Consider the following 46,669-nt stretch of genomic DNA (forward strand, 5'->3'; position numbering starts at 1 on the left):
CGGAAAGGAGAAGCCCACCATCGTTCTGGTGCACGGCGCGTTCGCCGACGCCTCCAGCTGGAACGGTGTGGTCGAGCGGCTCCAGAGGAACGGCTACAAGGTGGCCGCCCCGGCCAACCCCCTCCGCGGCATCCCACAGGACTCGACCTATCTCGCGAGTTTCCTGAAGTCCATCAAGGGCCCGATCGTCCTGGCCGGTCATTCCTACGGCGGCGAGGTGATCTCCCAGGCCGCGGCCGGGAACGACAATGTCAAGGCGCTCGTCTACATCAACGCGATCATGCCCGACGTCGGGGAGTCGTTCACCACCCTCTCCGCGAAGTTCGCTCCCGCCCCGCTCACGAAGGCCCTGCTGCCGGTGCCCTTCCGCAACGCCGACGGCACCACGGGCACGGACACCTACGTCAGGCCCGACAAGCTGCGCGATGTCTTCGCCCAGGACCTTCCCAGGAACCAGACGGACGTCATGGCGGCGACACAGCGCCCCATCGCGATGTCGGCCTTCACGGACAAGCTGACCGGCGCCGCGTGGCGGAACAAGCCCGTGTACGTGCTCGTGGGCAAGCAGGACCGGTCGATCAACCCCAGCCTGGAACTGTACGAGGCACAGCGCGCCCACGCCCGCAGGACGGTCGAGATCGACTCCTCGCACGTCTCCCTCATCTCGCAGCCGCAGGCCGTCAAGAACCTGATCGTCGACGCCGCCGACGACTACATGCGGAACCGTCACAAGCCCTGAGGGCCGGTGCGCGCACAGGTGTCCGTCCCGGGCGAACCCGGTCCCGTCGTGCATGCTGTGGTGCATGGCCAAGATCCATCGCCGTCCCGACACGCTGACCGTCGGGGTGCTCCTGGCAGCAGTCGGTGGGTTCCTGGACGCGTACACCTACGTACGGCACTCCGTGTTCGCCAACCTGCAATCAGGCAACGTCCTGCTGTTCTGCGTGCAAGCCACGGCCCGGCACTGGCACAGAGCCTTCCTGCTGCTCGTCCCGGTCGTGGCTTTCAGCATCGGCGTCCTCCTCGTGGAGGTACTCGGCCTGCCACGCGCCGAACAACTGGTCCGCCGCCCGCTGCGTCTCATCCTGACCATCCAGATCGTCATGCTCGCGGTGATCGCCTCCCTGCCCGCCGGCGCTCCGGAACAGATCTCGACGGTCACCGTGTCATTCGTGGCCGCGCTGCAGTTCTCCACCTTCACCACCCTGCGCGACGCCCCCTACACCACGCTCGCGGAGTCCGGAAACCTGCAGAAGGGCATCGCCGCCGCCCACCAGTGGCTCGCGACCCGGGATCCGGACACCGCACGCCGCGCAGCCCGCTACGCGGCGATCATCACGGCTTTCGCCGTCGGCGCCATCACCGGTGCGATCCTCACCCGCCTCCTCGGCCCTCCCGCGGTCGGCGCGGCCGCCCTTCTCCTCGCCGCCGTCCTCGCCCACTTCGTCCACGAGACACGTCAGCTGAAACGTCACGAAGCGGACTCCGGACCGGCCCCGCCGTCAACCACGCGCTGACCGCACACCGCTACCGGACGGGACCGGTCTCTCGGAGTGGAGGGGGGACACTCACTCCCCGTCCGCGTCCGCCGATCAGCGGATGCACGGCCCCCTGCGCGCCGCGAGACTGGATCACGCCTCGGCGGCAGCGAGACCGACTTCCTCGTGTCCGAACGCCGGGCAGCACCAAGACGCGCGCCGGGCCGTTCCGAGGAGAAACCGCATGTACGAGCGTATTTCCAGCGAGAACCTCGGGTGCGCGACGGACGGTGCACGGTTCAACAACCGCCTCCATGCGTGGCAGCCGATGACCGCCTCGCAAGGGACCTGGCCCCCACCCGGGCGGCCCAATGCCTACGCCTACGAAACCATGACGAACGGCCGCCGCGTCCTCGCCCATGTCACGGCGCCCGGACGGACCTTCCTGATGTCCAGCAGCGGCGAGGACATCACGGCCGCCCATCCCGAGCTCGCGCGACTGCCCGAGCTCTCCCGCGGCCGCGATGTCGTGTTCGACGCCGAGGTGCTCAGGGCGGATGCGCCGCGACACCCCTCCCCAGCGCTGCTGCGGGCCATGACCGCACGAAGCGACGGAACCGGTGGACCGGGTCGGGCCACACACGACCCGCACCCGCGGCTGGTGATCTGCGACGTGCTCTTCGCGGGACGACCGCTCCTCCGCCTGCCCTACATCGAACGACGTGCGCTCCTCGAACACCTCGTCGTGCGGGTACGCGACCCCCGGATCAGCGCCTCCTCCTGCTGGCCGCAAGCCCTGGCGCACGAACTCGCCGAGACCGATCTCCGCCCACACGGCTACGTCGGAGTCGTCGCCAAGCACCTGGGCAGCCCGTACCGGCCGGGATGCAGCAGCCGGGACTGGCTCACGAGAGCCCCGGCGTAGGGCCACACCCGGCGATGCCCCGAACCGCGTCGGCGCGTGTCATGGGTGCCGACGCGGAGCGGTCGTTCGTGTCACCGACGGCCGCTGTGCACCGACGGGGGTACTGCTACGGCACGTCGCCATGGGCCCGCGTTCAGCGTCCCGACAGGTCGATCGGATGAGGACGCGCTCAACATCCTGAGCCCCCGGCTGGGGGACCCTCGGCGAGAGCGTGCGGTCTCAGGATCGTGGTATGAGAACCGTCAGCTTCCCGGCCGCGCGGCACACCGCGCCTGTTCCGCTCTCCCGAGCGGTACGAGGGTGCTACGGATCGGCAGTCTCGGCTCCGGCCTCGCCGGGCCCGCTCCGCGGCGAGAGCCCGCCACGACGCACCCGGCGGCGAACGCCGTGGCCACGCGTCTCCCCTACGCATCGCCGACAGCCGCTGTCCCAGGGCGGGACAGCGGTCCCGCGGAACACGCGATCGGTGTCACCACCCCGCTCCCGGCACCGGCCGGCCCGCCGTGCCGAGGCTGATGGCCGCGGTCTCTCCCCGTCCACGGCCGGACCTCCAGGCCCCGCGAACGCGCGGGGCGAGGCCGGCGGGAAAGTAACGACAGAAAGCTGAAGCGCATGATGGCAGCGTTGGCATCACGCTCCGGGGAAGCGGCCCTTGCGGCGGCCGCGTGGTCCGGCCACGACACGCGGCTGATGGCCCTGGTGGGACTGTCCGTCGCGTTGGTCGTCGTCCTTGTCAGCTGGGTGAAGCTGCACGCGTTTGTGGCACTCGTACTGGGCGCCTTCACCGTGTCCGTGCTGTCGGGGGCGAGCATCCAGAAGGCGGCGGATTCCTTCACCAGCGGGTTCGGGGCCACCACCGGGCAGGTGGGCGTCCTCATCGTCCTCGGTGCCGTGCTCGGGCGGCTGCTGGCCGACTGCGGTGGCATCGACCAGCTGGTGTCGGCGCTGACCGAGCGGGTCGGGCCCAGACGCCTGCCCTGGGCCGTCACCGTGATCGCCTGCCTGGTGGGGCTGCCGATGTTCTTCGAGGTCGGGTTCGTCATGCTGGTGCCGCTGGTGCTGCAGCTGGCCCGCCGTGCCGGTCAGCCCGTGCTTCGGGTCGGGATTCCGGCGATGGCCGGGCTGGTGACCGTGCACGCTCTGATACCGCCGCACCCGGGCGTGCTGGCCGCCATCACCGCCGTCCATGCGGACGTCGGCCTCACGCTGCTCTACGGCCTGATCGTCGCCGTCCCCTGCGCCGCCGTGGCCGGTCCCCTCTTCACCGCGTACATCTGGCCGCGGGTGGCCGCGCATGTGCCCGAGGCCGCGCTGGCGGCCTTCACCACCGGCGCCCCGGCCCCCGCCGTGGCCGTTGCCCGTGAGCCGGTTCGCCAACCGGCTCTGGTGCCGGCCGCCGCCTCCGCGGCTCCCACGGGCACGCTCACCGCCCCCGTCGGCCCACCCATGGAGACCACCTTCCAGGCCTCCGGCCGGGAGAAGGGATCGCGGCCCGCAAGCGGCAGGCGCACACCGCGGTTTCCCGTCACCATCGGCACCGTTCTGCTACCGGTGGCACTGATGATGCTCAAGGCCGCGTGCGGCACGTTCCACCTCGACCACGGAGCCGCCGGTACCGCGATCGAGTTCCTGGGCACTCCGGTCGTTGCCCTGCTCGTGACCGTCCTCATCGCACTGTTCGCCTTCGGCTGGGCCGTCGGCGCGTCACGTCGGCAGGTGCACGAGACGCTGTCACGCTCCCTCACGCCGATCGCGGGCGTGCTGGTGATCGTCGGCGCGGGCGGCGGCTACTCCACCGCACTGCGCGACGCCGGTGTCGACTCCGTGATCGGCCAGGCCGCGCAGGCCCTGCACATCCCGCTCATCCTGCTGGCCTGGCTGATAGCAGCCCTCATGCGGGCCGCGACGGGTTCCGGCACGGTGGCCACCATCGCGGCCGGTGGCATCGTCGCACCCCTGGCACACGGCCTGAGCGCTCCGCACGCCGCCCTGCTCGCCCTCGCGCTGGGCTCCGGCGCCGTCTTCCTCGGCCATGTCAACGACGCGTCGTTCTGGATGTTCAAGGAATACCTCGGGCTGACCGTGGGCGGAACGCTGCGCACCTGGACCGTCTCCCACATGCTGCTGTCGCTGACCTCACTGGGCGCCATCGTCCTGTTGAGCACGTTCGCGGCGTGAGGGGGTCCTCGTGCGCGCTCCGGCCGGTCGGACCACGTCCCGCGCCCCCAGTGGGTTCGGACACTCAGGTGTCCAGCAGCTCCGCGGCGAAGACGTCCTCGATGCTCCACCGGCGCGCGGTCAGCCCCTGTTCGTGGTGATAGCGCAGGTTGGTGTCGAGGGCGGTGCGGTTGGCCGCGATGCCGTAGGGCCACCAGTCCTCGGGGAACTCCTCACCGTTGCGCTCGACCAGGGCGTTCATCCACGGAACCATGGTCTGGACCTCGTAGAGACGGCGGTTACGGCGGTAGCGGTCGGCGGCGGCGTCCTTCGCCCGGGTGAAGAGGCGGTGGACGCCGAGCGCGAGGCCGGGACGGTCCCGCAGGAGATCCCGCCGGACGACGATGGTGTGCATGATCGGGAAGATGCCCGTTCGCCGGTGGTAGTCGCGCTCCAGCGGCTCGAAGTCGGGGAACAGCCGGGCGACGTCCGGGGAGCCGGCCAGCACGCACTCCGGGACGTTCGCCGAGAACAGGGCGTCGATCTCGCCGGAGTCGAGCATGGCACCAAGTGACCTTCCCTCGGGTGCCACGCTCACGTCGACTTCGGCCGGGTGCGGATGGGGGATGAAGTCGAAGGGCGGCGCGGGGTGTTCGAGGCCGCCGATCACCCAGCGGTTCTTCTCGGGCTCGAACCCGTACTCGTCCATCAGGATCCCCTTGGCCCACACGCCGGAGTCCTGACCGTAGGTGCCGAACTCGCCGATGGTCCTGCCGACAAGATCACCCGGTCCGGTGATCCCGCTGTGGACGTTGACGAAGATGCAGGAGTGCCGGAACACACGGTTCGGGAAGATCGGCAACGCCACGTACGGCAGGCCGGTCTCCAGTAGCCGCAGGTAGAAGGTGAGCCCGAGTTCGCCGACGTCGAACTCGCTTCCGCGAATCAGGCGGTCGAAGATCTCCGGCAGGGTCGCAGCGGTCTCCATCGTGACGTCGATGCCGTCCTCCCCGACGGACGCGTCGAACAGTGCCCGCGTCGTGTCGTACGGGAAGCACCCGACCGTAAGAGCGGGGTTCGTCATGAACATCCCTCCTTGTCAGCTCCGCTGCCCCCATCGTCGTCCGTGGTGAAATCCGGTGTCCAAGACCGTCTCGGTCCGTCCGATACCGCACGGGTATCGTGTTCGGGGTGGACCTTCGCTCGCTCCGGTACTTCGTCGCCGTCGCCGAGGAACGCCACGTCGGCCGGGCGGCGAACCGCCTGCACATGACTCAGCCCCCACTCAGCCGCGCGATCCGGCAGCTGGAGGACGAGCTCGGCGTCGTCCTGTTCGAGCGCACACCCAGGGGTGTCGTCCTCACGCCCGCCGGAACGGTTCTGTACGACGAATCGGCGGCACTGCTGGCGCAGGCCGAACGGATCCGAAGCCGGGTGACCGACGCCGCGGGCGCGGCGACCCTGACCGTCGGGACGCTGGCGGACGCGGCCGAGCACGTCGGCGGCCGGCTGGTCCCGCTCTTCCGCGCCCGGCATCCGAAGGTCAGCGTCACCGTCCACGAATCGGACCTCGGCGACCCGACAGCCGGGCTTCGCGCCGGGCTCGTCGACGTGGCGATGACCCGAACTCCGTTCGACGACACGGGCATCAGCACACACATCCTGCGTTCGGTACCGGTCGGCGTGGTCATGCGTGACGACGACCCGCTCGCCCGTCGCGCTTCCGTCTCCTCAACCGACCTGGCCGGTCGCGGGTGGGTCCGACTGCCGCGGGGCACCGATCCCGTGTGGACCGCGTACTGGACCGGAGGCGCCCACGACGACACGTCGCCGGTCATGCGAACGATCCAGGAGTGCCTGCAAGCAGCCCTCTGGAACGGGACGTCGGCCCTCGCCCCCGTCGACCAGCCGCTGCCCGCCGGCCTGGTGGCCGTCCCGTTCAGCGACCGACCGCCGAGCGACCTCGTCGTGGCCTGGCCGAAGACGGGGCGCAGCCCGCTGGTGAGCAGCTTCGTCCAAGTGGCCGAGGGCAGCCGGAACGGTTGACCACGACGTCCGCCGGTTGTTCCCGCCCGAGGCATCGACACTTCCGGGTGTCGAGAACGCGGCACCGGCTCCGTCCCAGGGGTACAGGTAGCCAGAGCGGACCGCGCGACGCGGAAGGAGCACCCCGTGACGATTCAGCGGATGGACAACGTGGCCATCGTCGTCGACGACCTGGAGGCCGCCATCGCCTTCTTCACCGAGCTCGGCATGGAGCTGGAGGGCGAAGCGCAGATCGAGGGAGTCTATGCGGACCGGACGGTCGGCCTCGACGGGGTCCGCAGCGCCATTGCGATGATGCGCGTCCCGGACGGCCACGGCAGGCTGGAGCTGACGAAGTTCCACTCCCCCGCGGCGATCACCGCCGCACCGCTCAACCCACCGCCCAACACTCTGGGCCTGCACCGTGTCATGTTCGCCGTCGACGACATCGACGACACGATCGCCCGCCTGCGCCGCCACGGGGCCGAACTCCTCGGCGAGGTGGCGCGGTACGAGAGCACCTACCGACTCTGCAACCTCCGCGGCCCCTCGGGAATCATCGTCGCCCTGGCCGAACGGATCGGCTAGGCGCCCTGTGTCCTCGGTCGGCGTCGGGTCCGGACGAGGATGTTCGCGAGGGCCATCTCGGCACCTGAGCACGGGTACTTGATCGGCTCGGACAGATCAGGGGCACGTCAGTCGTGTGTCAGGAGGCGCTGCCATTCTTCTTCATGTGAACGGCGCGGGAAAGCACGGGCCGGGAGCAGGGAGAGGTGCCCGGAGTGGCTTATCGGGGACCGACGAGCACGTCTCGAGGTCGGGCCCTTCGGGGCCCACGCAGGTTCAAATCCTGCCCTCTCCGCACGTCCGATGCGAGTCCCGCGTGATCCACCGTGTAGAGTGGTGTCACCGACGCGGGGTGGAGCAGCTCGGTAGCTCGCTGGGCTCATAACCCAGAGGTCGCAGGTTCAAATCCTGTCCCCGCTACAAGAAGAAGGGGCTCGCAGTCGCGGGCCCCTTCTGCGTTGCTCTCCGCCCTACGACTCACTTCCCCCGGCGGCGCTGAACGCCGGCCTGGAGTTCCTGACGCAGCCGGTCGGAGGCCCAGCCCTCGGCCACGGCCTGCCACAGGGTGTCCGCCTGGGAGGGCGGTGCGCGACCGCCGACCGGCGGATCCGAGGTCCAGGTTCGTGGGGAAGGCATAGCCAGTCCTCACAGGCGCCCTCGTCCTTGCGGCGCAGCAGGACCGGGAAGAGGGCACCCGCCATCGCCTCGCGGTCCACCGTCTCCATCGCGCGCCCGAAGGCGGAGGAGATCTGCGGCAGGTTGGCCATGCGCCGGACGCCGGTCGAGCGGTTGTGTCCGGCGGCGTGGAAGAGCGCCGGGTTGAAGAAGACCGATCCCGCACGGCTGTGGGAGCTGGCCGCCGAGCACCGCAGATCGGTCCTGGGCGTCAGCCCGGGCTACCTGCACGATCATCCAGGTTCCCGCCATCCCGCACACCCGCACCGGCAAGAAGCCGGAGGTCCCGGTCAAACGCCTCCTCCAGGGCGCCGACATCGACCGGGTGGCCGGCCGCGGGGCGGTCGACGACTTCGCGGCACTGGAGTACTTCACCCGATTCGCGCGGACCTCCGCGGATGTCACCTTCTGACCTCAAAGGGAACCGACAACTCTGGTCGTCCAACAACCATCTTGGGTCGCCGTTCGATCACTTCATATCGTTCTCGGGCAGGCTTCTCTCGCACGGTGTCGGTGCGCATACGGTGCGCTCACAGGCAGATCCGGAACAGGGTCCGCCGCAGCCGACATCCAAGGGGAGGCGCCGATGGCGAGCGTGGAAGTGGCACTGAAGGAAATGATGACGGGGATCGAGGGGGCGTTGGGGGCAGCCGTCGTCGACTACACCAGCGGCATGGCCCTCGGCACCCTCGGTGGGAGCAAGGACCTGGACCTGACGGTGGCCGCGGCCGGGAACACGGACGTGATCCGCGCCAAGGTGCGCACCATGGAACACCTCGGCCTCCAGAGCCAGATCGAGGACATCCTGATCACCCTGGGGTCCCAGTACCACCTCATCCGGCTGGTGACCGGCCGCGACGGCAACGGCCTGTTCCTCTACCTCGTGCTGGACAAGGGCCACTCGAACCTGGCGATGGCACGCCGCCAGCTCAAGCGGGTCGAAGAACAACTCGAGGTCTAGCGACTGTCATTCGGCCCGGGCTGACGCATGCTCATAAATTGAAGACTTCTTCAAGCCATCACATGGAGAGGACGACAATTCATGAACGGAATCCGCCCGAACCGAGAAAGATGAACAGGCAGGGCTCATGGCGCGGCTGCGTCCCCGGGACACCGCCGCGCCGTGAGAGGCCACCGCGACAGGCAGGAAGAGCGCTATGCAGGTCCCTCTTTACCAAGCCAAAGCAGAGTTCTTCCGTATGCTGGGGCACCCGACGCGCATCAGGGTCCTGGAACTGCTCCAGCACGGACCGGTCCCGGTGCGGGACCTGCTCGCCGACATCGAGATCGAGCCCTCCAGCCTCTCGCAGCAACTGGCCGTCCTGCGTCGCGCGGGCATCGTCGTGTCCATGCGCGAGGGTTCCACCGTCAGATACGCGCTCGCCGGCGGAGACGTGGCCGAACTCCTGCGTGCGGCCCGCCGCATCCTCACCGAGCTGCTCGCCGGCCAGAACCAGCTCCTCGCCGAACTGCAGCAGACCGACAGCTCCCCGCGGCCGGCAACGGTGGCGGACAGAACCTCCGTCGAGACCGGAGCCCGCTGATCGACGCCGGTGGAAGAGGTGCACCCGCCCTCGGGAAGGCGGACGGCGCCGATGGCAGGATGACGTCATGGTGACGAATCAGCCGTGGGCCGGCCTGCACGACGACCTGCTGGCGGCGAAGACGCTGGTGTACGACCCGAGTGGTCTCGCCTGCTCGCTGCCGGTCCCGGAACCGGAGAGCGCCGAGTACGCGGCACACGCGTTCACCCTCGACGGCCGCTCGGTCCGGTTCCGCGTGGCCAGGACCACGCCGACCAAGGTGGGCCAGTTCGTCACCGTGTGGCAGCGGACCGACGAGGGGCCGATCCGCCCCTTCGACGCCGAAGACGGGGTGGACCTCGTCGTCATCAGCAGCCGCGACGCCGACGGCTTCGGGCAGTTCGTGTTCCCGCGCGAGGTGCTGTGCGAGCGCGGCATCGTCTCCCGCGACGGCTCCGGCGGCAAGCGCGGATTCCGCGTCTATCCCCCGTGGGTGACCACGACCAACCGCCAGGCCCGCTGCACGCAGACATGGCAGGTGGACCACTTCCTCGGCCTGCCCCCGGACGGACCCGCCGATCCGGCCCGCGCCCGCGCCCTCTACCACCCATAGCCCGCGCGTCCTTGCGTTCTCCGGTCACCGTCACGACCGGAAACCGACGAACGCGGCGACGAGTTGGACGGTGGTGGCGATGAACCGTAGGTTTCCCGGCCATGAATCGGCCCTGCGCCGCCCCTATTTGGGCGGTTCGGCGCCCGTCTGCTCGCTGACCATGTACTCGGCGTACCAGTCGGGCCAGTCCGGGTCCTCCTGGCCGAGGCGCTTCTCGTGCTCACCGTGGGCGGCGGCCGCGCGCCGCAGCGCTCTCGCCAGATCGGTCAGGGAGCCGAAGGACGTCGGGCCGGGATCGACGCGCCCGGGAAGCCGGGTCGTGACCTCCTGCATCAGCCAGCTGTTGCCGTCGGGATCGGCGAACGTGGCCCGCGAGAAGTAGCTGCGCCGATCGGGATCCAGGCCCTCCACCGGTCCGTCCGGCCCGAGATGGAAGAGCGCGCTCACCTCGATGCCGGCGGCGACCAGTGCGGCGCGCGCGCCCTCGATGTCGGAGACGATCAGATACGCCTTGGCCGAACCGGGCGCGGCCGATGTCAGGTCCGTGCCGAACTGGACCGAGCACGCGGAACCGTGCGGCGTCAACTGCACGATCCCGGGCGGCGTCTCGTCCAGCCGCCACCCGAGGCGGACGTAGAACTCCTTCGCCCGGTCCAGGTCGGAGACCGGAATGACGAGCACTTCCATCTTCATGTCGACGTCGTTCACGCTCATGAGCGCACCCTCTCGATCGGGCCCCCCTTGGATGGTGCAGAACACCATCGTCGCGTCGCCACGGCCGTGTCGCACGAGGAGGCGTCCCTGCCTCGGACCGCGGGTCCCAAGAACCACTACTCGCCCCCGGCAGGGTATTTGCCGGCGTACCGGTGAAGACGGTCGATCTCCCTCCGCTCCGCGTACTTCTCGCACTCGCTCAGGAAATGGCGGACGTGCGGCTGACGCGCGGTCTCACCACGCACCACCCGGTCCGCTCGCGAACGGCCACCGAGCCGCCACGCGGTCACGTCGATCGAAGAGCCCGAGGCTCCGATCGCGGGCACAGGAGGCGCGGCACAGCATGGGCTGGGCGGGCGCTCGTCCCGCGCTCACGGCCGGCCCCGTACCTCGGTCGAGCCAGCGGCACACGGCCCCGCGCCACCGCGGCCCTCGGCGAATGACCGCCACGGCATGACGCTCAGCCGACGAGTTGCTGACCTCCGTCGATGTCGTAGGTCGCACCCGTGAGCGCGGTGTTGGTCATGATGTGCACGGCGAGCGCCGCCACGTCCTCCGGTACGACCACGCGGCCGATCGGCAGCGTGGTGCGCAGTTCCTGACGACGGGCGTCGAGTGCGTCGCCGAGCAGCCGGGCCGACAACGGCGTGTCCACGAAGCCCGCGGCGATCAGGTTCACCCGGACCGGCGCGAGCTCGATCGCGAGGCTGGCCGCGAACGCGGGCATCGCGGCGGTGACCGCGGGGGCCACCCCGAGCGCGGCCCGGATCCGGCGGGCCCCCGTGCCGCCCAGGAGCAGCAGGGTGCCGCCCGGCCGTACGGTGCCGGCGCAGTGGCGCGCGACCTCCAGTGCGAGCACCATGTGATCGCTGATCGCCCGGCGTGCCTGCTCGGCGTCCATGTCCAGAAGGCGGCCGTACGACGGGGCTCCCGCGGTGACCAGCACATGGTCGATCGGCCCCCGCAGCTGCTGGAAGAACCGCTCCAGCTGCACCGCGTCATGGGCGTCGAAGGCCGCGGTGCTCAGGGCGTCGGCCTCCTTGGCCGCGGTGCGCAACCGGTCCGGGTCACGTCCGGTGAGGACGACCGAGGCGCCCTGGCCGCGGGCGAGCCGTGCGGTCGCCAGCCCGATGCCCGCGCTCCCGCCGATGACGACGAGGGTCTGTCCGATCAGGGACAGACCGCCTGTGCCGTGTCCCCCAGGTGGTGCAGCACTCATGGGTCCTCCTGTGCGGTGGCGTCGTGATCCCCTCCGGGCGTCTCCTCATTGCTCGGGTGACTGGGCGAGGGCCTGCTTGACCTGCCTGGTCCGCTCGTCGGCGAGGACCTCGACCCGGTCGTTCGCCAGGGCGTCCATGGTCTGCTCCGCCACGTCTGCCGCGGTGATCTTCGGCGCGTCCGTGAAGGAGCTGAGATCCGTCTCCACGAAGCCGGCGTGGACGCCGATCACGAGCGTTCCCTGCCCGCGCAGGCCTTCCCGCAGCGCGCCCGTCAACGACCACTGGGCCGCCTTGGAGGCCGCGTATCCGGGAAACTCCGGCCGGGAGATCCAGGAGACGACGGACAGCATGTTCACCAGTGCGCCGCCGCCGTTGCGGGCCAGGACCGGGGCGAAGGCACGGGAGACGGACCAGGTGCCGAAGTAGTTGATCTCCATCGCCTCGCGCGCGCTGTCGAGGGAGCCCGTCAGCAGCTTGGTCCCGAAACCGCCGACGCCGGCGTTGTTGATCACGATGGTGACGTCACCGGCGGCCTCGGCCGCCGCCGCGACCTCTTCCGGCCTGGTGACGTCCAGACGCAACGCGCAGACGTCCTCGTCGCTCACGCTCGCCGGATCGCGGACGCCGGCGTAGACCTTGGCAGCGCCCCGCTCGATCAGCGCGCGGACGAACGCACGGCCGATGCCACGGTTGGCCCCTGTCACCAGGGCTGTCGATCCTTTGATCTCCATCGCGCTTCCTTCCCGCTGCCGCCCGCCGGGCACAGCGGGCACTGGGGCGAGGGACGATCCGAGGATCGGGCGGCTCTGCCGGACCGCGTCGCGGCACACCAACCCCGTCCACGCCCGGCCTGCGCCGCACAGGTGGCGTCGTCACCCTGGGGCCGAGGCCGGACCTTCGGCCGCGTTCCGGGGCGGACGGGTCCGCGCGCACGCGGGATCCCGGCGCGGAACAGTCCCTCCACCACCAGCCTGCACCGGATGCCGGGGCGACGCATGCGAGACGGGGACGGGTCCGCGACCACGGAAATGCGGGCTCTGCCGAGCAGCCGTTCCTGCGGGGCCGCCCCGGCCACTGCTACGGGATCTCGTACGTTCCGTCCAGCCGGGCACGCCCGATGACGTGCCCCGCGATGGCGGCGACCACCTCGTCGAGGCCGGAGCCGCGCGACACCGAGGGGACCCGGTCGAGGGCGAAGAGCTGGAAGACGTAGGCGTGGGGACCGTGTGACCTGATCGGCATGGGTCCAGCCCAGCCGCGGCGGCCGAGAGCGCCTTTCCCGTGCCGGATGCCCGGCACCGGGCTGGGGTTGGCGAGGGCGTTCTCCGGGAGGGCGTCCAGCGAGGGGGCGATGCCCCAGGTGAGTGCGTGTGTGGCCGACTTCCCGAAGGGAACGTCGGGATCCTGCACGATGAGCACGAGCTCAACGGTGCCTGCGGGCGGCCGCGTCCAGTTGAGGGCTGGTGAGATGTTCGCGCCGAACACCCTGCCGCGGTGCTTCTCCGGTATGGGCGCCCCGTGGTCGAAGGCGGGGCTGGTCAGGGTGAAGTTCTCCGGGGCCTGGAGGTCGGGGCGGGCCCAGGCGAGGGTGTGGTGGCCGGCGCGCCGGTTGCGCAGTGCGACGCCGAGGGGGTTTGCGGGCATTGCTTCGCCTCTTCCTGACTCTGAATCCGTCCCGCACTCACTCTTTAGGTACAAGAAAGATCTGTTTAGGTATACTAATGAGCCATGGGGAAGCATGCAACCGAAGCGCAGTCGGCCGAGGTCGAGGAGGCCGACCTCGGCGTGCAGGTGCGCTCCGCCGTCGGACGCCTCTACCGCCGCTTCCGCAGCGAGCGGCCCGAGGGCGGCCTCGGCGACGTGGCGCTGGAGGTGCTCACCCGGCTCCACAAGCACGGGGCCCAGACCCTCACCGAACTCAGCGAGCACGACCGGGTCTCCCCCGCCTCCATGAGCCAGACCGTGAACCGCCTCACCTCGGCCGGGTACGCCGTACGCAGCCGCGACCCTCGCGACCGCCGCAAGGTGCTCTTCTGCGCCACCGCGGAGGGCGACGAACTCGCCGGCGCCACCCGGGCACAGCGCAACGCCTGGCTCGAGGAGCGGCTCAGCGCCCTGAGCTCCGAAGACCGCGCCGTGATCGCCCGCGCCGCAGCGCTGCTCGGCGACATCGCCGACTCCTGACAAGCGGCGGGGAGCCGACCGGGCCGGGGCAGCGCCGGCTCACGCACTGAATTTCCGTGGCCGGCAAGTCTCAAGACTGCCCCAGGAGTTACGACTCCTCGCTCGATCGCGACAAGGCTTCGGCGGCCCGCTCCTCGTAGGCGCGGAAGCGGCGCAGGTACGACCGTGCCATGGGGCCCGGCGGGACGCCCCGGGCGAAGGCCCGCATGTTGCGTTCGCCCGTGTTGTAGCCCAGGGCGAGGAGTTCGTCGCGGGTGTAGCGGCGCACACGCCGTTCCGGAAGGCTTCGGTCGAGGTCCTTCAGGTGAAGGGCCGCCACATGGATGGCGAAGGCGGGGTCGTCACGAAGGTCTTGCCACCGCCCCGCCAGGTCGTGCGTCCGCCGAACCCGTTCGAACGTCGCACGGTGCATGTTGGCCACCCCGAAGGACGCCCCGGGCTTCCACCACTGCCAGAGCCGTTCGAGCAGCGGATGGTGCGGCTTGTACGCCTCGTTGTGGAGCACGGTCATGACCAGCAGGGGCGACACCCCGGCCTCCCCGGCACTGCGCACCACGCACGCGGCGTAGTCGGCCGGATCGTAGCCGCCGGGCCGCAACGGTGGCGTCCGGACCCGACCGGGCTCCTCCGCAGGGGGCCGTGGCCCCGACGCCTCCGTCGGTCGCACGCCCATCCGCACTCACCTCTCCCCTGCCGCCCGGCCCCCTGACGAACCGCAGGGCGGCCTTCCTCAGGTGCACGTGCCCGCGCGTCTCGGCCTCAATCCAGTACACCTGCCGCACCGTTGCGCCTCTCCCGACTCGCCTTGGTGCGGCCGGCATGATCTACCGAGCCTGGTAGCGGTGGTCGTAGTAGTCCTTGCCGCCCACCAGGACCGAGGTGACGCACACCGGCAGGCCGTCGGCGTCCAGCTCGACCTCCTGGGAGGTCTGCCGGGTGAAGCCCAGCGCCACACCGGGGACCACCGGATACTCGGGCTGGGACGTGTCGACCGTCCAGCCCCGCTCGACGGCGCGTCGGAGGAGATCCCCGGCGGGGGTGGTGAACACCTCGTCCCCTGCGAGCAGTACGCGTGTGCTCGACGGGCGGCCCTCGCCGGGCCACCACAGTTCGATCGCGGTGACACGGCTGCCGCCCTCGGCCAGGGCCTGCACGCCGACGTGGCCGAGGTTCCACGACGCCATCGCCGAGTTGCGGCCCGAGCGCCGCAGCAGTCGGGGCTCGCCCCAGTGGGGCACCGCGGCGGCGAGCGCCTCGTCGAGCGTCGCGCCCAGCAGGACCGGCGCGACTCCGCGCGGCGGGTCGAGTACCAGCTCCATGGGCAACCCCTCACTCCTCCCCCAGCGGCCCCGGCCGCGCCGAGCGGCTCCGTACGTTACCCGGGTGAACCCGTGCGACCGGCGCCCCGGGTCAGATTGCGGGCCGGGCCCGGCAGCCGTCGACGCGTTCGAGCAGGAGGATGGCCGCGTCGTCCTGCTGCCGGCCTCTGCCGTGGCGCAGGAGGTCTTCGCGGAGCCGGTCCAGCATGGCCGATCCGGTCAGGCCCCTCCAGCCCCGCAGCCGCTGCACCAAGGGGTAGAACGTGCCGTCCCCGGCGCGGCATTCGGTCACACCGTCGGTGTACAGGAGGATCCGGTCCCCCTGACGGAACCTGGCACTCAGCACCTGGTGCCCCGGTACCAGATCGCCGAGGCCCAGCGGAAGGCTGCTCGTCGGCGGAGTGAGAGGCAGCGCGCGACCGCCGCGGCGCAGCAGGAGCGGGCGAGGATGGCCGAATCGGACGACGCGCACCACTTCCTCGTCCGGGATCTCCACCACCACCGCGGTGGCGAAGCACTCGGAGAAGGTGTTCTGTGCCCGCACGTGCCGTTGCGTGCTGTCCTCCAGGCGTTTCGCCAGCCGGTCCAACGACGCCTCGGTGTGGGCCGCTTCACGGAAACAGGTCAGCAGGGCCGCCGCGGCGTCGACCGCGGGCAGGCCCTTGCCACGGATGTCCGAGACGAACACCCGGACGCCGAAGGCCGTGTCGAGGCATTCGTAGGCGTCTCCCCCGATGCGGGCCTGGTGGTGCGCGGCGAGGTACAGGCCGTGCAGGCGGACCGGTCCGAGCCGTTCGGGTACCGGGCGCAGCACGACGCGCTGTGCCGTCTCGGCGATCAGCCTGACGTTGACCAGTTCCTGTTCCCGGCGCAGCCGCACGGCGCCTGCCCACATGCCCGCGAGGGTGACGGCGACCACGCTGAGGATCGTCACCCGGAACGGGGAGTCGATCAGCCACCCGTTCATCCAGGCGATCAGGCTCGCCGCGAAGCCGGTGAGCAGCCCCATGCAGACTATGCCGGCCACCGTGCAGGTGGCCGCGGCCAGTGCGGGCACGGCGGCGAGCACCGGCCCGAACCGGGTACGGAAGGGGGCCCAGGCGTCCAGCATGGCCGCGGCGGTGAGGGCGAGGACGGGCACGCATCCTTTGCGCAGTGTCTCGGGCGCCATGCACCAAGGGTGGGACAGGCGTGCGCGCCATGATGTGGACACGGGTCTCTCCTGTGACGGCGGTCGTCTGGTCCGCGGCGGAGGGGCCGCGGCAGATGGTGCCGGCACCGTCCGAGAGATCACAGGCGCCACAGTCGCGACGTCCGCAAGCGACTCGTCCCCGCCTGGGATCTCAGCATCGCCCGCGTGCCCCGGGGCCTGGATCCACCACCTGGTGGAGGCGGCGATGGATCCCCCGTGCCGGGGGATGTGCTCCGCTCAAAGGCTACGGACAGTGCTCCCCGAACTTCACCGCATCCAGCGTGACCGGCTGCCCGTTCAGTTTCCCGGCGGCGGGCCGCTGCGTGCAGACCTGCCAGTTCGATTCGACGAGCACGAGCCGACCGGCGCCGGTCGCGTCGTGCACGGTGATCGAGGTGTCGGAGTCGAGGGCGTCCCGGGCGGCCTTGACGCTCTTGCCGTGGAAGTCGGGCATCTCTCCGCCCGCCGCGTGGGGGACGGCCTGGTCGTGCGCCGGGCAGGTCTCGGACAGCTTGACGGCGCCGAAGTCCAGCTCGGTGTTCACGGAGACGACCGTTCCGGCCCTGACGTTCTGGAAACAGACCTTCCAGTCCCGGTCGAGGATCTGCATGCGGTCACGGCCGAGGGAGTCGTGACTCTTCAGACCGCGGAAGCCCTGCCTCTGCGCGGTGTCCTGCGCGGACTGCAGGCCCATGCCGATGAACTCGGGCACGGCCTTCCTGCCACCGCCCTTGTCGCCAGCACCGGACGTTGCGGTGCCACCACCGCCGCCGGCCGTCTTGGTCGGCTGGCAGGCGGTGCCCGCGCCGAGGACGGCGATGACGGCGGCGGCGCAGACGAGTGTCCTGCGGTTCATGGTCCCCCCTGATCGTGCATATCGCTGTGACGGGTGTCGCTGTGACGGATGAGCGTACGGGCCGCCTACCCCTGAGTAGTGGCCCTATGACGGTTCGTGACCGGATCGGGTGGTGCGCGTACGACACCCGGCCGGCGCGTGCAGCGACGCGGACGCCGACGGCGGGCCGCCTGACCTCGCCCCCCGCGGCCGGGCGCCGATCCCGGCAGGGACGCTCACCGGTTCCGGTCGACGGGCAGTTCGAGGTGGAGTTCGTAGCCCCCTTGGGCCGTGGGGCCGGACGTGACGGTGCCGCCGAGCAGTTCGGCTCGTTGGGCGAGGCCGACCAGGCCGTGGTGGGCGCTCGGCAGGGCCAACGCGCGTCGTGTGGGTGCGGTGTTGGTGATCGTGGTGTAGAGGGCACCGCCCCGGTGCGTGATGCGGACGGTCGCGATCGCGCCGGGAGCGTGCTTGCGGACGTTGGTCAACGCCTCCTGGACGGTGCGGTACACGGCGCGCTGCACCGGAGGCGGAAGCTCGTCGGACAGGTCGGTCTCCAGTTTCGCCTCGATACCGCTGGCGTCGACCATGCGCTCGAGGTCGGCGAGGGAGGGCTGGGGCGTGAGCTCCGTGGGATTGCTGCCGGAGGCCCGCAGGACGCTCACCATGTGCCGCAGTTCGTCCAGGGTCTGCACGCTGAGGCGGCGGATCGTGGCCGCGGCCTCTCTCGTACCGGCGTCCTGGCTGCCCACCTGGAGCGCCCCGGCCTGTACGGCGATGAGGCTGACCTGGTGGGAGACCACGTCGTGCATCTCCCGTGCGAGCTGGGCGCGTTCCTTGGCGAGCACGCTCTGGGCCGTCAGCAGCCGTTCGTGCTCGCGCGCCTCGGAGATGTCGTCGAGCCGCAGGGACAGTTCGCGTCGGGCCTGGACGAGTTGGCCGAGGAAGACGGGGGCGGCGGCGGTGGCCAGGGTGTAGCTGAGGTGGAAGAGGTTGTTCGTCTGGGACAGTTCGGTGGCGTCCAGGGACGACCACGGCCAGGGCATGAAGTCGATGACCGCGTAGGTGAGGGCACAGCCGCCCAGCAGGAGACGGTGGCGGTTGAGCGAGGAGAGCGTGTACAGCGCGGCCATGGGAGCGACCACCGCGTCGGTGACCAGGGCGGTGGGGAGGGTGAGGGCGAAGGTCGTCAAGGGCAGGCGGCGGCGTACCGCGAGGGCGAGGGCACCGATCAGCGCGCAGACAGCGGCCGGTTGGTCCCGGACCCCGACGTGCGCCCATGCGTCGGCCAGCGCGACCGCGACCAGGCCGACGTCGAGCTGGAGGTCCGACGGCCTTCGCAGGCTCACCGGGCGCCCTCGTCCTGTTCCGGAGTGAGCAGGCCGGCGCGCTCGGCGATCAGGGCCGCCTGGACCCGGCTGCTGACCCGCAGTTTGCCGAGCACGTTGGTCACATGACCTTTGACGGTGCCCGTACTCAGGTGCAGCCTTTCGCCGATGTCGTTGTTGGCGAGTCCCTCGGCCATGAGGGCGAGCACCGCGCGCTCGCGTCGGGTCAGCCGGTCGGTGAGGCGGAGGGCGGCGGGCTCGCGCACGCCGTGGTCGAGGTAGCCGTCCACCACCAGGCGGGTGACCGCGGACGACAGCACCGTCCCTCCCCTGGCCAGCTTGCGGACGAGGTGCGGAAGTTCCTCGGGGTCGGTGTCCTTGAGCAGGAATCCGGCGGCGCCCGAGCGCAGCGCAGTCGCGACGTATTCGTCGGCGTCGAACGTGGTGAGCATGGCGACCACCGGGGCCTGGGGCATGCGGCGGAGCTCGGTCAGAATGGTGAGCCCGTCCACGTCCGGCATCCGGATGTCGAGCAGGACGACGTCGGGCTGCAGTTCCCGCACCGTGCGGACCGCCTGGCCACCGGGCACCGCCCCGACGACATCGATGTCGTCCGCGGCGTTGAGAATGTGCGTGAAGCCCGTACGGATCAAGGCTTCGTCGTCGACCACCAGTACCCGGATCACGTGCGCTCCGCTCGTCACAGGCCCCCGTCCATGCCTACCCTTGCGGGAGGCCTCCGCAGGCGTCCGGCACAAGAAACCCACCGGTTGGCGGCATGATCTCAGCCGGTCGGCCGGGTCGCCCAGGCCAGGTGGCGGTGGTCACCCCGGCCGACCGACGGGGGTCGTTCCGGCCACGTGGCGGGGTGTCCCGGCCGAGCGGCGGGGGTTGTTCCGGCCGAGTGACGGGGTGCCTTCGGAAGGCTGAAGGGCTGGTTCGGGCAGCCGTGCCGGTGAACCTGTTGAGCATGGCCCAGCAAGCACTCTCGGTCGACCCGGCGCGCGTGTCACCGTCGCCCGAGCGCGGCCGTTCCCCCCTTCCCGCCGGCAGTCCCTCGACGGGACGCCTGGTCGGCATCGACCTGGCCCGCGGACTCGCGGTCTTCGGCATGTTCTCCGTCCACGTCGGACCCGATGTGACGGTCGGCGGCCCGGTGGGGTTCATGCTGGAGACGGCGAGCGGCCGTTCCTCGACACTCTTCGCGCTGCTCGCCGGCTTCTCCCTGGTCATCATCACCGGACGCCCGCATCCGCGTACGGGGCGGGCGGGCCGTCAGGCGGTGGCCCGGATAGTGATCCGCGCCGTCGTGCTCCTGGTCCTCGGCTACGCGCTCACCGCCCTGAACACCGAAGTCAACGTGATCCTCAGCTTCTACGGGGTGCTCTTCCTGACCGTGCTCCCGCTGTACCGCCTGCGGGCCGGTACGCTCGCCCTCATCGCCGCCGGGACCGCGCTGGCCCTGCCCCAGGTCCTGTACGTGGTCAGAGCGTCCATCGAGGACGGGAACTGGGCGGACGCCGTCACCGCCCATGATCCGCTGGCCCTCGCCAGCGGCACGGACGGCACCATCGAGCTGCTGTTCACCGGCTCCTACCCGGTGCTCACCTGGATCCCCTTCCTGATCGCGGGCATGGCGTTGGCCCGGCTGGACCTCACACGCCCGGGCGTCAGACCCCGGATCGCGCTCGCCGGCGGGGCGCTCGCCCTGCTGGGCTACGGCGGGTCCTGGCTCGCCCTCCACCTGGTTCCGCACGCCCTGTCCACCGTCGCCTCCGCCACGCACGGCGGCTCGGCATCATCCGCCTGGTGGTCGGACACGGTCGGCCAGCCCGACGATCGCCCCCCGCTCGCCTGGCTGCTGGTGGCCGTACCGCACAGCGAGACCACCTTCTCCATCGTCGGCAACACCGGAGTCGCCCTCGTCGTGGTCGCCGTGTGCCTGATCGTCGCCGAACGGATGCCGCGCCTCACCCGGCTGGCCACGCCGGTCGCCGCCGTCGGGATGATGGCGCTGACCGCGTACGTCCTGCACATCGTCGCGCTGTGGTTCTTCAACGACGTCTGGTACGTGCCCGCGGTGGACGGGAACACCCTGTCGGCCCTGACGGTGCTGTTCAGCTTCATCGCGGCCGCCATGCTGCTGGCGACGGTGTGGATCCGGCAGTTCCGGCGCGGCCCCCTGGAACAGCTTCTCCACCTGGCCACCCAGCCCGCCCGTAACATCAAATGACGCCGGCGACGTGCGGCCACCCGGCGGAACGGCGCCCGCTGACTGACCTCGCCGACGACGCGGGAGCCGTCGGCGTCGTCGATCGGGGCTACCGCCGATATCGAGTTCCGCAGGCGCCACGGGCACGAGGCGCCGGAACAGCTCTTCGACGAAGCGGAGATCATCCCTACGGATCCGTTCAGGGCATCCGTCGCCTGAGCCTCATCGATCACTGGGATCCCGCGGCTCCACCGCTAGGTGCGGTTGATGCGATAGACGTCCGGGACGCAGAGGTTGAGGACGGCGGCGACGGCGATCAGGCCGGCGCAGGCCACCAGCACGCTCTGGCTGTTCCACGAGTGGGCCGCAAGGGCGGTGATGAGGTAGCCGAGGGGGATGGCCAGGCGCTCGCCGACGCCGTTGAAGGCGCTCATGCGGCCCTGTTCGGCCTGAGGCACGTGCTGTTGAAACGCGGTGGTCCAGGCGACGATCGCGACGTCGAGCCCGATCCCCGCAGACAGGGCGGCCAACAGGACGGCGGGCAGCGGGAGTCCGAAGGCCATGGCGGCCAGGGGAAGCGCCAGAGCGGCACTGGCCGCGACGGCGACGCCGAGCAGTCGGTACGGCTTCCAGCGCAGGCACACGAGGGTCCCGGCCAGCAGACCGCAGGCGAAGGCCGCCTGGACCATGCCCCAGTCGCGCGCGCCGCCGTACCGCTGTGCGGCGACGAGGGGCCCGAGAAGCTGGAAGCCCGCGAGCCAGGCCGCGACGAGGAGTGTCCCGGCGGCCGTATAGGTCCACAGCCAGGTGCGCGACCAGAAGCCCGTCCAGCCGGCCCGCAGGTCGGCCAGAACACCCCCGGTCCTGCTCATCGGGGCGTCCAGGCGCAGACCGAGAAGGAGCACGGCCGCGGCGGCGAACGTGAACGCGTCCCAGGCCAGGGCCCACGCCGCGCCGCTGGCGGCGACGATGATCCCGCCGGCGACCGGCCCCAGCACCTTGACCGCGTTGCTCGGCAGTCTGAGCAACGCGTTCGCCTGCTGCAGATGCTCCACCGGGACGATCTGCGCCACGGCGCCCTGTGTCGCGGGCACGATGAACGACGCCGCGGTCCCCGAGACGAAGCCGCACGCCGCGATCGATGCCGTCGTCGCATGGCCGGTGGCCACCGTGACGGCCAGGGCGCCCTGCGCGGCCGCCGCCAGCAGGTTGCCGAGGAAGAGGATCCGGCTCCGGGAAAGGCGGTCCGCGAAGAGGCCGCCCACGAGGAGGAACACGATCGTGGGAACGGTGGTCGTGGCCAGCACCAGGCCGAGGGTGCCGGCTCCGCCACCCTCCTCGATGACGGAGTAGGCCAGCGCGAGGGGTGCCATGGCGGACCCGGTGGCCGAAATGAGGTTGGCCGACACGAACCGCCGGAAGGCCGCGACTCTCAGTGGCGTGCTGATGGTCGTCGGTGGCTCGGCGGCGGTGTCCATGATCTCCCTCGTGCTCGGCGCAGCGAGCACCCTAATGCAGGAGTACGCCGTGGACAGAGCCCCTGGACGGAGTCGGCCGACCGCCGCCCGGCCCAGGCGGCGGGGTCTCGGAGACCGCCGCCCGCCTGAGACCGGAGCGCCGCCTCGTCCGCCTTCAGTGCCAGTTGCTGATCTTCACATCGTGCGGCGCGGGATCGCCCTTGCCGCTCTCGACCAGCTGCTTGAGGCTCATCAGGAAGGTCGCCCACTTGGTGCTGCAGTGGTACATGAACTCCACCGGCTCCTTCCAGCCCTCGTGCCGGAAGAGCACGATCGTGAAGCCGTCCTCCTGCTTGAGCTCGAAGCGGACCTGCGTTCCGATCCACTCCTCGGGGCCGTCGACGACCTCCCAGAGCACTCGCTTTCCGGGCTCGGCCTCCAGGACCTTCATGTCGAACCCGCCGGGCTCGAAGCGGAACCGGATCACTCCGCCGACGTCGCCGTCGCCGTCCGTGTCCTCCGTCCACCAGCCGGCGAGTCCGTCGACAGTGGTGAGGGCCGTGTAGACGGCGTCGGGAGTCCCCACGACTCCGATCCTGTGCAGGATGTCAACCATCTCGATACCTCTTTCCCGTGGAGCGCCCGCATCCGGGCACTGCTCGTGCGGGGCACCCGCCTTCGGACGCTGTTCGTCACCGACGCCGCGTTCGTTCGTGAGGGGTCAGCCCTTCTGGCTGCGCTGAATCGCTTCGGCGATCCGCTTGATGCGTTGCAGCCGGGCGTCCCAGCTGGCCCCGACCGAGGACAACTGGGCGACCGCGCGGGCGAGTTGAGCCTCATCGACCTCGTAGAGACGCTCGCGCCCGGACGGCGTGACGTGGACGAGTCCGACCCGGCCGAGCACGACGAGGTGTTTGGCGACGGCCTGCCGGGTGACGGGCAGCTGTTCACTCAGTGTGGTCGCCGTGCCGGCGCCGCCGGCCAGCAGCAGGTCGAGCATCCGCCGCCGGATGGGGTCCCCGACCGCCGACCAGAGATCGTCGTCTATGGCCACGCTCATGACGTCGACACCACCCGGGCGACATAGCCGACGAGGCGCGGCAGGAAGTAGTCCCAACCGGTGACGTGCTCGCGGTACTGCTCCTCCAGCACGGCCGCCTCCCAGCCCTTCTCCCGGAACCCGGACTCGCTGAAGCGCAGCAGCGTGCCCGAGCCCGAGGGGACCAAGTCGAAGGTGACCAGGAGCGAGTTGGCCGGTGCGGCGACCTCGCTCTCGTCGTACACCCACCGGAAGGAGAACCGCCGTGGCGGGTCCGCCTCCACCACCGTGAGCGGTACGACCTTCGCGTCCGGCCCGGTTCGGTCGCCGAACGTGATCATCCCGGTGGCGCCGGGCACCGGCTTGAGGTCCGCCTCGTCCGGCCACCACTCCCGCAGGTGCTCGGGCTTGCTGACGACCTCGTAGACCACCTCGGGCGTGGCCTCGATGTGGATCTCCCGCTCGATGCTGCCGTACTCCATCCCGCTCTCCACCTTTCGCAACCTTTGGTTGCACATAACCTTAGGACACTCGCCCAACATGCGCAACCATTGGTTGCTGAAGCACGCCGGGCAACACTAGGCCCGGGGCACCCCCGCCGGTCGGCGGCGAAGGAGGCAGTCGCACATGCCTTGCCTATGGATGAGGCGTAGGGAATGCTTTCCCGGCCGCAATCGGCAGATCCAAGACTTGGCATGTACCTGCCACCGCATGGGAGATCCCTCAGACATGTCCTTCCTGCCACGGCGCAGCCGACCCAGCCCACACGCGCTCCGGCGCTCCGCGGGCACGCTCTCCGTGCTCGGTGCACTCGTCACGACCTTGAGCCTGTTCACCGCCTCCGTACCGGCGTCGGCCTACGACCTGCCATGGTGGCCGGGGCCGTCGACGCCGGCGTTCAACAGCCTCACCAGCGCGAGCAACCCGGACTGGATGAGCCGGATCCCCGACTCGACCGGTCTGGGACGGCTGTCGATCCCCGGAACTCACGACACCATGGCCATCCATGGGGGTCTCGCACCCTGGTACTACCAGACCCAGGAGAACCACGGCGACAGCGCGGACAGCCTGACCGCGCAGCTGAACGCGGGTATCCGGTCCATCGACATCCGCGTCCGCATCGTCAACGACAACACCGCGTTCGCGATCCACCACACGAACGTCTACCAGAACGCCAACCTCGACGACGTCCTCACCAAAACGCGGGCCTTCCTCACCGCCCACCCGGGCGAGACCGTGCTCATGAGCCTCCACGGCGAGTGCGACGGCGACACCACCGAAGGAGGCACCGGCGGACTGCAGATCGGCAAGTGCGTCGACGATCCGTCCGACGCCACCGGACCCGACCGTGTCCGCATCTTCGACAGCTACCTGGCCCGCTATCCCGGCCTGTTCTACGCACCCACCGTGACCGGCACCAGCACGGCCGACACCCCCACCCTCGGCCAGGCACGCGGCCACATCGTGCTCACCGGCTTCTCCGGTCCCCGAGGCCAGGTGTACGGCGGCTTCGGGCTCTCCCAGTGGCTGCCCACGCCCTTCATCCCGTGGACCGAGTGCAACCTGGACACCAGGTGGTCGCTGGTCACGGCCAGCCTCCAGCAGGTCACCGCCGACGCGACCAACACCATCGGAGGCACCGGGCTCTCCGCCAGCTGTCCCCCCTTCGGCGCGACCTACACCCAGGTGGCCAACGGCTACGGCGGCGGACAAGGCATGAACCCGCGACTGCTCGACTACCTTCACACGACGCCGGGTCACACCGGAGTCATCAGCATGGACTGGCCGGGCGGCCAGCTCATCGACGCCATCATCGCCCACAACACGACTGCCACGACTGCGGGGTCGTAACACTCCGTCAAGAACGTTCCACAAAGCGAGGGGCGAGGCGTGGCAGCCGTACCCGATCGCGGGGGCGTCCAGGGTGCGGCAATTCGCGTGCACACCGTGCGTGTCACGTACTACGGTCTCTGCTGTGCAGGTGCGCAGGCAGCGGCTACTTCTCCTGTCAAGAGAGCAACGCAGGTTCGAATCCTGTCGCCGGCAGTGTGCCGGTGTCGTCCAGCGGCCCAGGACACTTACGTCGCCGCAGCCGATCTTGATCTCTGCACACCGGTCACGGGCCGCCCGCCGCGGGGGAGTTCAGGCGGGCGGCTTCGACTTGCCCGGTCGGGGTGCCGGGTGCGCGGCGCGAACTCGCGGACACCGCGGCCCGGGCCCGTAGAGGAACAGGCGCCCTCAGCAACCCCGGCGGCCCACCCACTACCTTCCTCACATGGAACGGGCCACCATCCTGAGCAGCCTCGCCACCGGCGGATCCGACATCGCCCCACAGCGACTCGCCGGACTCGCCGCCGAACTCGACATACCGGCCGCCGATCTGCTCGTCGTCGCAGGCCACCCGGTACCCGCGGAACTCCTTCCCGCGGAGCGTGACGCGAACGTCATGAGGAAGTTCGCATACCGCGTCAGTCACTGCGACCACACGCAACTCGCCGCCCTGCAGGAGTTCACCCGCTCCCTGCCACGCGTCGCCGCTCCACGCCGCCTCGTACCACCGACCACTGAAAGGGCAGCCGTCGAGGACCCGGATCAAGGGGGCGTGCGGGGGCTTGCCGTGCGCCCCCCGAGTCTGGTTGTGTACCAGCCCCGCAGGCACGCCGGGCCTGCCGGGCCGGTGGGGAGCGGAGCGGACAACGTGCACACGAAGGCAGAGCAGAACGGCTCGTGGTTCTTGCCTGAAGGGCTGGGACAGGCGATCCGGGGCACCGCCGAGGAGATCGCCACGCTGGTGCGCAGCGCGGGCGACACGGCGCTCGCGGTGCCCGGGTCGGACTGGACCGTCGGCGAGGCCGCCGCCCACCTGGCCATGGTCAACGAACTGATGGCCGATCTGGCAGCCGGGCGGGAGCGCCCCTACGGCGACGGCACGCCCGGGAGCCTCGCCGGGGCCAACGCGGAGTCCCTCGCCGTGTTCGGTGAGCGCCGGGCGGAGCCTCTTGCAGCGATGATCACGGAGCAGGCCGAGGCGTTCCTGGACACCCTGTCCCGCCCCACCGCGGACGGCCCGGCACCAGCCGGTCCCCTGGGCCCGATGGACCGGCCCGTTCTCGCGTCGTACCTGCTCACGCACATGCTCGGCCACGGGTACGACCTGGCTCGCGCCCTGAAGCGTCCGCACATGCTCGACCGGGCCCGCGTAACCCTGTGCATGCCGTTCATGTATGCGGTCATGCCGCGTGTCGCGAACCCCGCGGCCACGGCCGGGCACACGGCCCGTTACCGGATCCGGCTGCGCGGGAGCGAGGAGTTCGGCGTGTCCCTGGCCGACGGGGTCGTGCGGGTGACACCCGGGGCACCGACGCAGCGCGTGGACTGCACCATCGTGCTCGACCCCGTCGCCTTCCTGCTCATCGCACTGGGCCGGCTGAACCCCTGGCGTGCCATCGCCCAGGGGCAGGTCCTCGCCTGGGGCCCCAGGCCGTGGCTGGCCCCCCGCTTCCCGACGCTGTTCACGTCGCCCTGAGCCGGCGCCCGGTCGGCCCGCGCGGGCCCCTCGGACCGCGGGGACGATGCGGCAAGCGATGTCGTGAACGGTGGCCGAGGCGCGCCATGAGCCGGCGGACGTGCTGCCGGCCGCATGTCCTCGCCCCGGGAGGAAGCGGCGTTCCGCCGTCTGTCCCGAGGGCTCCGGAGAGCCCGCCCGACGCCCCGGCCCGCGGATGTCCCCCGTTCGCCACATGACGGCACCGGCGGCTCGCTCGCCCGAGCCGTGGACGCCAAATCCGCCTACGGTGGACACAGGGGGTCGACCGGGAAAAGGACCGCCATGGACCTCCAGCTCAAGGACAAGGTCGCCGTCGTCACCGGAGCGAGCAAGGGCATCGGCCTGGCCATCGCGGACTCCTTCGCGAGGGAAGGGGCACACGTCGTCGCCGGCAGCCGGAGCACCACTCCCGCGCTCTCGGGGCTTCACGAGCAGTACGGAGTGACCGTCGTTCCGGTCGACCTGGCCACCGCCGAAGGACCGGACGCACTCGTCCGGCACGCGGTGGAGCAGTACGGCAGGGTCGACACTCTGGTCAACAATCTGGGTGCCGCGACGCCCCGTACGAGTTTCCTGGACGTCGGCGACGCCGAGTGGCAACGGATCTTCGAGATCACCCTGTTCAGCGCGGTCCGGGCCAGCCGCGCGGCGCTGCCCCACCTTCTGGGCGCCGGCGGAGGCTCCATCATCAACATCAGCTCCATCAACGCGCGCCTGCCCTTCGCCACGGTCGTCGACTACTCCGCGGCCAAGGCGGGGCTGACCAACCTGACCAAGTCGCTGTCCGAGGAGTTCGCACCGCGGGGCGTCCGGGCCAACTCGATCGCCCCCGGACCTGTGCGCACGCCCTTCTGGACCGAGCCGGGCGGCTTCGCCGAGGCCATGGCGTCACAGGCCGGCACCACCGCGCAGGAAGCCATCGACGTGGTGGTGCCGCAGAGCATGGGCATCTCCACCGGGCGGGTCAGCGAGGCCCGCGAAGTCGCCGATCTGGCCCTCTTCCTCGCCTCTCCGCTCGCCGGCAACATCACCGGAGCGGAGTTCACCATCGACGGCGGCCAGGTCAAGACTCTTTGATCAGGTGGCCGCCCGTCGAGGACGGCCACATGACCCCGGACGTACGGCGAGCAGGTTCCGCCTCCGCACCTCCGGGCGGCTACGGTCAGCCGGCCGCGTGGCGCAGGCCCGTGATGAAGCGGGCGCCGTCGGGTGTGCCGACGCCCGTCATGGTGTCGTAGCCCTTGGCCGTGACCTGCTGGGTCTGGGTGCGGTCCTGGGCGTCGAAGACGTCGATCCCCGTTCCGTCCTGAGTACCACTGGGCGGGAGGTACGCGGCCCGGTTCTGCTGGGGCATCGAGGAACCGACCGGCAGCACGTCGTGGAACGCCCGAGTGCCGGCAAGCCGGTAGACGAGCGGGTTGATGAAGCCGAAGGCCGACTTCCGGCCCTGCTGGGCGTCGGCGACGAGGCCGGCGACCAGCGGGCACGCCAGGCTGGTGCCGGCGTTCACCATGGTCCGGTACGGTCCCGGCTTGCCCTGGCTCGTCGACGCGATGTACCCGGTCAGCAGGCCGGTGTCGGGATCGGCGTCGGCGGCGATGTCGGGCACGGTCCGTTCGGCGACGGTACGGTTGCCGATGCGCACACGCGCCATCGCCGCGGGGACGACACCCTTCTGGTAGGCAGGCTGCGCATAGACCAGGCTGGTGCCCCCTCCTCCCCCACTGACGCCCAGGTCGGTCCACTTGCCGTGGTCCAGGGAACCGTAGTCGTCGGACCAACCGGTCTCGAAGACGCGGTTGTTCGTGGCCCCGATGCCGACGCTGGTGCCGCCGACCGCCACCACGTACGGGTCGGAGTCGGTCGCCGTGAGGCCGGGAGTGTCACCGGAGGAGAAGTACATGCCGACGCCCTCGGCGGCGGCCCGCACATCGATCGCGTGCACGGTCCGCTCGGGCACCGCACCCAGCGGAATCTGCCACGAGTTGGACTCGACGGTCGCGCTGGGACGGTGGCCGTCGCCCGTCAGTACCGCCAGTGCCGCGTCGAGCAGGGCCTGGTCCTCGTCGCAGCCCCCTCCGATCACCATCACCTGGTTGGCGTCGGGGGCCATGGCGTACACGGCCTCGGAGTCCATCTCCGCCTCGTCGTTCACGGCGGCCGACTGCGCCACGCCGGGCGCGGCGGTACCGCAGGAGGTTCCGGCCCGGACCTCCCGGAACTGGGAGGACTTCGGCGCGGGCAGGTGATTGCTCTTCGCGTACTGCTGCAAGGTCTGGAACATGGCCGTCGGCTCTTCGCTCTCGGTCAGCGCCACGGTCTGGCCTTTGCCGGTGTCCGTCGATGTCGCCCCGTAGGCCGCGCGGATCTGGGCGGCGGAGTACCCGCACACCGGCAGCGATGCCTTGGTCAGCCCGCGGTAGGCCGGGCGGAAGGTCTGTGTGTGCTGCGCCCAGTACGTGGAGCATGTCGGCGCCGTCGCTGCCGACCGGCTCGAGCCCGCGACGGCCGCGGTTCGGGGTGAGGCCGGCCGGGCGCCGCTCAGCCCGGTCACGGCCAGAACGTCGGGAGCCAGCGAAGTGGGCACCGAGACGTCACGATCGACGGACTGGGTGATCGTCGACCTGCCGGTCGCGTCCTTGCCCTGATACCGGTTGATCCGCACCCGGAACGCCGACTGCACCTTGGACACGGGCCCTGTTGCCGAGACGTAGTCGCGGCCGCTGCTGATGTTCACCCGTGTCAGTCCCTCGGCGCTCAGCCACCGCGCGAGCGCCCCGGCCTGTGCACGGGAGGGGCCGAACCTCGCGGTGTAGGTGTCGGGGCTCAGGTAGTGGTGGAATTCGCCGTCGCCCGGAGTGCTGACCGCGTCGGCGTACGCCGTGGCAGCAGCCAGGTCCGGCTTCAGCCATACCTGGACGGTGAGTTCCTGGGAGGACGGCGCGGCACCGGCAAGGGGCATGGTCCGTACGGCGGGTGACACGGTGCCGGGCACCGGTGCGGTGGAGGCCGCCTGTGCGGATCCGGGCATCCCCAGCACCGCGCCGGCGATCAGGACCGCTGCGCAGCCGGCCGCACCGACGGCGAACCTGCCACGGCTCGCCGTCCCGGAAACCGCTCCCCGCCTTCTCGAAAACGCACTTGCCACGTGTTGGGCCCCCAGCCTCGGTCCGACTGCTCCGGCGCCCGACGGAATTCCGCGTCGGGCGCCTCGTGAGACGGAGACCCGAGGCCTCGGGTTGCGTCGATTCCAGGCCCGCGTCCACTGCGGCCCGGGTCCGTGGGGCAGACATCAGCCGATCAGCTGATGCGAGTTCCCTCGCCGCTGACTCGGACGCGCGGGTCGCCCGCGCGCAGCGTCACCGTGAGCTCGCCGGGGCGGCCCAGGTCTTCGCCCTGGTGCAGGGTGAGGACGGAGTCCTCGGGAAGCAGGCCGAGTTCACGGGTGTACGCGCCGAACGCGGCGGCCGCCGCACCGGTCGCCGGGTCCTCGACGACGCCGCCGACGGGGAACGGGTCGCGGACGTGGAAGACGGTGGCCGTCTCACGCCACACCAACTGGACGGTGGTCAGGTCGAGTCGGTGCATCAGGACTTCGAGGCGTGCGAAGTCGTACGCGAGATCCGCGAGGCGCTCGCGCGTCGCCGCCGCGAGGACGAGATGGCGGGCGCCGGCGAACGCCACACGAGGCGGGAAGGCGGGGTCGAGATCGGCGGCCGGCCAGGCGAGCGCGGCGAGCGCCTCCGTGAGGTCGGCGTCGGTGATCTCCTCGATGTGCGGCTCGACACTGGTGAGTGTGGCCCTGAGTGTCCCGTTCTCCTCGGCCACCTCCACCGGCACGGTACCGGCGGGCGTCGCGAACACCAGCTTCCCTGGGCCCGTCCGCTCGGCGAGCGCGACGGCGGCCGCGACGGTGGCGTGCCCGCAGAACGGCACCTCTGCCTTGGGGCTGAAGTAGCGGATGCTGTACGCCCGCGCCTCCGGGCCGCCGTCGAGGCCCTCCGGGGGCGCGGTCAGGAACGCGGACTCCGAGTACCCGAGGTCGGCGGCGATGGCCAGCATGTCACTGTCGTCCAGTTCGCTGGCGTCCAGAACGACGCCGGCAGGGTTTCCGCCGTCGGGAACGCTGGAGAAGGCGGTGTATCGCAGCACCTCGGGCCGCGGCGCATCTGTCGTCATGCCCGCAGCAACAACGAGCCGCCTGCGGCTATTTCACAGGTCCGGCCGAACCGCGGCAGCTCGCGACCGTCCGTGCGCGGGGCGGCTTGCCCGGGCGGCGTCACCTTCCGCACAGCGGACGCTGGCCGCACGGCCTCCCGACCGACGCGCACCGCGGACGGGGGCCGCACGGTCTTCCGGACGACACGCACCGGACGGTGTGGCCGCACGGCCTCCCCGCCGACCGGCGTGATCAAGTAGCCTTCAGGTCCCCAGTGACTCGATGTCGTCCGGTCGCAGCGGCCTGGTACGCCGGCCATCAGGTGCCGGCGGCTGACTCGGTCGACCTCGGCCGGCGCGTTCACCTCGCCCGACCCCAGACTGATGCCGTGCCGCAGATCGCCGCGGCCCAGTTCGAGGGCGCACCGGCTACCACGTCGGCGATCGCGGACCTGTCGGCGCGGGGGCCGTCTCAGGGACGGGGGGCCAGCACTTCCAGAGCGCCGGTCTCGGTGTCGTAGCTGCGCAGGGTGGTGAGCCGGACCGACGGCGGTGGCGCCGGCAGCAGTTCGGGGATGCGCCGGCCGGCGAAGGCACCAGGGCGCCGGGTACGGCCGAGGGTGATGTGCGGGCTCCAGCGCACGGGGGCGTGAAAGGGGTTGAGGGTCTCGGGCGGGCTGTCCGAGGCCACCGCCTCCCACACCCGGCGGTGCAGGCCGGCCAACGCTGAGTCGAGGTCCAGCGCCCAAGCCAGCACCGAGGTCGGCCGCTCGAAGCGGACCACCCCGGTGAACCGCACCGGCAGCGGCAGAGTGGCGGCGACCTCGGCGAGCTCCCAGCGGATCGGGGCGGTCAACTCAGGGCAGGCTGCCAGGGTGAGGTGCGGCTTGTTCGTCGGTGAGCGATGGCGCGCCTGACTGGGCAGCCCCGCATCCGCGAGCCGCCGCCAAGCCTCCAAGACCGCCAACTCCGCCGCCTCATCCAACAGAAGCTCGACCGTGCGCACCAGCGCAGCCTACCGGTGATCGCCCGCCGTACCGGCGCCCCGGGCCGACCGTCAGGCCGGGGCGCGACCAGAGCGTCGGCCCCTTCACGCCTACCTGCAACATGAGTGCGCCGCCGACATCACCTGAGGCCCGCGTGCGCGGCTGACGCGGCCGAGGCACCGGACGCGCACGACGGGCCCGACACCGAACTACCCACGGGACCCGACGACATCGCGGCCGTGCCGCTGCCCTTCGTCAGGCGCTCAGGCGCTCACGGTCCCCCATCACCACTACGGGGTGAAGGCGGGGATCGACGGTGCGCAGGAGTGTCTTCATGCCGGACTCGGGAACAGTGACACAGGCGGACGTGCCGTCGCCGTGGTCCAGGTGCAGCCATATGCCGCCGCCCTTCTCCACTCCCTTGGGACGGCTCCAGTCGAACGGCGGGACGCCCCTGAGCCGGTTGTAGTCGATGGCGATGACGTAGTCGAAGTCGTGGGCGTGCTCGTCGCCCTCCTCCGTCATGGACGCGAAGGCATTGTCGTCATACCAGTACGGCAGTCGGCTGCCCGGGTTCTTCAGAGACCCTCCCGCATCCGTCAGGGAGAACACTCCGACGGGGCTGCGCTCGTCGTCCATGTGGTGGTCGGTCGTCCAGCCCAGCCTGCCGTTGTGTGCGGGCCAACTGCCCGCGCGTTTCCAGGCAGTGCCCTGCTTCTCGTAGAGCACGACCGTGCTCTCGGCGGAGTCCCGGTCGTCGCCGTAGACGACCACCGCCTGGCGGCTGTCTGCCGGTACGCGCTTCCACATGCGGCTTCCGATGCCCGGTATGCGGGTAGCCGCCTCGGGGCCGAGGGAGCCGGACACCGCCGGGTTGTTGAGACCCGGTGCGCCGACGTGACTCCCGTGCCCGCCGACGCCGGTGCACGCCGCGGTGCCGGCCAGCAGCACACCGCAGGCAACGGCCACGGATATGGCATGACGCACCCCACCACGTCGCGTCGACACAGAACAGGCTCCCATGACAGTAGATGTCCGCATGATCAGGATGCTGCGGCGGCCGACCGCGGCATGCATCCGGAGACGGCATCCGGCCTAACAGCCCCGCTCCGGCCCGCTCCATCACCGGCACGCGCATCCACAGCGACAGATCGCCGCGCGGATCGGCGGGCGGCGTCTACGGCCGAGTGGGTGTACGCCTTCGCCGGTGTTCCGAGCACGGCGTGCCACTCCCTGCTCAGCTCCGCAATGCCACATACGCTGCGAGGACGTTCATCCTGACCTCCTTGACGACGCGTACACACAGCGGGCTGCCGCACGGCGGCGGCACTTCACCTCGGCCGGGACGCGCAGCTGCCGGATGCGGGAAGGGGCGTTGCATGCGATCAACAGACGTGCACCTACGGGAAATCACCGACGACAACCAGGATGCCGTTCGCGCCCTCCGCGTCCGACGTGACCAGAAGCAGTTCGTCGCCTCCGTGTCCAAGTCGCTCAAGCAAGCGGCGAAGAAGCCGGAGGCCAATCCCTGGTACCGCGCCATCTACCGCGGCGACGAACCAGTCGGCTTCGTGATGCTGTCCTGGAAGCCACCGGATGGTCCTTACAAAGGGCGGCACTTCATCTGGCGCCTCCTCGTCGACAAGCGACACCAGAAGCGAGGGATCGGCCGAGAAGCACTCACCCAGATCGCCGCCCTGGTTCGCGCCGACGGGGCCACCGAGCTGCTGACCAGCTACGAGCCCGGCGAGGGCGAACCATGGCCCTTCTACCAGAGGTTCGGTTTCGAGCCCACCGGCGAGATCGACGACGGCGAGATCGTCCTGCGGCTCACCTTCCCCACTCGGTGAACTCGTACTGCAAACCGAGGACTGTGTGTGGGCCCCAGAGTCAGGTCACGGCGGCACCGGCGGCGACCGGTATGAGGTCCCCCCGGCCAGGGCGTGCCTGTTCAGATCGGAGACCAGCTGCGGCGGGATACGGCCGGACCGCGTCCTAGCGGCGCACGGGCGCGGGGCCGCCGCGCAGGCCGACGTGGGAGAAGAACAGCTCCTGCCCGTCGACGGCGACATCGTGCGGGACACCGACAAAGCCGACGTTGTTACCGGGCCGCGCAGAGTACAGGGCCTGCTGCATGGCTTGAGCGGTGCCCACGCACTCCAGGACCGAGTCGGCGCCGATGCCGCCGGTCATCTCCTTGATCCGGGCGACGCCCTCGTCGCCACGCACGGCGACGATGTCGGTGGCACCGAACTCCCGTGCGAGCTTCTGCCGGGACGCGTGACGGTCATCGCGATGATGCGCTCCGCGCCCATCTCCTTGGCGGCGATCACCGCGCACAGTCCGACCGCGCCGTCCCCGACCACATGAACCGGGCACGCGTGAAGAGCGCCGTTGTCCTTCGCGCGCCGCCCCGGCCGGGTACCCGTCGAGGTGGCGGTGCCGCTCGGGGGCTCTTCCTCCAGGTAACCGCTCGTGCCGGCGGGTAGCGAGTCACCAGTGAGAGGTGTACCGGCAGTACATCCCTCCTGCGGCGGGCAGGCCGTACGGTCGGAGCTATGGACAACCGTGAGGAGGTCCGCGAGTTCCTCACCTCGCGGCGAGCGAAGATCACACCGGAACAGGTCGACCTGCCGACGGGATCCCGGCGGCGTGTGCCCGGGCTGCGCCGGAGCGAGGTCGCCGCGCTGGCCGACATGAGCGTCGAGTACTACGCGAAACTCGAACGGGGCAACCTGTCGGGCGTCTCCCCGGACGTTCTCGATGCCGTCGCCCGCGCGCTGCGGCTCGACGACGCCGAGCGCGCCCATCTCCTGCACCTGGCCCAGACGGCCGACGGATCCGACGCCCTCACCCGCCCCCGGCGCCGTGCCACCGGCCGTCACTGGACCCCGCACCGCGGCCTGCGATGGACCCTCGACGCGATCACGGCGGGGCCCGCAGTCGTATGCAACGGCACCCCCATGACAAGGGCCTGCACGACCTCATCAAAGAGCTGTCCACCCTCAGCAAGGACTTCCGCACCCGCTGGGGCGCCCACAACGTCCGCCGGCACGGCACCGGCACCGGCACCGGCACGAAGCGTTTCCGCCATTCCGCGGTCGGTGACCTCACTCTCGCCTGCGAGTCCCTGGACCTGGCCGCCGAACCCGGACTCAGCATGGCCATCTACACCGCCGCGCCCGGCTCCCCCTCAGAACAGGGTCTGCGCCTGCTCGCCTCGCCGGCCGCCACCGAAGACGCCGGCACGGCGGCGCAGCACCCGACCGCCTGACACCACCGTTCACCTGGCCGCGCGACCACGGTCACATGCGCCGCTTACGGACCCAAGCTGAGCAGTCGGCGACCGAGCCCGAAGCGGCCATCAACGAGTGGCCTGATGGAGACCGCAGATCCCCGTCCTCATACAGAAGCGGAGACGATAATGAGAAGCAAGATCTCTAGGAAGGCGAGGCCATGACGGGACCGGAGAGCACGCACGGCCAGAGACAGTCCGCCGCAGTGCCCTCTCCCCACCTCACGCCGGCACTGGAGGCCGTGGGGGCGGGAGCCTACGTCGTGGACGAGCAGGGCCGCATCCTCGCCGCCAACCGTCACGCCGAAGACCTGCTGGGCCACCCCGTCGACGCGCTCGTGGGGCAGGACGCTCATGACCTGCTGCACCGCGGGCCGCAGGGTCAGCACCTGCCCACGACACAGTGCGGCATGCGGCAGGCGTTCCACTCCGGCAGCCCTGCCCAGGGGTCCGACGAATACTTCGAGCGCGCCGACGGATCCCTGCTCCCCGTCTCCTGGACGATCACGCCGTACGACATCGGCGATCAAGGCGTCGGGACATTCGTCGTCTTCTACGTCCGCGGACAGGTCCCCGACTCCGGGCCGCGTGGGGCGCAGGCCGTCGGGAAGCTGACCGACTTCGAGCGGCTCGCCTTGCTCGCCGAGACCACGACGCAGCTGACGTCCACGTTCGACGTCGAGGAGGCGCTGCGCCGGTTGGTGGGCCTGGTTCTTCCGCGCCTGGCGGACTGGGCCGTCATCGACCTGATCACCGAACGCGACGAGGTGTGGCGTACGGCTGTGGTCCAGGCCGACGGCGACCAGCTGGTCCACCACGAGGATCTCGAAGGGCCGATGCCGCCGGTGCCGGAGGAGTCCCTGATGCCCCTGTCGAAGGCGCTGCGCGGTGTCGCCTCCACCCTGGCGGGCCCCGACACCTACCAGGGCACGCCGGACACCGGTATCACGGCCGAGCAGCACCGCCTGTTCGAGACCACCGGCATCCACTCCGCGGCCATCGCCCCGATCCGCAGCAGCCGCGAGGTCCTGGGAGCCCTCACCCTCGGCCGCGCCTCCATGCCCGGCGCCTTCACCGTCGCCGACCTGCCCCTGCTGGAGGACATCGCCCGACGAGCGGCCGTGGCCCTGGACAACGCCCGCCTCTACCAGCGCCAGCGCAAGGTCGCCGAGACCATGCAGAACCACCTGCTGCCCCAGATGCCGCAGGTGCCCGGCCTGCAGATGACCGTCCGCTACCTGCCCGCCCCAGACGCCTCCCAGGTCGGCGGCGACTGGTACGACGCCTTCACCCTGCCCGACGGCGCCACCGCGCTCGCCGTCGGCGACGTCGTCGGCCACGACCTCGAAGCCGCCGCCGGCATGGCCCAGCTGCGCAACATGCTCCGCGCCTACGCCTGGTCCCAGCAGCAGCCCCCCAGCCGGATCGTCGGCCGCCTCGACGAGGCGATCATGCCGATCACCGACGTCACCATGGCCACCCTCGTCTTCGCCCGGGTGACGAAGACCAGCGACGGCCACTGGCAGCTGTCCTGGACCAACGCCGGACACCCCCCGCCCCTGCTCATCACACGCGACGGGCTGGCCCACTACCTCACCGACGGCCACGGCCTCCTGCTCGGCACAGGACTCCGCACCCCCCGCCCCGACGCCACCGTCCTCCTGCCACCGGGCTGCACCCTGCTCCTGTACACGGACGGCCTCGTCGAAAAGCCCGGCTACACCCTCGACGACGGCCTGAACACGCTCCGCCAGCACGCGGCCGCCCTCGCCCACCGCCCCCTGACGTCCTTCACCGACCAGCTCCTGCGCCGCGTCCGCCCGCCCGGCCTGGACGACGTCGCCCTCCTCGCCCTGCGCACACCGGCACAAAGCAAAGCAGCGCCGTGACGAAAGGACCGCAGGTCAGGGGCGACCGTCCGGAGTTCGGTTGTGACCGGCCCTGCTCAGGCCGCAGTCCTTCGTACGCGATGACACATGGCGGTCATGGGCGCGACGGTCAGATCCAGTCCTTACGTTTGAAGACCCAATAGAGCACGGCGGATGCGACGACCATGATTCCGGTGGAAGCGAGGAAGCCGGCATGGGTGTTGACACCCGGATACGGAACGTTCTGTCCGTAGAAACCCGTGACGGCCGTGGGCACGGCCACGATCGATGCCCAGCTGGTGACCTTCTTCATGATCAGGTTCATGCGATTGCCCTGAACGGTGAGATTGGTCTCCATGATGGAAGTGACCATGTCGCGCAGTGACTCGGTCCACTCGGTGGCCCTGAGGACGTGGTCGTACACGTCCTGGTAGTACGGGAGCAAGGGCTCGGCGACGATGTGCAGGTCGCGCCGGAGAATGCTGTTGACGACTTCCCGCATCGGCAGCACCACGCGGCGCAGCCTGGTGAGGTTCTTGCGCAGCGCGTAGGAGTCCCGCTGGACGGAGTCCATCTGCTTGCGCCCCTCGTCGAAGAGCAGGTCCTCCACGCCTTCGATCCGGTCGTCGAGGTCCTGCACGGCGGCGAAGTGCCCGTCGACTATGTGGTCGAGCAGTCCGTGCAGCAGGAATCCGACTCCGTACTTGGCGAGATCGCTGTTGTTGTCCCAGCGTTCGACGACCTTCTCGATGTCGAACTGATGATCCGGACGAATCGTAATCAATGCCGTTGGCGTTATGAACACGGACAATTCACTCGCGGTCAGCTGCCCACTGGCCTTGTCCGTACTGATGGCGTAGGCGCTGAGGAAGGCATGAGTGCGGTAGCGGTCCAGTTTGGGCCGCTGGTGTTCTTGACGCGCGTCCTCCACCGCCAGCTCATGCAGACCGAACTCCTCGCTGATCATCGCGAAGTCGGCGGAGCACGGATCACACAGGTCCAGCCAGACCGCCGCGTCCGGATCGTTCACGTATTCCGAGATGTCGGCGGTCGGAAAGTCCTCCAGGATCAGCGAGCCATTGCGGTAGAGCCGTGTTCGAGTCATGGCGGCGTACCATAGACGGCCCTGGTAAGAAGCTCGCCCCCAGGGCCCGGCGCAGATCGTCCCGTTACTCGTACCGGTACTTCAGCGAGTCCGCCTCCGCCTGCTCGACGTCGGCGATCGTCAGCTCCGGCATCCGCAACTGGACCAGCGTCACCTCGGCCGAGGTCGGCTGGGCGTCGGCCGACAGCCACTGCTCCGGCTTCCAGGCCCCGCTGCGCAGCAGCGACTTGGGGCAGTGCGGGTAGACCTCCTCGATCCCCACCACCAGTGCACTGGCCGGCGGCTTGCCCACGGCGGTCAGCTGCGAGAGCAGCTCCGGGCGGGTGGAAACGCAGGCACGGCCGTTCACCCTGAGCGTCGTGGTGCGCCCCGAGATGACGAACAGCAGCCCGGCCCGTCCAGTCGCGACGACGTTCTGCAGGGTGTCCAGACGCCTGTTGCCGGTCGCGTCCGGTATCGCCACCGTTCGCGCGTCCAGGACGGCGACGAACCCGGCGGGGCCGCCGCGCGGGGAGACGTCACAGTTGCCCTCGGCATCCGCGCTGGCAACCAGGACCAGCGACGAGCACCCGATCAACCGCCGGGTCTGCTCGGTGAGTTCGGTCATCTGCTTCCGCACGGCCGCAGCACTGGGGACTTCGTAGACCCGGCGCAACGCCTGCTGGTCGGTCACGGCATCTAGGCGGAGCGAGTCGAAGGCACTGCCGGCAAGGGGTGTTGTCATGCCTCCGACCCTAACGGGCCGACATGCGATTGATCTTGGTCGGGAGGGCCCCGACAAGCAGTCCGGGGAGAGCCCAGCTTGACCGATAAGGGCAGAACCGACCTTTATTTCTGCTTTCGGTACGTTCCTCCACTGCTGTCATGCGGCAGCATCCATTGTGCAGCTCATGCCGCCAGGATCAGGACGACCGCCTCGTCGAGGGCGGCGATCTCCTCTGGGGTGAGGGTCGGGTTGGCGGCCCGCCGGGCCCTGGCCTCAGGCAGCAGCATGCCGTCTGTGCCACCGAGTTGACGCACGAGGGCAGGGAGGACGGTCCGGGCGACTTCGGCGGCGGCCGGCATGGTGAGCGCGGCCTGCGCGAGGATCAGCGCGGCCATCGCGGTGTCCAGGCCGGGAGGGCCCTCCTGGGCGGTTGCCCAGTCGATCACCACCGGGCCCTCGGCGGTGAGGAAGACGTTCTCCGGGTGCAGATCCAGGTGCACGATGCGGTGGGCGGGGTCCGCCCCGACCCGGGGCGGGATGGCGTGCAGTCGCAGTAGCAGGTCGGCCAGAAGCCCGCCCGCCTCCTCGCCGCTGAGGGTGCCCGCGACCAGCGCCTCACGCATCGTCGGCCCCGAAAGCCGCTGCATCACCAGCTCGCCGGCTCCGGCGCCCGGCCAAACCGCCGGCACCGGATACCCGTGCTCGGCCAGATACGCCATCACGGCCGCCTCACCGGTGGCGTCCTCGCCGTCGCGGTAGCGCCGCACCACCCGGTCCTCGTCCAGGGCGAACACATCCGCCGTCCGCCCCGCCCCGATCAGCTCCCCCATCTCCACCCAGCGAACGTACATCGATCGCCGCCGGAGTACGGCGAGTTCTTCATCGCCCGGGCGCCACCGACATGTTCTACGCCCCCACTGCCAGTGCAGTGTGCCGCTCCGCCTATGCCCGGGCGCGGCGTCCCCCTCACCGCCGCCCACCCGCGCAGTGCTCCTCCTCTTGGCCATCCAGCCACGGAGCCCGCGCAAGAAACCGTTTGGCGGACCGCCACGCCCCCTGCTACGTTTCCGGTGGCCGTGCGAGAGAGTGAGGAGGTGGTACCCGTGAACGTATCGACATGGGTGCTCTCCTCCGGGGTCACGGTCGGGCGATAGGTCGTCCGGGAGCGCCGCTCATGAGCACTCCCGAAAGGCACGACCATGCACTTCACTTCTGAACAGCGTCTCGACGGCGATGTCCTCGAGCGCGAATTCACCCTCGGCGACATCCCTGGCATCCTGTGGACGCCCCCGTCCTCCTCCGCACCGGCACCGCTGATCCTGCTCGGCCACCCCGGCGGACTGCGCACGATGTACCCCCGACTGGTGGGCCGGGCCCGGCACTCCGCGGCGGACGGCTTCGCCGCGGCCACCATCGAGCTCCCTGGAAGCGGTGACCGGCCCCGTTGGGCCGCCGTCGAGCAGGCCCGCGCAGAACTGCGCCGGGCGCTGCAGGCCGGCGAGCCGGTCGGCGACGACATCGTCGACGCCCTCGTCCTCCCGCTGGTCGAGAAGGCGGTCCCGGAATGGCAGTCCGCCCTGGATGCCCTCCTCGCGCTGCCCGAGATCGGTGGCCCGGTCGGGTACTCGGGGGGAGTGATCTCCATCGGCGTCCGCCTGGCAGTGGTCGAGCCCCGCATCTCGGCCGCCGTTCTGTTCGCCGGGAGTTTCGTGCCGCGCGCCATGTTCGAAGAGGCCCGTCAGGTCACCATTCCCCTCCACGTCCTGTTGCAGTGGGACGACGAAGGGAACGACCGGCAGGCCGCCCTGGACCTGTTCGACGCATTCGGCACCAAGGAGAAGACCCTCCACGCCAACCTCGGCGGGCACACCGGCGTCCCGCAGTTCGCGGGGGACGCCGCGGCCCAGTTCTTCACCCGGCACCTGCAGGCATCCACGTCGGCGGCGCCCCGGTGATCGATCTCAAGGTCGGTGACGCGAGTGACGGCAACGGTTTCTGGGCGATGTCGACACTGACCTGCGGCTGACGGACGGCTGCGGCAGCGGGCCGGTCGGCGGGCGCCACGGGGCGCGATCGTCCGGCCGGCCCCTGGCTCCCGTACACCCGTCGGAGCAGTGGCGATGGCTCCCCCCGCAGGATGGCCACGGGTGTGCCATGGGCGATGCTGTGGGCTGTGACAGCTGAGGTGCACCGTTCCGGAGCCACATCTGAAGACGGGGCCGGGGGCGCCGCCTCCGAGTCCGCCGCGCTTCCTCCTCCTGCCGAGGGCGCGCAGCGGCCGCCTCGCTCCCGGCTGCGGCGGTGGCTGCGGTGTGCCGCACTGGTCTGTGTCGGCCTGCTGGTGGTCGTCACGGCGGCCTCGTTCGTCTACAACGGCGCGACGGCGGGACGTGCCACGCCGCCCCGGGGGCTGAGGTACGTGCAGGCCGCCGACATCCGCACGCGCTACCAGACCTGGGGGACGCAGGGCCCACCCGTTGTCCTGGTGCACGGCGCCTTCGAGTCCGTGGACACCTGGTCGCGCCTCGCCCCGCTGCTCGCCCGCGACCACCGGGTGTACGCGCTCGACCTGACCGGCGACGGCTACAGCGAGCGCCAAGGCCCGTACACGGTCGACCACTTCGCCCGGCAGCTCCTGGGCTTCCTGGACGCGATGCACCTCGGCGGTCCCGGCGAGCGCCCGCTGCTGGTGGGGCACTCCAGCGGGGCGGCGGCGGTCGCCGAGGCGGCGTTGCGGGCGCCTGGCCGGCTGGAGGGTGTGATGCTCCTCGACGGCGACGCCCTGGACACCGGTGCCGGACCGCCGCCGGCCTTCAAGTACGTGCTGATCGACCCGTACCGCACCAGTCTGCTGCGGCTCGGGCTCGGCATCGACGCGGTGATCCGCAGCGTGTACGACGCTCAGTGCGGGCCCGCCTGTCCGCGCCTTGACGCCGCCGGCCTGGACCAGTGGCGCCGCCCGCTGCGGGTGCCGGGCGCGGAGAGCGCGCTGTGGAGCATGCTGGCCGCGGGTGTGCCGGGCCTGCCCGCGGACCAGGTCGCCCGGCTCGCCGGTGTGCACCTGCCCAAGTCGGTGGTGTTCGGCGCCCAGGACGACGTGTTCACCCGGCAGACGCCGCGGGAGACCGCCCGGCGCATCGGCGCACCCCCGCCCACGCTCATCCCGGGCGCCCGGCACCTGACGATGATCTCCAGCCCCGAGGCGGTCGCGGCGGCCGTGGACAGACTCACGGCCGCATCGGCCTCTCGGTGACCGGACCGCTCCCCCCTCTCACCGGGCGTTCCTCACGACTGCTCGACGGTCGCCTCGGGCGTGCCGCGGCTAGGGGCGGAGCACGATCTTGCCGTGGGTGTGCTGCTGTTCCAGCTCACGGAAGGCGTCCCGCACCTGTTCCAGCGGGTATGTACGGGCGATAGGCACCTCAAGCTGTCCGTCGGCGGCAAGCCGGGCCAACTCGCCGAGTACGACCGCGCATGCCGCCGCGCCTTCCCCGTAGGTGCGCGCGCCGATCTTGGCCGCGGCTTGCCAGTCGCGGATCGTGTTGATTCGCTCGGGCCGCACGCCCAACTCGACCGCCAGTGCCACGTAGCCGTCGCCGAAGGTGTCGATGAACGCGTCGACTCTGCCGCCGGACGCCTGGCGGATCCGCTCGGCCACACCTGGCCCGTACTCGACCGGGAGGACACCGCGGTCCTTCAGCCAGGCGTGGTTCCGGTCGCTCGCCAGCCCGATCACCGTGGCGCCTCGCCGACGCGCGAGCTGCACGGCAAGCGACCCGACTCCGCCGGCCGCACCGGAGACGACGACCGTGTCGTCCGGGCCGGGGTCCACCGCGAACACGGTGGCGTAGGCGGTCGTCCCGGCGACGTACAGCGCCCCGGCCACCTCCCAGGCCAATCCCGCCGGACGGGAGACCAGATTCACGTCGTCGACCACGACGAACTGCGCATGGCTGGCCCGCCTGTGGGTGAAGCCCACCACCTCGTCGCCCACCGCGAAGCCCCGGACGTGCGGGCCGGCCTCCACCACGACGCCGGCCAGATCGCTGCCCTGCCCTGAGGGAAACGCCGCCGGCCAGCGTTCGTGCAGCGCGCCCGTGCGGATGTGCGCCTCGCCGGGCTGGATCGCGGCCGCGCGGACCTCGACCAACACCTGCCCGGGACCGGGCACCGGTCGCTTCACCTCCTCCACCCGCAGCACATCGATCCCGCCGTACTCGTGAAACCGCACCGCCCGCATCGCGTGATCACCACACCTTCTCGTTCGGACAAGGCTTGGCCGGCCGCGCGCCGGAGGGCCGACGCCGACTGTGCCATCGCGTTCAAAGAGCAGACGCGGGAACCGTATTCCCAAGGACACGACCGAGTGCGATGCCGTCCGCGAGCAGTACCCACCGGTGGCATGACTCGGCCCCGGGACATCGACGGAGATCGGGCGTCCGGGCGCCTTGCGGACTCTCAATGGCCGCCCAGGACTGACCGGCCGATCATGTTCGGAGCCAGATGGTGAGGGCTGCGGCGGTTGCGGTGCCGAGGTGGACATAGCCGCGCTTGTCGTAGCGGGCGGGCACCGCCCGGTGCTGCTTCAGCCGGTTGATCGCCCGCTCGACGGTATTGCGCTTCTTTTACCGCTCTTCGTCGGTCAGCGCAACGGCCGCCCGGGGCAGGCCGATCCCACGGCGCGCGGACCGGAGTTCACCAACCCAGGAGCGCGAGAAGCGTCCGCTGATAGATCGGCCGTGTCGGCGCCGCGCGGCGCCGACTCGAAGGAGCCCTTGAAGACGACGAGTTCACCCCGGACGAGCGGCTCGTACAGCGCCCAGGCCGCCTCTATGGGGAATGCCGCCCGGCGAAGGTCCCGTAGCGAACGTAACGCCCGGCCCGGACCTGACGGCGCAGCAACGTGACGTGCCTATGCGGGCACAGCGCTAGACTCTGCGCCCGTACTAGCCATGATCATTACAGGAAGGAACCACATGTTCCAAGACGCCCCGATCTACCACCGGCTTGTCGCGGAGCGTGGCGACGTACCTGCGCGGGTTCGTGACGCGGCGACGAGCATACTGCGTGAACTCGATCACGTAATCGGTGCGATGGCGTCGCCCGCCCTCTCATCACACCCTATGCCGACCCGGCAGCCCGAGGCCGCGGCGCGAACTCCGCTCCCTCTCCCCCCGTCGTAGCCCGCTGCCTGGGCGCCGCCGGTACCGGGCGGATTCCCGTGTGCCGTCGTCTGTATGTGGGGCCGGATCTTGCCGGGCGGGTCCACCGACTGCCCGGCCCGGTTCACCGCACCGTCTACCCGGTATGAGCGCCGCACTTCGGCCGTCACCTCGGCGGCGGACAACACGCGCTGGCAGCTGGGCACGACACCACCGGGCGGACCGCCTCCGCTGCCGCCCCCTCAGCCATAACCCCGGTGTCACGCTCGTCCGCTGAGACACCTGCCCATCCCCGCCGACTCCCGCCAGGCCTGCACACGTCGGCGAGAGTCGAAGGCTCAGCCGTGAGGCTTGGCGCGCATCCTTGGTCGGGCATCGGTCCGACGCCGGCCGGGATAGCGTGGTGGGCCGGGACAGTGCCGGGCAGGCGAGAGAGGGCGACATGACAAGGATGGATTTACGGTTCGCCGCTTACCTTCCGCACCCGGCCGAGCGCCACGATACGGTGACCGCGGTAGTGGCGGAGGCAACCGGGGACGACGTGCCGACGCTGGCCTTGTTGCAGGCCCGGGCGCGCGGTGGTTCGGCGGGCGAGTGGGCAGACCGAATTCATCGGGCGCTTTGTAGTGAGCGCAGCTTGGTGATCACCGCGAAGGTATCCGGTGAAGCTGTCGGGTACGCGAATGCGGCGTTTCTGCCTGAGCACGCTGAGGACGGTGCCCCGGCTGGCTACTACCTGACCGGTGTCACGGTGGATCCTGACTGGCGCCGTCGTGGCATGGCGAGGCTGCTGACCCGGCGGCGCATGGAGTGGATCTGGGAACGGGATTCGGCAGTCTGGTGCTTCATCTCCGCTAAGAACCGCTCCTCCCTCGACCTGCACCGGCAACTCGGTTTCGACCAGCTGACGGTCGGTGCCTCCTTCCAGGGCATTGAGTTCGCCGGTGGTGAGGGGTGGCTTTTGCGAGCAGTCCCACCGCAACCGTGACGGGATGGATGCTGGACCCCGGACGGCACTCAGACCCGCCATAGGCATTAGGGTCTGTCTCTTCCATCAGGAGCAGAGCCAGATGATGACGGCCGCGAAGGTCACAGTGCCCAGGAACACGTGCCCGCGCTTGTCATAACGGGTCGCCACAGCCCGGAAGCCCTTGAGCTTGTTGATAGCCCGCTCGACGGAGTTGCGCTTCTTGTACCGCTCCTTGTCGAAGTCGGGAGGCCGGCCGCCATGCGAGCCGCGCTTCACGCGGTTGGCCGCCTGGTCGGCCTTCTCCGGAATGACGTGCTGGATACCTCGTTTGCGCAGGTAGGTCCTCGTGCGGTGGTTGCTGTAGGCCCTATCGGCGCTGACGGTGTCCGGGCGGGTACGGGGCCTGCGCTACGCGGTGGGAGCGGATGGGCGGGATGCTACGGACGAGGGGCACGAGCTCACCGTGGGCGCCGAACTCGTCCAGGACCAGGCGGTGGAGCCTGCCCCAGACCCGGGCTCGGCTCCATTCAGTGAACCGCCGGTGCGCGGTCGGCCCCTTCGGGCGGAACCCGTGTGGCAGTCGTCGCCATGTGCACCCCGTGGTGGCCACGAACACGATGGCCGGCACCTGCCGGTCCCCATACGGGCGCCGACCGCCACCCCGGAGCGGCCGATACCACCCGCTGAAGCAAGTCCCACAAACCCATCCGGCACCAGACGCTCCACCATCGCCATCACGACCATCAGCCCAGTGATCACCGCCAGTTGGGACGATCTCCAGGTGGGCAGGAAAACCCGTTCGGCGTCGTTGACGGAAGCCTAGGCCGAGACCTCGGCATGGCGGTGCGGGAGAAGTTGTCCGCACCACGAAGGTGCCCCCCATTGGCGAACACCTCGACGTAACCAAGCGCTACTAGCCCGCCGCAGGCCAGCCGCACTCGCAGGTGCTCACCATGTGGTCGCGGCTGTGGGAATGGGCACCGACCCGGCGCTGGCCGGCCCGGCAGCGGACAGGACGGCACCGATCAGGGCGGCGGTCAGCAATCCAGCCGCACTTAACTTGCCCAAGATGGACACGAGTTGCACTCCTTGATCTGCGCAGTGGGGCACTGCGCGCCCTGGTAGAGGCATCCGAAGCCGTCCAGGTTCCTTCTCAGTCGAAGGAGATCACCGTGTCGGGCACCCGGCGGTGCAGAGCCTCGGGCTGGTGCCGGCACCGGGTAGGTGTGGCGTCGGGGAGTACATCCAGCACCGTTCACTGCGGAGAGTGGGCTGATGTCCGACACGCTCCCAGGCTGACCTAAGAGGATTCTAAGTGGGCGGTTCGTAAGGTGATGTCCGTTTCCGGTTGAGGCTGGGCAAGGTCGCTGGTGGAGGCTCCGTCGGCTATGGCTTCCTGGCGAAGTTGC

At 70.4% G+C, this 46,669-nt stretch carries 43 protein-coding genes, 2 tRNA genes and 5 pseudogenes (1 of these 50 running past the window's edge); 23 read left to right on the forward strand and 27 right to left on the reverse strand.

The window, feature by feature from the left end; translation table 11 throughout:
* The 4 genes from ACZ7FF_RS37585 to ACZ7FF_RS37600 form a co-directional block, all read left to right on the forward strand.
* A protein-coding gene (locus ACZ7FF_RS37585; RefSeq protein WP_470818276.1) for an alpha/beta fold hydrolase crosses the window boundary here: on the forward strand, nucleotides 1-739 show its 3' portion. The gene continues 131 nt to the left of window position 1, outside the view; only the last 739 of its 870 coding nucleotides appear in the window; its start codon lies off the left edge, out of view; it ends in the stop codon at nucleotides 737-739.
* A 64-nt stretch (nucleotides 740-803) separates the two neighbouring features.
* Nucleotides 804-1,517: a YoaK family protein gene (locus tag ACZ7FF_RS37590; RefSeq protein ID WP_470818278.1), complete on the forward strand. Its 714-nt coding sequence runs from the start codon at nucleotides 804-806 to the stop codon at nucleotides 1,515-1,517.
* Nucleotides 1,518-1,722: 205 nt separating this feature from the next.
* Nucleotides 1,723-2,403: an ATP-dependent DNA ligase gene (locus tag ACZ7FF_RS37595; protein WP_470818280.1), complete on the forward strand. Its 681-nt coding sequence runs from the start codon at nucleotides 1,723-1,725 to the stop codon at nucleotides 2,401-2,403.
* Nucleotides 2,404-3,027: 624 nt separating this feature from the next.
* Nucleotides 3,028-4,581, forward strand: coding sequence for a GntT/GntP/DsdX family permease (locus ACZ7FF_RS37600; RefSeq protein ID WP_470818282.1), 1,554 nt, complete (start codon nucleotides 3,028-3,030; stop codon nucleotides 4,579-4,581).
* 64 nt (nucleotides 4,582-4,645) lie between these two features.
* Here the strand turns inward: ACZ7FF_RS37600 and ACZ7FF_RS37605 are convergent, their stop codons facing one another.
* On the reverse strand, nucleotides 4,646-5,644 hold the full coding sequence (locus tag ACZ7FF_RS37605; protein ID WP_470818284.1) for a substrate-binding domain-containing protein: 999 nt from the start codon (nucleotides 5,642-5,644) through the stop codon (nucleotides 4,646-4,648).
* A gap of 107 nt (nucleotides 5,645-5,751) precedes the next feature.
* Here ACZ7FF_RS37605 and ACZ7FF_RS37610 point away from each other — a divergent pair, with 107 nt between their 5' ends.
* The 4 genes and pseudogenes from ACZ7FF_RS37610 (at nucleotide 5,752) to ACZ7FF_RS37625 (ending at nucleotide 7,572) form a co-directional block, all read left to right on the forward strand.
* Nucleotides 5,752-6,606 (forward strand): LysR family transcriptional regulator, encoded by an 855-nt coding sequence (locus ACZ7FF_RS37610; protein WP_470818286.1) that lies wholly within the window; start codon nucleotides 5,752-5,754, stop codon nucleotides 6,604-6,606.
* A 126-nt stretch (nucleotides 6,607-6,732) separates the two neighbouring features.
* Nucleotides 6,733-7,173: a VOC family protein gene (locus ACZ7FF_RS37615; protein WP_470818288.1), complete on the forward strand. Its 441-nt coding sequence runs from the start codon at nucleotides 6,733-6,735 to the stop codon at nucleotides 7,171-7,173.
* 179 nt (nucleotides 7,174-7,352) lie between these two features.
* Nucleotides 7,353-7,447: pseudogene (locus tag ACZ7FF_RS37620) on the forward strand.
* Between the two features lie 51 nt (nucleotides 7,448-7,498).
* Nucleotides 7,499-7,572: transfer RNA gene (locus ACZ7FF_RS37625), tRNA-Met, on the forward strand.
* Between the two features lie 57 nt (nucleotides 7,573-7,629).
* Here the strand turns inward: ACZ7FF_RS37625 and ACZ7FF_RS37630 are convergent.
* Nucleotides 7,630-7,994 (reverse strand): annotated as a pseudogene (locus ACZ7FF_RS37630) (phytanoyl-CoA dioxygenase family protein); the annotation flags it as partial.
* Nucleotides 7,995-8,413: 419 nt separating this feature from the next.
* Here ACZ7FF_RS37630 and ACZ7FF_RS37635 point away from each other — a divergent pair.
* The 3 genes from ACZ7FF_RS37635 (at nucleotide 8,414) to ACZ7FF_RS37645 (ending at nucleotide 9,963) form a co-directional block, all read left to right on the forward strand.
* Nucleotides 8,414-8,788, forward strand: a complete 375-nt coding sequence (locus ACZ7FF_RS37635) for a hypothetical protein (protein ID WP_470818290.1) — start codon at nucleotides 8,414-8,416, stop codon at nucleotides 8,786-8,788.
* 196 nt (nucleotides 8,789-8,984) lie between these two features.
* A complete protein-coding gene (locus tag ACZ7FF_RS37640) occupies nucleotides 8,985-9,371 on the forward strand; it encodes an ArsR/SmtB family transcription factor (protein ID WP_470818292.1) in 387 nt (128 codons plus the stop codon).
* A 67-nt stretch (nucleotides 9,372-9,438) separates the two neighbouring features.
* The gene (locus tag ACZ7FF_RS37645; RefSeq protein WP_470818293.1) at nucleotides 9,439-9,963 is read left to right on the forward strand and encodes a MepB family protein; all 525 of its coding nucleotides are present in this window, start codon (nucleotides 9,439-9,441) and stop codon (nucleotides 9,961-9,963) included.
* Between the two features lie 123 nt (nucleotides 9,964-10,086).
* Here ACZ7FF_RS37645 and ACZ7FF_RS37650 read toward each other — a convergent pair whose 3' ends face one another.
* The 4 genes from ACZ7FF_RS37650 to ACZ7FF_RS37665 all read right to left on the reverse strand — a co-directional run bounded on the left by ACZ7FF_RS37650 (nucleotide 10,087) and on the right by ACZ7FF_RS37665 (nucleotide 13,541).
* Nucleotides 10,087-10,677 (reverse strand): VOC family protein, encoded by a 591-nt coding sequence (locus tag ACZ7FF_RS37650; RefSeq protein WP_470818295.1) that lies wholly within the window; start codon nucleotides 10,675-10,677, stop codon nucleotides 10,087-10,089.
* Between the two features lie 460 nt (nucleotides 10,678-11,137).
* Entirely contained in the window at nucleotides 11,138-11,896 is a 759-nt protein-coding gene (locus ACZ7FF_RS37655; protein WP_470818297.1) for an SDR family oxidoreductase, read from the reverse strand.
* 45 nt (nucleotides 11,897-11,941) lie between these two features.
* On the reverse strand, nucleotides 11,942-12,628 hold the full coding sequence (locus ACZ7FF_RS37660) for an SDR family oxidoreductase (RefSeq protein ID WP_470818299.1): 687 nt from the start codon (nucleotides 12,626-12,628) through the stop codon (nucleotides 11,942-11,944).
* 346 nt (nucleotides 12,629-12,974) lie between these two features.
* The gene (locus ACZ7FF_RS37665) at nucleotides 12,975-13,541 is read right to left on the reverse strand and encodes a YbhB/YbcL family Raf kinase inhibitor-like protein (protein WP_470818301.1); all 567 of its coding nucleotides are present in this window, start codon (nucleotides 13,539-13,541) and stop codon (nucleotides 12,975-12,977) included.
* A gap of 84 nt (nucleotides 13,542-13,625) precedes the next feature.
* Here ACZ7FF_RS37665 and ACZ7FF_RS37670 point away from each other — a divergent pair, with 84 nt between their 5' ends.
* Nucleotides 13,626-14,081: a MarR family winged helix-turn-helix transcriptional regulator gene (locus ACZ7FF_RS37670; RefSeq protein ID WP_470818303.1), complete on the forward strand. Its 456-nt coding sequence runs from the start codon at nucleotides 13,626-13,628 to the stop codon at nucleotides 14,079-14,081.
* A gap of 88 nt (nucleotides 14,082-14,169) precedes the next feature.
* Here the strand turns inward: ACZ7FF_RS37670 and ACZ7FF_RS37675 are convergent, their stop codons facing one another.
* From ACZ7FF_RS37675 to ACZ7FF_RS37700, 6 genes are all read right to left on the reverse strand, one after another.
* Complete coding sequence (locus tag ACZ7FF_RS37675; RefSeq protein WP_470818305.1) at nucleotides 14,170-14,637, reverse strand: lysozyme family protein; 468 nt, start codon at nucleotides 14,635-14,637, stop codon at nucleotides 14,170-14,172.
* A gap of 268 nt (nucleotides 14,638-14,905) precedes the next feature.
* Nucleotides 14,906-15,400: a hypothetical protein gene (locus ACZ7FF_RS37680; RefSeq protein ID WP_470818306.1), complete on the reverse strand. Its 495-nt coding sequence runs from the start codon at nucleotides 15,398-15,400 to the stop codon at nucleotides 14,906-14,908.
* A gap of 91 nt (nucleotides 15,401-15,491) precedes the next feature.
* Nucleotides 15,492-16,571 carry a PP2C family protein-serine/threonine phosphatase gene (locus ACZ7FF_RS37685; protein ID WP_470818307.1) on the reverse strand — a complete coding sequence of 360 codons (1,080 nt, stop codon included), beginning with the start codon at nucleotides 16,569-16,571 and terminating at the stop codon, nucleotides 15,492-15,494.
* 265 nt (nucleotides 16,572-16,836) lie between these two features.
* The gene (locus tag ACZ7FF_RS37690; RefSeq protein ID WP_470818309.1) at nucleotides 16,837-17,448 is read right to left on the reverse strand and encodes a hypothetical protein; all 612 of its coding nucleotides are present in this window, start codon (nucleotides 17,446-17,448) and stop codon (nucleotides 16,837-16,839) included.
* Between the two features lie 215 nt (nucleotides 17,449-17,663).
* Nucleotides 17,664-18,776 carry a sensor histidine kinase gene (locus ACZ7FF_RS37695; RefSeq protein ID WP_470818311.1) on the reverse strand — a complete coding sequence of 371 codons (1,113 nt, stop codon included), beginning with the start codon at nucleotides 18,774-18,776 and terminating at the stop codon, nucleotides 17,664-17,666.
* Nucleotides 18,773-19,441: a response regulator gene (locus ACZ7FF_RS37700; protein ID WP_470818312.1), complete on the reverse strand. Its 669-nt coding sequence runs from the start codon at nucleotides 19,439-19,441 to the stop codon at nucleotides 18,773-18,775. Before ACZ7FF_RS37700 ends, ACZ7FF_RS37695 begins: the two co-directional genes overlap by 4 nt.
* 284 nt (nucleotides 19,442-19,725) lie before the next feature.
* Here ACZ7FF_RS37700 and ACZ7FF_RS37705 point away from each other — a divergent pair, with 284 nt between their 5' ends.
* Entirely contained in the window at nucleotides 19,726-20,988 is a 1,263-nt protein-coding gene (locus tag ACZ7FF_RS37705) for a DUF418 domain-containing protein (protein WP_470818314.1), read from the forward strand.
* A gap of 233 nt (nucleotides 20,989-21,221) precedes the next feature.
* Here ACZ7FF_RS37705 and ACZ7FF_RS37710 read toward each other — a convergent pair whose 3' ends face one another.
* The 4 genes from ACZ7FF_RS37710 to ACZ7FF_RS37725 all read right to left on the reverse strand — a co-directional run bounded on the left by ACZ7FF_RS37710 (nucleotide 21,222) and on the right by ACZ7FF_RS37725 (nucleotide 23,945).
* Nucleotides 21,222-22,445, reverse strand: a complete 1,224-nt coding sequence (locus ACZ7FF_RS37710) for an MFS transporter (RefSeq protein ID WP_470818316.1) — start codon at nucleotides 22,443-22,445, stop codon at nucleotides 21,222-21,224.
* Between the two features lie 154 nt (nucleotides 22,446-22,599).
* Nucleotides 22,600-23,010, reverse strand: coding sequence for an SRPBCC family protein (locus ACZ7FF_RS37715; protein WP_470818317.1), 411 nt, complete (start codon nucleotides 23,008-23,010; stop codon nucleotides 22,600-22,602).
* Nucleotides 23,011-23,145: 135 nt separating this feature from the next.
* Nucleotides 23,146-23,484: an ArsR/SmtB family transcription factor gene (locus ACZ7FF_RS37720; protein ID WP_470818319.1), complete on the reverse strand. Its 339-nt coding sequence runs from the start codon at nucleotides 23,482-23,484 to the stop codon at nucleotides 23,146-23,148.
* Nucleotides 23,481-23,945 (reverse strand): SRPBCC family protein, encoded by a 465-nt coding sequence (locus ACZ7FF_RS37725; RefSeq protein WP_470818320.1) that lies wholly within the window; start codon nucleotides 23,943-23,945, stop codon nucleotides 23,481-23,483. Before ACZ7FF_RS37725 ends, ACZ7FF_RS37720 begins: the two co-directional genes overlap by 4 nt.
* Before the next feature lie 247 nt (nucleotides 23,946-24,192).
* Here ACZ7FF_RS37725 and ACZ7FF_RS37730 point away from each other — a divergent pair, with 247 nt between their 5' ends.
* The 4 genes from ACZ7FF_RS37730 (at nucleotide 24,193) to ACZ7FF_RS37745 (ending at nucleotide 28,087) form a co-directional block, all read left to right on the forward strand.
* Complete coding sequence (locus tag ACZ7FF_RS37730) at nucleotides 24,193-25,314, forward strand: phosphatidylinositol-specific phospholipase C domain-containing protein (RefSeq protein WP_470818321.1); 1,122 nt, start codon at nucleotides 24,193-24,195, stop codon at nucleotides 25,312-25,314.
* Nucleotides 25,315-25,440: 126 nt separating this feature from the next.
* Nucleotides 25,441-25,509: transfer RNA gene (locus ACZ7FF_RS37735), tRNA-Ser, on the forward strand.
* A gap of 229 nt (nucleotides 25,510-25,738) precedes the next feature.
* Nucleotides 25,739-26,989, forward strand: coding sequence for a maleylpyruvate isomerase family mycothiol-dependent enzyme (locus ACZ7FF_RS37740; RefSeq protein ID WP_470818323.1), 1,251 nt, complete (start codon nucleotides 25,739-25,741; stop codon nucleotides 26,987-26,989).
* Nucleotides 26,990-27,292: 303 nt separating this feature from the next.
* A complete protein-coding gene (locus tag ACZ7FF_RS37745; protein WP_470818325.1) occupies nucleotides 27,293-28,087 on the forward strand; it encodes an SDR family NAD(P)-dependent oxidoreductase in 795 nt (264 codons plus the stop codon).
* Nucleotides 28,088-28,172: 85 nt separating this feature from the next.
* On the opposite strand, the gene ACZ7FF_RS37750 is transcribed toward ACZ7FF_RS37745, so the two are convergent.
* The 4 genes from ACZ7FF_RS37750 to ACZ7FF_RS37765 form a co-directional block, all read right to left on the reverse strand.
* Nucleotides 28,173-30,041, reverse strand: a complete 1,869-nt coding sequence (locus tag ACZ7FF_RS37750) for a S53 family peptidase (protein WP_470818327.1) — start codon at nucleotides 30,039-30,041, stop codon at nucleotides 28,173-28,175.
* A 269-nt stretch (nucleotides 30,042-30,310) separates the two neighbouring features.
* Complete coding sequence (locus tag ACZ7FF_RS37755) at nucleotides 30,311-31,189, reverse strand: PhzF family phenazine biosynthesis isomerase (RefSeq protein ID WP_470818329.1); 879 nt, start codon at nucleotides 31,187-31,189, stop codon at nucleotides 30,311-30,313.
* Nucleotides 31,190-31,640: 451 nt separating this feature from the next.
* Nucleotides 31,641-32,174, reverse strand: a complete 534-nt coding sequence (locus ACZ7FF_RS37760) for a 2'-5' RNA ligase family protein (protein ID WP_470818330.1) — start codon at nucleotides 32,172-32,174, stop codon at nucleotides 31,641-31,643.
* Nucleotides 32,175-32,409: 235 nt separating this feature from the next.
* The gene (locus ACZ7FF_RS37765) at nucleotides 32,410-33,195 is read right to left on the reverse strand and encodes a hypothetical protein (RefSeq protein ID WP_470818331.1); all 786 of its coding nucleotides are present in this window, start codon (nucleotides 33,193-33,195) and stop codon (nucleotides 32,410-32,412) included.
* 338 nt (nucleotides 33,196-33,533) lie between these two features.
* Between ACZ7FF_RS37765 and ACZ7FF_RS37770 the strand changes: the two genes are divergently transcribed.
* Nucleotides 33,534-34,004, forward strand: a complete 471-nt coding sequence (locus tag ACZ7FF_RS37770) for a GNAT family N-acetyltransferase (RefSeq protein WP_470818333.1) — start codon at nucleotides 33,534-33,536, stop codon at nucleotides 34,002-34,004.
* Nucleotides 34,005-34,152: 148 nt separating this feature from the next.
* Here the strand turns inward: ACZ7FF_RS37770 and ACZ7FF_RS37775 are convergent.
* A pseudogene (locus ACZ7FF_RS37775) lies at nucleotides 34,153-34,520 on the reverse strand (zinc-binding dehydrogenase); the annotation flags it as partial.
* 192 nt (nucleotides 34,521-34,712) lie between these two features.
* Between ACZ7FF_RS37775 and ACZ7FF_RS37780 the strand changes: the two are divergent.
* Together ACZ7FF_RS37780 and ACZ7FF_RS37785 are read left to right on the forward strand one after the other, a co-directional pair.
* Nucleotides 34,713-35,428, forward strand: a pseudogene (locus tag ACZ7FF_RS37780) (helix-turn-helix transcriptional regulator).
* A gap of 182 nt (nucleotides 35,429-35,610) precedes the next feature.
* Complete coding sequence (locus ACZ7FF_RS37785; protein WP_470818334.1) at nucleotides 35,611-37,338, forward strand: PP2C family protein-serine/threonine phosphatase; 1,728 nt, start codon at nucleotides 35,611-35,613, stop codon at nucleotides 37,336-37,338.
* A 109-nt stretch (nucleotides 37,339-37,447) separates the two neighbouring features.
* On the opposite strand, the gene ACZ7FF_RS37790 is transcribed toward ACZ7FF_RS37785, so the two are convergent.
* The 3 genes from ACZ7FF_RS37790 to ACZ7FF_RS37800 form a co-directional block, all read right to left on the reverse strand.
* Nucleotides 37,448-38,422, reverse strand: a complete 975-nt coding sequence (locus ACZ7FF_RS37790) for a magnesium transporter CorA family protein (protein WP_470818335.1) — start codon at nucleotides 38,420-38,422, stop codon at nucleotides 37,448-37,450.
* 64 nt (nucleotides 38,423-38,486) lie between these two features.
* The gene (locus tag ACZ7FF_RS37795; RefSeq protein ID WP_470818336.1) at nucleotides 38,487-39,146 is read right to left on the reverse strand and encodes an MSMEG_1061 family FMN-dependent PPOX-type flavoprotein; all 660 of its coding nucleotides are present in this window, start codon (nucleotides 39,144-39,146) and stop codon (nucleotides 38,487-38,489) included.
* A gap of 164 nt (nucleotides 39,147-39,310) precedes the next feature.
* Nucleotides 39,311-39,964: a phosphotransferase gene (locus tag ACZ7FF_RS37800; protein WP_470818337.1), complete on the reverse strand. Its 654-nt coding sequence runs from the start codon at nucleotides 39,962-39,964 to the stop codon at nucleotides 39,311-39,313.
* A gap of 363 nt (nucleotides 39,965-40,327) precedes the next feature.
* Between ACZ7FF_RS37800 and ACZ7FF_RS37805 the strand changes: the two genes are divergently transcribed.
* Together ACZ7FF_RS37805 and ACZ7FF_RS37810 are read left to right on the forward strand one after the other, a co-directional pair.
* Nucleotides 40,328-41,083, forward strand: coding sequence for a dienelactone hydrolase family protein (locus ACZ7FF_RS37805; RefSeq protein ID WP_470818339.1), 756 nt, complete (start codon nucleotides 40,328-40,330; stop codon nucleotides 41,081-41,083).
* Between the two features lie 218 nt (nucleotides 41,084-41,301).
* Nucleotides 41,302-42,381 (forward strand): alpha/beta fold hydrolase, encoded by a 1,080-nt coding sequence (locus ACZ7FF_RS37810; protein ID WP_470818341.1) that lies wholly within the window; start codon nucleotides 41,302-41,304, stop codon nucleotides 42,379-42,381.
* Nucleotides 42,382-42,450: 69 nt separating this feature from the next.
* Here ACZ7FF_RS37810 and ACZ7FF_RS37815 read toward each other — a convergent pair whose 3' ends face one another.
* A complete protein-coding gene (locus ACZ7FF_RS37815) occupies nucleotides 42,451-43,368 on the reverse strand; it encodes an NADP-dependent oxidoreductase (protein ID WP_470818345.1) in 918 nt (305 codons plus the stop codon).
* Between the two features lie 1,364 nt (nucleotides 43,369-44,732).
* Between ACZ7FF_RS37815 and ACZ7FF_RS37820 the strand changes: the two genes are divergently transcribed.
* The gene (locus ACZ7FF_RS37820; RefSeq protein WP_470818342.1) at nucleotides 44,733-45,278 is read left to right on the forward strand and encodes a GNAT family N-acetyltransferase; all 546 of its coding nucleotides are present in this window, start codon (nucleotides 44,733-44,735) and stop codon (nucleotides 45,276-45,278) included.
* Between the two features lie 66 nt (nucleotides 45,279-45,344).
* Here ACZ7FF_RS37820 and ACZ7FF_RS37825 read toward each other — a convergent pair.
* Nucleotides 45,345-45,665: pseudogene (locus tag ACZ7FF_RS37825) on the reverse strand (transposase); the annotation flags it as partial.
* Nucleotides 45,628-46,143 carry a transposase gene (locus ACZ7FF_RS37830; RefSeq protein WP_470818344.1) on the reverse strand — a complete coding sequence of 172 codons (516 nt, stop codon included), beginning with the start codon at nucleotides 46,141-46,143 and terminating at the stop codon, nucleotides 45,628-45,630. The gene ACZ7FF_RS37830 and the pseudogene ACZ7FF_RS37825, both read right to left, overlap by 38 nt.
* Nucleotides 46,144-46,669: the final 526 nt, after the last annotated feature.

The organism is Streptomyces sp. NPDC037126 (assembly GCF_055605965.1).

Coding starts and splice junctions, on each gene's coding strand:
- ACZ7FF_RS37685 (WP_470818307.1), bottom strand. CDS start 16,571: ATGGCGCCCGAGACACTGCGCAAAGGATGCGTGCCCGTCCTCGCCCTC.
- ACZ7FF_RS37740 (WP_470818323.1), top strand. CDS start 25,739: ATGGAACGGGCCACCATCCTGAGCAGCCTCGCCACCGGCGGATCCGAC.
- ACZ7FF_RS37655 (WP_470818297.1), bottom strand. CDS start 11,896: ATGAGTGCTGCACCACCTGGGGGACACGGCACAGGCGGTCTGTCCCTG.
- ACZ7FF_RS37645 (WP_470818293.1), top strand. CDS start 9,439: ATGGTGACGAATCAGCCGTGGGCCGGCCTGCACGACGACCTGCTGGCG.
- ACZ7FF_RS37665 (WP_470818301.1), bottom strand. CDS start 13,541: ATGCCCGCAAACCCCCTCGGCGTCGCACTGCGCAACCGGCGCGCCGGC.
- ACZ7FF_RS37820 (WP_470818342.1), top strand. CDS start 44,733: ATGACAAGGATGGATTTACGGTTCGCCGCTTACCTTCCGCACCCGGCC.
- ACZ7FF_RS37730 (WP_470818321.1), top strand. CDS start 24,193: ATGTCCTTCCTGCCACGGCGCAGCCGACCCAGCCCACACGCGCTCCGG.
- ACZ7FF_RS37745 (WP_470818325.1), top strand. CDS start 27,293: ATGGACCTCCAGCTCAAGGACAAGGTCGCCGTCGTCACCGGAGCGAGC.
- ACZ7FF_RS37605 (WP_470818284.1), bottom strand. CDS start 5,644: ATGACGAACCCCGCTCTTACGGTCGGGTGCTTCCCGTACGACACGACG.
- ACZ7FF_RS37590 (WP_470818278.1), top strand. CDS start 804: ATGGCCAAGATCCATCGCCGTCCCGACACGCTGACCGTCGGGGTGCTC.
- ACZ7FF_RS37830 (WP_470818344.1), bottom strand. CDS start 46,143: ATGGGGGGCACCTTCGTGGTGCGGACAACTTCTCCCGCACCGCCATGC.
- ACZ7FF_RS37720 (WP_470818319.1), bottom strand. CDS start 23,484: ATGAGCGTGGCCATAGACGACGATCTCTGGTCGGCGGTCGGGGACCCC.
- ACZ7FF_RS37815 (WP_470818345.1), bottom strand. CDS start 43,368: ATGCGGGCGGTGCGGTTTCACGAGTACGGCGGGATCGATGTGCTGCGG.
- ACZ7FF_RS37790 (WP_470818335.1), bottom strand. CDS start 38,422: ATGACTCGAACACGGCTCTACCGCAATGGCTCGCTGATCCTGGAGGAC.
- ACZ7FF_RS37640 (WP_470818292.1), top strand. CDS start 8,985: ATGCAGGTCCCTCTTTACCAAGCCAAAGCAGAGTTCTTCCGTATGCTG.
- ACZ7FF_RS37595 (WP_470818280.1), top strand. CDS start 1,723: ATGTACGAGCGTATTTCCAGCGAGAACCTCGGGTGCGCGACGGACGGT.
- ACZ7FF_RS37765 (WP_470818331.1), bottom strand. CDS start 33,195: ATGCGGACATCTACTGTCATGGGAGCCTGTTCTGTGTCGACGCGACGT.
- ACZ7FF_RS37750 (WP_470818327.1), bottom strand. CDS start 30,041: ATGCCCGGATCCGCACAGGCGGCCTCCACCGCACCGGTGCCCGGCACC.
- ACZ7FF_RS37770 (WP_470818333.1), top strand. CDS start 33,534: ATGCGATCAACAGACGTGCACCTACGGGAAATCACCGACGACAACCAG.
- ACZ7FF_RS37670 (WP_470818303.1), top strand. CDS start 13,626: ATGGGGAAGCATGCAACCGAAGCGCAGTCGGCCGAGGTCGAGGAGGCC.
- ACZ7FF_RS37635 (WP_470818290.1), top strand. CDS start 8,414: ATGGCGAGCGTGGAAGTGGCACTGAAGGAAATGATGACGGGGATCGAG.
- ACZ7FF_RS37755 (WP_470818329.1), bottom strand. CDS start 31,189: ATGACGACAGATGCGCCGCGGCCCGAGGTGCTGCGATACACCGCCTTC.
- ACZ7FF_RS37680 (WP_470818306.1), bottom strand. CDS start 15,400: ATGGAGCTGGTACTCGACCCGCCGCGCGGAGTCGCGCCGGTCCTGCTG.
- ACZ7FF_RS37725 (WP_470818320.1), bottom strand. CDS start 23,945: ATGGAGTACGGCAGCATCGAGCGGGAGATCCACATCGAGGCCACGCCC.
- ACZ7FF_RS37795 (WP_470818336.1), bottom strand. CDS start 39,146: ATGACAACACCCCTTGCCGGCAGTGCCTTCGACTCGCTCCGCCTAGAT.
- ACZ7FF_RS37660 (WP_470818299.1), bottom strand. CDS start 12,628: ATGGAGATCAAAGGATCGACAGCCCTGGTGACAGGGGCCAACCGTGGC.
- ACZ7FF_RS37785 (WP_470818334.1), top strand. CDS start 35,611: ATGACGGGACCGGAGAGCACGCACGGCCAGAGACAGTCCGCCGCAGTG.
- ACZ7FF_RS37650 (WP_470818295.1), bottom strand. CDS start 10,677: ATGAGCGTGAACGACGTCGACATGAAGATGGAAGTGCTCGTCATTCCG.
- ACZ7FF_RS37690 (WP_470818309.1), bottom strand. CDS start 17,448: ATGAACCGCAGGACACTCGTCTGCGCCGCCGCCGTCATCGCCGTCCTC.
- ACZ7FF_RS37805 (WP_470818339.1), top strand. CDS start 40,328: ATGCACTTCACTTCTGAACAGCGTCTCGACGGCGATGTCCTCGAGCGC.
- ACZ7FF_RS37705 (WP_470818314.1), top strand. CDS start 19,726: ATGGCCCAGCAAGCACTCTCGGTCGACCCGGCGCGCGTGTCACCGTCG.
- ACZ7FF_RS37710 (WP_470818316.1), bottom strand. CDS start 22,445: ATGGACACCGCCGCCGAGCCACCGACGACCATCAGCACGCCACTGAGA.